Origin of the sequence: Clostridium cuniculi (assembly GCF_004353185.1) — a bacterium.
Classification (GTDB): domain Bacteria; phylum Bacillota; class Clostridia; order Clostridiales; family Clostridiaceae; genus Clostridium; species Clostridium cuniculi.
This window is the reverse complement of sequence record NZ_SMUS01000013.1, coordinates 1-57,671: the sequence shown is the minus strand read 5'-3', so window position 1 is coordinate 57,671 and position 57,671 is coordinate 1. Positions and strand designations below refer to the sequence as shown.

Annotated in this window: 64 protein-coding genes, 11 tRNA genes, 1 rRNA gene and 1 other annotated feature (1 of these 77 running past the window's edge); of the genes, 20 read left to right on the top strand and 56 right to left on the bottom strand. The window is 29.1% G+C overall.

The annotated features are described in order from the left end of the window. The 6 genes from EJJ37_RS20205 to EJJ37_RS21290 all read right to left on the bottom strand — a co-directional run. Window positions 1-120, bottom strand: partial view of an NINE protein gene (locus tag EJJ37_RS20205; protein ID WP_243124853.1) — the start only. Its footprint begins 1,185 nt before the window's first position; only the first 120 of its 1,305 coding nucleotides appear in the window; it begins with the start codon at window positions 118-120; its stop codon lies beyond the left edge, outside the window. Next, window positions 90-395 carry a Mor transcription activator family protein gene (locus EJJ37_RS08600; protein ID WP_133015181.1) on the bottom strand — a complete coding sequence of 102 codons (306 nt, stop codon included), beginning with the start codon at window positions 393-395 and terminating at the stop codon, window positions 90-92. The genes EJJ37_RS20205 and EJJ37_RS08600 overlap by 31 nt, the downstream gene beginning before the upstream one ends. A gap of 237 nt (window positions 396-632) precedes the next feature. Then, complete coding sequence (locus EJJ37_RS08595) at window positions 633-941, bottom strand: DUF960 family protein (RefSeq protein ID WP_133015180.1); 309 nt, start codon at window positions 939-941, stop codon at window positions 633-635. A gap of 129 nt (window positions 942-1,070) precedes the next feature. Beyond that, window positions 1,071-1,676 carry a hypothetical protein gene (locus tag EJJ37_RS08590; protein WP_133015179.1) on the bottom strand — a complete coding sequence of 202 codons (606 nt, stop codon included), beginning with the start codon at window positions 1,674-1,676 and terminating at the stop codon, window positions 1,071-1,073. A 70-nt stretch (window positions 1,677-1,746) separates the two neighbouring features. Continuing rightward, window positions 1,747-2,052, bottom strand: a complete 306-nt coding sequence (locus tag EJJ37_RS08585) for a hypothetical protein (protein ID WP_133015178.1) — start codon at window positions 2,050-2,052, stop codon at window positions 1,747-1,749. Window positions 2,053-2,071: 19 nt separating this feature from the next. After that, entirely contained in the window at window positions 2,072-2,215 is a 144-nt protein-coding gene (locus EJJ37_RS21290) for a hypothetical protein (protein ID WP_338032260.1), read from the bottom strand. A gap of 499 nt (window positions 2,216-2,714) precedes the next feature. Here EJJ37_RS21290 and EJJ37_RS08575 point away from each other — a divergent pair, with 499 nt between their 5' ends. Then, entirely contained in the window at window positions 2,715-3,473 is a 759-nt protein-coding gene (locus EJJ37_RS08575; protein ID WP_133015176.1) for an MBL fold metallo-hydrolase, read from the top strand. Between the two features lie 92 nt (window positions 3,474-3,565). After that, complete coding sequence (locus EJJ37_RS08570; RefSeq protein WP_133015175.1) at window positions 3,566-4,726, top strand: MFS transporter; 1,161 nt, start codon at window positions 3,566-3,568, stop codon at window positions 4,724-4,726. A 50-nt stretch (window positions 4,727-4,776) separates the two neighbouring features. Here the strand turns inward: EJJ37_RS08570 and EJJ37_RS08565 are convergent, their stop codons facing one another. From EJJ37_RS08565 to EJJ37_RS08535, 7 genes are all read right to left on the bottom strand, one after another. After that, the gene (locus EJJ37_RS08565) at window positions 4,777-5,217 is read right to left on the bottom strand and encodes an Lrp/AsnC family transcriptional regulator (RefSeq protein WP_133015174.1); all 441 of its coding nucleotides are present in this window, start codon (window positions 5,215-5,217) and stop codon (window positions 4,777-4,779) included. Between the two features lie 46 nt (window positions 5,218-5,263). Beyond that, window positions 5,264-5,743, bottom strand: coding sequence for a 23S rRNA (pseudouridine(1915)-N(3))-methyltransferase RlmH (gene rlmH / locus EJJ37_RS08560; RefSeq protein WP_133015173.1), 480 nt, complete (start codon window positions 5,741-5,743; stop codon window positions 5,264-5,266). Between the two features lie 65 nt (window positions 5,744-5,808). Continuing rightward, window positions 5,809-6,282 carry an Hsp20 family protein gene (locus EJJ37_RS08555; protein ID WP_133015172.1) on the bottom strand — a complete coding sequence of 158 codons (474 nt, stop codon included), beginning with the start codon at window positions 6,280-6,282 and terminating at the stop codon, window positions 5,809-5,811. A gap of 134 nt (window positions 6,283-6,416) precedes the next feature. Then, window positions 6,417-6,914 (bottom strand): SEC-C metal-binding domain-containing protein, encoded by a 498-nt coding sequence (locus EJJ37_RS08550; protein ID WP_133015171.1) that lies wholly within the window; start codon window positions 6,912-6,914, stop codon window positions 6,417-6,419. Window positions 6,915-6,992: 78 nt separating this feature from the next. Beyond that, complete coding sequence (locus EJJ37_RS08545) at window positions 6,993-7,145, bottom strand: CxxH/CxxC protein (RefSeq protein WP_133015170.1); 153 nt, start codon at window positions 7,143-7,145, stop codon at window positions 6,993-6,995. Window positions 7,146-7,179: 34 nt separating this feature from the next. Next, entirely contained in the window at window positions 7,180-7,971 is a 792-nt protein-coding gene (locus EJJ37_RS08540) for an MBL fold metallo-hydrolase (RefSeq protein ID WP_133015169.1), read from the bottom strand. 17 nt (window positions 7,972-7,988) lie between these two features. After that, on the bottom strand, window positions 7,989-9,248 hold the full coding sequence (locus EJJ37_RS08535; RefSeq protein WP_133015168.1) for a UDP-N-acetylglucosamine 1-carboxyvinyltransferase: 1,260 nt from the start codon (window positions 9,246-9,248) through the stop codon (window positions 7,989-7,991). 295 nt (window positions 9,249-9,543) lie between these two features. On the opposite strand from EJJ37_RS08535, the gene EJJ37_RS08530 reads away from it, so the two are divergent. The 4 genes from EJJ37_RS08530 to EJJ37_RS08515 all read left to right on the top strand — a co-directional run bounded on the left by EJJ37_RS08530 (window position 9,544) and on the right by EJJ37_RS08515 (window position 12,505). After that, window positions 9,544-10,071 (top strand): hypothetical protein, encoded by a 528-nt coding sequence (locus EJJ37_RS08530; protein WP_133015167.1) that lies wholly within the window; start codon window positions 9,544-9,546, stop codon window positions 10,069-10,071. A 172-nt stretch (window positions 10,072-10,243) separates the two neighbouring features. Then, window positions 10,244-10,696 carry a dUTP diphosphatase gene (locus EJJ37_RS08525; RefSeq protein WP_133015166.1) on the top strand — a complete coding sequence of 151 codons (453 nt, stop codon included), beginning with the start codon at window positions 10,244-10,246 and terminating at the stop codon, window positions 10,694-10,696. A 107-nt stretch (window positions 10,697-10,803) separates the two neighbouring features. Beyond that, window positions 10,804-11,235 (top strand): DMT family transporter, encoded by a 432-nt coding sequence (locus EJJ37_RS08520; RefSeq protein ID WP_133015165.1) that lies wholly within the window; start codon window positions 10,804-10,806, stop codon window positions 11,233-11,235. A 70-nt stretch (window positions 11,236-11,305) separates the two neighbouring features. Next, window positions 11,306-12,505, top strand: coding sequence for a S8 family serine peptidase (locus EJJ37_RS08515; RefSeq protein WP_133015164.1), 1,200 nt, complete (start codon window positions 11,306-11,308; stop codon window positions 12,503-12,505). Between the two features lie 26 nt (window positions 12,506-12,531). Here EJJ37_RS08515 and EJJ37_RS08510 read toward each other — a convergent pair whose 3' ends face one another. After that, window positions 12,532-13,698 carry a peptidoglycan DD-metalloendopeptidase family protein gene (locus EJJ37_RS08510; protein WP_133015163.1) on the bottom strand — a complete coding sequence of 389 codons (1,167 nt, stop codon included), beginning with the start codon at window positions 13,696-13,698 and terminating at the stop codon, window positions 12,532-12,534. A gap of 240 nt (window positions 13,699-13,938) precedes the next feature. On the opposite strand from EJJ37_RS08510, the gene EJJ37_RS08505 reads away from it, so the two are divergent. Both EJJ37_RS08505 and EJJ37_RS08500 read left to right on the top strand, forming a co-directional pair. Further along, the gene (locus EJJ37_RS08505) at window positions 13,939-14,934 is read left to right on the top strand and encodes a DnaD domain protein (protein ID WP_133015162.1); all 996 of its coding nucleotides are present in this window, start codon (window positions 13,939-13,941) and stop codon (window positions 14,932-14,934) included. Beyond that, window positions 14,927-15,907 carry an ATP-binding protein gene (locus tag EJJ37_RS08500; RefSeq protein ID WP_133015161.1) on the top strand — a complete coding sequence of 327 codons (981 nt, stop codon included), beginning with the start codon at window positions 14,927-14,929 and terminating at the stop codon, window positions 15,905-15,907. Before EJJ37_RS08505 ends, EJJ37_RS08500 begins: the two co-directional genes overlap by 8 nt. Window positions 15,908-15,995: 88 nt before the next feature. On the opposite strand, the gene EJJ37_RS08495 is transcribed toward EJJ37_RS08500, so the two are convergent. The 12 genes from EJJ37_RS08495 to EJJ37_RS08440 form a co-directional block, all read right to left on the bottom strand. Beyond that, a tRNA-Thr gene (locus EJJ37_RS08495) sits at window positions 15,996-16,071 on the bottom strand. A gap of 9 nt (window positions 16,072-16,080) precedes the next feature. Further along, a tRNA-Asp gene (locus EJJ37_RS08490) sits at window positions 16,081-16,157 on the bottom strand. Window positions 16,158-16,163: 6 nt separating this feature from the next. Further along, window positions 16,164-16,239, bottom strand: a tRNA-Val gene (locus EJJ37_RS08485). A gap of 8 nt (window positions 16,240-16,247) precedes the next feature. Continuing rightward, window positions 16,248-16,322: transfer RNA gene (locus tag EJJ37_RS08480), tRNA-Glu, on the bottom strand. Between the two features lie 58 nt (window positions 16,323-16,380). After that, window positions 16,381-16,457, bottom strand: a tRNA-Asp gene (locus EJJ37_RS08475). Window positions 16,458-16,463: 6 nt separating this feature from the next. After that, a tRNA-Val gene (locus tag EJJ37_RS08470) sits at window positions 16,464-16,539 on the bottom strand. 8 nt (window positions 16,540-16,547) lie between these two features. Further along, window positions 16,548-16,622 (bottom strand) — tRNA-Glu (locus EJJ37_RS08465). Window positions 16,623-16,625: 3 nt separating this feature from the next. Beyond that, a tRNA-Thr gene (locus EJJ37_RS08460) sits at window positions 16,626-16,700 on the bottom strand. A 35-nt stretch (window positions 16,701-16,735) separates the two neighbouring features. Beyond that, window positions 16,736-16,812: transfer RNA gene (locus EJJ37_RS08455), tRNA-Asp, on the bottom strand. Between the two features lie 5 nt (window positions 16,813-16,817). Next, a tRNA-Val gene (locus EJJ37_RS08450) sits at window positions 16,818-16,893 on the bottom strand. Window positions 16,894-16,902: 9 nt separating this feature from the next. Beyond that, a tRNA-Glu gene (locus EJJ37_RS08445) sits at window positions 16,903-16,977 on the bottom strand. Between the two features lie 126 nt (window positions 16,978-17,103). Next, window positions 17,104-17,685, bottom strand: a complete 582-nt coding sequence (locus tag EJJ37_RS08440; protein ID WP_133015160.1) for a hypothetical protein — start codon at window positions 17,683-17,685, stop codon at window positions 17,104-17,106. A gap of 589 nt (window positions 17,686-18,274) precedes the next feature. On the opposite strand from EJJ37_RS08440, the gene EJJ37_RS08435 reads away from it, so the two are divergent. Then, a complete protein-coding gene (locus EJJ37_RS08435; RefSeq protein WP_420808530.1) occupies window positions 18,275-19,519 on the top strand; it encodes a BaiN/RdsA family NAD(P)/FAD-dependent oxidoreductase in 1,245 nt (414 codons plus the stop codon). Window positions 19,520-19,592: 73 nt separating this feature from the next. Here EJJ37_RS08435 and EJJ37_RS08430 read toward each other — a convergent pair whose 3' ends face one another. From EJJ37_RS08430 to EJJ37_RS08415, 4 genes are all read right to left on the bottom strand, one after another. Then, the gene (locus EJJ37_RS08430) at window positions 19,593-20,354 is read right to left on the bottom strand and encodes an acyl-[acyl-carrier-protein] thioesterase (RefSeq protein WP_133015158.1); all 762 of its coding nucleotides are present in this window, start codon (window positions 20,352-20,354) and stop codon (window positions 19,593-19,595) included. 62 nt (window positions 20,355-20,416) lie between these two features. Then, a complete protein-coding gene (locus EJJ37_RS08425) occupies window positions 20,417-20,599 on the bottom strand; it encodes a DUF1858 domain-containing protein (RefSeq protein WP_133015157.1) in 183 nt (60 codons plus the stop codon). Window positions 20,600-20,679: 80 nt separating this feature from the next. Further along, entirely contained in the window at window positions 20,680-20,880 is a 201-nt protein-coding gene (locus EJJ37_RS08420; RefSeq protein ID WP_133015156.1) for a hypothetical protein, read from the bottom strand. 111 nt (window positions 20,881-20,991) lie between these two features. Then, a complete protein-coding gene (locus EJJ37_RS08415) occupies window positions 20,992-22,278 on the bottom strand; it encodes an adenylosuccinate synthase (RefSeq protein ID WP_133015155.1) in 1,287 nt (428 codons plus the stop codon). 174 nt (window positions 22,279-22,452) lie between these two features. On the opposite strand from EJJ37_RS08415, the gene EJJ37_RS08410 reads away from it, so the two are divergent. Continuing rightward, window positions 22,453-23,625, top strand: a complete 1,173-nt coding sequence (locus EJJ37_RS08410) for an NAD(P)-dependent malic enzyme (RefSeq protein ID WP_133015154.1) — start codon at window positions 22,453-22,455, stop codon at window positions 23,623-23,625. A 48-nt stretch (window positions 23,626-23,673) separates the two neighbouring features. Here the strand turns inward: EJJ37_RS08410 and EJJ37_RS08405 are convergent, their stop codons facing one another. From EJJ37_RS08405 to EJJ37_RS08340, 14 genes are all read right to left on the bottom strand, one after another. Next, complete coding sequence (locus EJJ37_RS08405; protein WP_133015153.1) at window positions 23,674-23,901, bottom strand: hypothetical protein; 228 nt, start codon at window positions 23,899-23,901, stop codon at window positions 23,674-23,676. Between the two features lie 106 nt (window positions 23,902-24,007). After that, window positions 24,008-25,765 carry an arginine--tRNA ligase gene (gene argS, locus EJJ37_RS08400; protein ID WP_133015152.1) on the bottom strand — a complete coding sequence of 586 codons (1,758 nt, stop codon included), beginning with the start codon at window positions 25,763-25,765 and terminating at the stop codon, window positions 24,008-24,010. A 54-nt stretch (window positions 25,766-25,819) separates the two neighbouring features. Further along, window positions 25,820-26,041, bottom strand: a binding site (T-box leader). A gap of 102 nt (window positions 26,042-26,143) precedes the next feature. Next, window positions 26,144-26,944 carry a pyrroline-5-carboxylate reductase gene (gene proC / locus EJJ37_RS08395; RefSeq protein ID WP_133015151.1) on the bottom strand — a complete coding sequence of 267 codons (801 nt, stop codon included), beginning with the start codon at window positions 26,942-26,944 and terminating at the stop codon, window positions 26,144-26,146. Window positions 26,945-26,985: 41 nt separating this feature from the next. Then, a complete protein-coding gene (locus EJJ37_RS08390; RefSeq protein WP_133015150.1) occupies window positions 26,986-28,323 on the bottom strand; it encodes a replicative DNA helicase in 1,338 nt (445 codons plus the stop codon). 162 nt (window positions 28,324-28,485) lie between these two features. Next, window positions 28,486-30,384 (bottom strand): Lon family ATP-dependent protease, encoded by a 1,899-nt coding sequence (gene lonC, locus EJJ37_RS08385; RefSeq protein WP_133015149.1) that lies wholly within the window; start codon window positions 30,382-30,384, stop codon window positions 28,486-28,488. Window positions 30,385-30,396: 12 nt separating this feature from the next. Further along, a complete protein-coding gene (rplI, locus tag EJJ37_RS08380) occupies window positions 30,397-30,843 on the bottom strand; it encodes a 50S ribosomal protein L9 (protein ID WP_133015148.1) in 447 nt (148 codons plus the stop codon). A gap of 24 nt (window positions 30,844-30,867) precedes the next feature. Next, window positions 30,868-32,820 carry a DHH family phosphoesterase gene (locus EJJ37_RS08375; protein WP_133015147.1) on the bottom strand — a complete coding sequence of 651 codons (1,953 nt, stop codon included), beginning with the start codon at window positions 32,818-32,820 and terminating at the stop codon, window positions 30,868-30,870. A gap of 21 nt (window positions 32,821-32,841) precedes the next feature. Further along, complete coding sequence (locus EJJ37_RS08370; RefSeq protein ID WP_133015218.1) at window positions 32,842-33,135, bottom strand: MazG-like family protein; 294 nt, start codon at window positions 33,133-33,135, stop codon at window positions 32,842-32,844. Window positions 33,136-33,315: 180 nt separating this feature from the next. After that, complete coding sequence (gene rpsR / locus EJJ37_RS08365; protein WP_005209834.1) at window positions 33,316-33,558, bottom strand: 30S ribosomal protein S18; 243 nt, start codon at window positions 33,556-33,558, stop codon at window positions 33,316-33,318. Window positions 33,559-33,593: 35 nt separating this feature from the next. Next, on the bottom strand, window positions 33,594-34,025 hold the full coding sequence (locus tag EJJ37_RS08360; protein WP_133015146.1) for a single-stranded DNA-binding protein: 432 nt from the start codon (window positions 34,023-34,025) through the stop codon (window positions 33,594-33,596). 13 nt (window positions 34,026-34,038) lie between these two features. Beyond that, window positions 34,039-34,326 carry a 30S ribosomal protein S6 gene (gene rpsF / locus EJJ37_RS08355; RefSeq protein WP_133015217.1) on the bottom strand — a complete coding sequence of 96 codons (288 nt, stop codon included), beginning with the start codon at window positions 34,324-34,326 and terminating at the stop codon, window positions 34,039-34,041. Between the two features lie 100 nt (window positions 34,327-34,426). Beyond that, complete coding sequence (locus tag EJJ37_RS08350) at window positions 34,427-34,618, bottom strand: DUF951 domain-containing protein (protein WP_133015145.1); 192 nt, start codon at window positions 34,616-34,618, stop codon at window positions 34,427-34,429. 18 nt (window positions 34,619-34,636) lie between these two features. Next, window positions 34,637-35,506, bottom strand: coding sequence for a mechanosensitive ion channel family protein (locus EJJ37_RS08345; protein WP_133015144.1), 870 nt, complete (start codon window positions 35,504-35,506; stop codon window positions 34,637-34,639). A 21-nt stretch (window positions 35,507-35,527) separates the two neighbouring features. Then, window positions 35,528-35,767 carry a putative Se/S carrier protein gene (locus EJJ37_RS08340; RefSeq protein ID WP_133015143.1) on the bottom strand — a complete coding sequence of 80 codons (240 nt, stop codon included), beginning with the start codon at window positions 35,765-35,767 and terminating at the stop codon, window positions 35,528-35,530. 188 nt (window positions 35,768-35,955) lie between these two features. Between EJJ37_RS08340 and EJJ37_RS08335 the strand changes: the two genes are divergently transcribed. After that, window positions 35,956-37,113: an aminotransferase class V-fold PLP-dependent enzyme gene (locus EJJ37_RS08335; RefSeq protein WP_133015142.1), complete on the top strand. Its 1,158-nt coding sequence runs from the start codon at window positions 35,956-35,958 to the stop codon at window positions 37,111-37,113. A gap of 62 nt (window positions 37,114-37,175) precedes the next feature. After that, window positions 37,176-37,748, top strand: a complete 573-nt coding sequence (gene yyaC / locus EJJ37_RS08330; protein WP_133015141.1) for a spore protease YyaC — start codon at window positions 37,176-37,178, stop codon at window positions 37,746-37,748. A gap of 80 nt (window positions 37,749-37,828) precedes the next feature. Here the strand turns inward: yyaC and EJJ37_RS08325 are convergent, their stop codons facing one another. The 12 genes from EJJ37_RS08325 to rpmH form a co-directional block, all read right to left on the bottom strand. Next, window positions 37,829-38,332, bottom strand: a complete 504-nt coding sequence (locus EJJ37_RS08325; RefSeq protein WP_133015140.1) for a DUF4446 family protein — start codon at window positions 38,330-38,332, stop codon at window positions 37,829-37,831. A gap of 38 nt (window positions 38,333-38,370) precedes the next feature. Further along, window positions 38,371-39,255, bottom strand: a complete 885-nt coding sequence (locus EJJ37_RS08320; protein WP_133015139.1) for a ParB/RepB/Spo0J family partition protein — start codon at window positions 39,253-39,255, stop codon at window positions 38,371-38,373. Between the two features lie 13 nt (window positions 39,256-39,268). After that, window positions 39,269-40,030 (bottom strand): ParA family protein, encoded by a 762-nt coding sequence (locus EJJ37_RS08315; protein ID WP_133015138.1) that lies wholly within the window; start codon window positions 40,028-40,030, stop codon window positions 39,269-39,271. Between the two features lie 153 nt (window positions 40,031-40,183). Next, complete coding sequence (noc, locus tag EJJ37_RS08310; protein ID WP_133015137.1) at window positions 40,184-40,954, bottom strand: nucleoid occlusion protein; 771 nt, start codon at window positions 40,952-40,954, stop codon at window positions 40,184-40,186. Window positions 40,955-41,139: 185 nt separating this feature from the next. Beyond that, complete coding sequence (rsmG, locus tag EJJ37_RS08305) at window positions 41,140-41,859, bottom strand: 16S rRNA (guanine(527)-N(7))-methyltransferase RsmG (protein ID WP_133015136.1); 720 nt, start codon at window positions 41,857-41,859, stop codon at window positions 41,140-41,142. 2 nt (window positions 41,860-41,861) lie between these two features. Continuing rightward, window positions 41,862-43,751, bottom strand: a complete 1,890-nt coding sequence (gene mnmG / locus EJJ37_RS08300) for a tRNA uridine-5-carboxymethylaminomethyl(34) synthesis enzyme MnmG (RefSeq protein ID WP_133015135.1) — start codon at window positions 43,749-43,751, stop codon at window positions 41,862-41,864. Between the two features lie 9 nt (window positions 43,752-43,760). Then, the gene (gene mnmE, locus EJJ37_RS08295; RefSeq protein ID WP_133015134.1) at window positions 43,761-45,140 is read right to left on the bottom strand and encodes a tRNA uridine-5-carboxymethylaminomethyl(34) synthesis GTPase MnmE; all 1,380 of its coding nucleotides are present in this window, start codon (window positions 45,138-45,140) and stop codon (window positions 43,761-43,763) included. A 219-nt stretch (window positions 45,141-45,359) separates the two neighbouring features. Then, complete coding sequence (gene jag, locus EJJ37_RS08290) at window positions 45,360-45,983, bottom strand: RNA-binding cell elongation regulator Jag/EloR (protein WP_133015133.1); 624 nt, start codon at window positions 45,981-45,983, stop codon at window positions 45,360-45,362. A gap of 30 nt (window positions 45,984-46,013) precedes the next feature. After that, window positions 46,014-46,781 (bottom strand): membrane protein insertase YidC, encoded by a 768-nt coding sequence (yidC, locus tag EJJ37_RS08285; RefSeq protein WP_133015132.1) that lies wholly within the window; start codon window positions 46,779-46,781, stop codon window positions 46,014-46,016. A 12-nt stretch (window positions 46,782-46,793) separates the two neighbouring features. Next, a complete protein-coding gene (gene yidD / locus EJJ37_RS08280) occupies window positions 46,794-47,006 on the bottom strand; it encodes a membrane protein insertion efficiency factor YidD (protein WP_133015131.1) in 213 nt (70 codons plus the stop codon). After that, window positions 47,003-47,356, bottom strand: coding sequence for a ribonuclease P protein component (gene rnpA / locus EJJ37_RS08275; protein ID WP_133015130.1), 354 nt, complete (start codon window positions 47,354-47,356; stop codon window positions 47,003-47,005). The genes yidD and rnpA overlap by 4 nt, the downstream gene beginning before the upstream one ends. A gap of 64 nt (window positions 47,357-47,420) precedes the next feature. Beyond that, window positions 47,421-47,555 carry a 50S ribosomal protein L34 gene (rpmH, locus tag EJJ37_RS08270; protein WP_032116814.1) on the bottom strand — a complete coding sequence of 45 codons (135 nt, stop codon included), beginning with the start codon at window positions 47,553-47,555 and terminating at the stop codon, window positions 47,421-47,423. Window positions 47,556-48,078: 523 nt separating this feature from the next. Here rpmH and dnaA point away from each other — a divergent pair. The 8 genes from dnaA to EJJ37_RS08230 all read left to right on the top strand — a co-directional run. Then, complete coding sequence (gene dnaA / locus EJJ37_RS08265) at window positions 48,079-49,437, top strand: chromosomal replication initiator protein DnaA (protein WP_133015129.1); 1,359 nt, start codon at window positions 48,079-48,081, stop codon at window positions 49,435-49,437. Between the two features lie 271 nt (window positions 49,438-49,708). Continuing rightward, window positions 49,709-50,809, top strand: a complete 1,101-nt coding sequence (gene dnaN / locus EJJ37_RS08260) for a DNA polymerase III subunit beta (RefSeq protein WP_133015128.1) — start codon at window positions 49,709-49,711, stop codon at window positions 50,807-50,809. Between the two features lie 45 nt (window positions 50,810-50,854). After that, the gene (locus EJJ37_RS08255) at window positions 50,855-51,061 is read left to right on the top strand and encodes an RNA-binding S4 domain-containing protein (protein WP_133015127.1); all 207 of its coding nucleotides are present in this window, start codon (window positions 50,855-50,857) and stop codon (window positions 51,059-51,061) included. Between the two features lie 67 nt (window positions 51,062-51,128). After that, complete coding sequence (gene recF / locus EJJ37_RS08250) at window positions 51,129-52,214, top strand: DNA replication/repair protein RecF (protein WP_133015126.1); 1,086 nt, start codon at window positions 51,129-51,131, stop codon at window positions 52,212-52,214. Window positions 52,215-52,227: 13 nt separating this feature from the next. Further along, a complete protein-coding gene (gene remB / locus EJJ37_RS08245; RefSeq protein ID WP_133015125.1) occupies window positions 52,228-52,488 on the top strand; it encodes an extracellular matrix regulator RemB in 261 nt (86 codons plus the stop codon). A 52-nt stretch (window positions 52,489-52,540) separates the two neighbouring features. Then, window positions 52,541-54,457 (top strand): DNA topoisomerase (ATP-hydrolyzing) subunit B, encoded by a 1,917-nt coding sequence (gene gyrB / locus EJJ37_RS08240; RefSeq protein ID WP_193553917.1) that lies wholly within the window; start codon window positions 52,541-52,543, stop codon window positions 54,455-54,457. Between the two features lie 34 nt (window positions 54,458-54,491). Continuing rightward, window positions 54,492-57,038: a DNA gyrase subunit A gene (gene gyrA / locus EJJ37_RS08235; RefSeq protein ID WP_133015124.1), complete on the top strand. Its 2,547-nt coding sequence runs from the start codon at window positions 54,492-54,494 to the stop codon at window positions 57,036-57,038. A gap of 537 nt (window positions 57,039-57,575) precedes the next feature. Continuing rightward, window positions 57,576-57,671: ribosomal RNA gene (locus EJJ37_RS08230) — 16S ribosomal RNA — on the top strand; the annotation flags it as partial.

Here is a 57,671-nt window from a genome sequence, read left to right as displayed (position 1 = left end):
CTTCACTTCTTGTCCACATTCTAGACAGTAGTTATCTCCTTGGCCTCTATTTGTTCCAAACTTTACACATATTACTGCTTTTGGATTGTTTAGCTCTTCTCCACATTGTCTACAATACATTCTTCTCTTCCTCCATTTTCTTTTATGTTTAGCTTGTTTATGACTTGTTGTACCCAATTGCATGTATATCCAAGCTTTCTTGATATTTCTTTTATATTTTTTCCATTATAGTTTTTCATGATATATTGCTCTACATATTCTTTAGAATGTAATCTCATAGGAAATGTTACTTGTTGACCCCTGAAATTTTCATATATTTTCAATGTAGCTTCTTCACCTAGAATTTCTATCATTTCCTTATAAACACCACTATAATTTTCATACTTTTTTTTCATTCATTCTCCTCAGTTACTCTCCTTTCAAATCTCAATTAAATAATAACTTGATTAAGATTTTTTGTAATGCTGATTATAAAAGTGATTTTCTCTTGTAAAATCACTTACAAAAATCCAAAGTTTCTTTAATTGTTTCCTTCTATACCTACAGCTATAACTGTAATAACTGTACCCAGTATCTTTAATATTTTTACAATATTCACTTATCTCACCTCCTTTCAAATCTGTATAGACATACTAATACTCATCTGGAAATAGCATTGTAGAATATTCTCCACTATCTATTACATATACTTTTATCTCATTATCCATTTGAATATCTTCCAACTCTATTTCATACTTACATGAGTACTGAGGAACTTCTTGACTTTGATTTATTACAATCTTATTACCTTCTTTTCTTATCTTGAAAACTTGTAAGTAGTCCACTTCAAAATTTCCTTTATTTTTTAGATTATCAATCATACTCCACATTATTAGTTGTAGTCTTATATCTACTTCCTCATTTACACCTCTAGTTACATATCTGTTGTTTTTCTTGAACATATCTTTTCTACCTCCTTATTGTTAGTTTTTATTTCTAGCTTTCCAGCTCTTATTACACCTACACATAGAATTCTCTTCATACACTTTTCCTCCAAATTCAAAAAAGCTAACCATGAATATGGTTAGCTCTTATACTTCTATTTCTGAATATAAATATTCATCTACTTCATTCTCAAATATAGCTACTGGATCTAATTCCAATATATCTTCTATTTCTACATCTGCAATTATTTCATCTATAGCATGTTCTTTACTTATTCCTTCAATCCAATATGATATTATTGTGTCTTTATCTAATAACCTATCTATATGCCATTCATCATCCATCATATTTTCTAATGCCATTCTAGCAAGACCTCTTAAATTTGAATCTTTCTTATATATTAAATGACATCCATCAATTAATATATAATTACTATCTTTTAAATCATCATAATATTTAATTATATCTTTTATAGTAATTTTCAATTCTGTATTTTCTTTTATTCCTAGGTACATAGAAACTATATTTGATTTATCTCCTATATATTCTCCTTCTAGCTCTTTTGCTATTTTTAATGTATCATCAAAGTCTCTATAAAGCTTTTCTTTTAATTCTTCATCTTCTATAATCTTCAATAATTCTTCAACAACTTCTATTTCCTCATTACTAACTTTGCTATACTTTCCTATAACATTATTTATTTCTTTCATAAGAAATCCTTGTATTATATTCGAAAATTGCTTTGCTATCATTTTTATCTTCTCCCTTATCTTGTTATAAAATAAAAAGTCTTAATCACTACTCTTATAGTAATTAAGACTTTTAAACTTGATTTATTTCTTGTTTTAACATCTCTAAGAACTCATCTGAAAACACCTTTTCCCCAATCGCAATTTTTATTAGCTCTATTAGTTCTAGTTCGGTTACATCAAGACTTCTTGGAATATATGTTTCATCACCTCTTCTAGTTGCTTTGTATACACAGAACCTTACTTCATCCCTCTTTAGTTCTTTGATATAGATCTTCTCTATTGAGTATGTATATTCTCCTTCTCCAACTTTTCCTTGATTTATTATCTTACAGTATTTAGTTTCCTTGATTATCTTTTCTTCACTCTTCTTACTCACTTTATTCAACCTCCTTATTTTATTCTAGTAGGAACTTAGAAAGTTCTTCTGTAGTTACTACTACTATTGCTACATCGCTTGAAAGCAAAAATAAGGAAGAAGTCCAATTAACTCCTTCCTTACATTTAATTACATCAGTATATTCTGGTATTAAACCTTGCAACTTATCTTGTTTCAGTATTTTGATATCTTCGATATTTTCTGCAATAACTATATATCCACCTAAATCAGCTTCTATATCTCTATCTTCATCATATGCTTCATTTAATACATTTAGTGTCTCTCTAATACTTTTAATAACATCTGCTGGTAGCTTAATTAATTGTACTATTTGACATTCTTTAAAAATCTTTTTAATTATAAATTTCTCCCTTCTAAATATAAAGAGCTCTTACCTATATATCTAAATATAAGTAAGAGTCTATCTTTTCTAATTAATAATATATATTTAATTTATATTTTATATACAGTAATTATTCTATTAACCAACTTGAAATTTATTAAGTAGCTATATATATAATTTATAATTATAATAATTTCTACTCAGTTTAAATTCTTTAATAATTCAAGTAAAACAGCCAAAAGACTTTATTTTTTCTATATATCTTTTTCTTTGAAAATATTAAACTATATTCAAATTAAAACAAAAGGAGAAATTATTTATGAAAATTAAACAAATTAGAAATGCCACACTATTAATTGAATATGCAGGGAAAAAATTTTTAATTGATCCTGTTTTAGCTAAAAAGGGTACTTATCCTCCATTTCCTAGTCCAGTTCGTCAAAATGAATACAACCCATTAGTAGATTTACCTGTAGAAATTAGTGAACTTATAAATGTAGATGCTGTTATTGCAACTCACTTACATTCAGATCATTTTGATGATTCCGCTAAAGAAATATTACCTAAAACTATAAAAATGTACGTTCAAGATGAAAATGATAAAAAAGAATTATCAAATTCAAACTTCACTAATATTGAAATTATTAAAGAAAATACTACTTTTTCTAATATTAAAATAATAAAAACAGCTGGTCAACATGGTACTGATGAAGTATTAGATAAAATAGGTGATGTATGTGGAGTTATATTCCAACACCCTTCTGAAAAGACACTTTATATAGCTGGAGATACTGTTTGGTGTGATGGTGTAAAAACAGCAATTAATGAATATTTACCAGAAATTATAATTACTAATAATGGTTGTAATACATTGTTAGACTATAATCCTTTAATAATGGGTACAGATGATATATATGAAATATATAAAGTATCACCAAATTCATTGATTATTGCAAGTCATATGGAAGCAATGAATCATTGGACACTATCTAGAGAGGATTTAAGAAAATTTACTATAGAAAAAGGCTTTTCATCCAATGTCTTAATACCAAATGATGGAGAAGAGTATATTCTTTAATAATATTATTAATTAAAACTAAAAATATAGATGAGGAGTTTTTGTTTTCATCTATATTCTATAATTTTAAAAGAAAGGAACGTGATTTTTAAATGAATAATAAAAAAGAGGTTTTATGGTCATATAATTTTATTATTCTTTCATTAATAAATTTTTTCTTAACATTACTATTTTTATTGCTTAATTCTACAATGACAGATTATGTTATAAATAACTTTAGTTCAACTACAAGTCAAGCTGGATTTGTAGTTGGTATTTTTATTATTGGTTCATTAATTGGTCGTATTGTTACTGGACAAGCTAATCATTCTAAAAAATTATTATGTATAGGATTAATACTTTTTACATTAACTACTCTATTATATTTTCTTAACTATGGGGTAAATTTTTTGATAATTAGTAGATTATTGAACGGTATCACTTTTGGAATAGTTAGCACTATTATAGGTACAACTGTAGCAGTTACTATACCACCTTCTAGAAAAGGTGAAGGTATAAGTTACTTTGCTGTAAGCACTGCACTTGCTACTGGATTAGGTCCATTTATCGGTGCTTATTTAAGTACTAATTCAGATTTTATTACTATTTTTAAATTTTGTTCATTATTAGGTTTAATTAGTTTAATAATAGGGTCTTTTGTTAATTTCCCTACTTTACATTCTTCTAATAAAAATAATGATAATAAATTTAAACTTTCTAATATAGTTGAAGTTAAAGCACTTTCTATTTCTATAATTGTTTTTTGTATGACATTTTGTTTCTCTGGCGTTATTTCATATATAAATGTATATGCTAAAGAACTATCATTAACTAAAGCAGCTAGTTATTTCTTTATTGTATATACTATTATTGTTTTAATATCAAGACCTTTTACAGGTCGCATAGTTGATAAGAAAGGTGCTAGATTCATAATATATCCGGCATTTATTCTATTTTCAACTGGTTTATTCCTTCTAAGTTTTACTCAGAATAGTTTAATGCTATTATCATCTAGTGCTCTTATTGCACTTGGTTTTGGAAATCTTTCATCAATCTCTCAAATAGTTGCAATTAATTCAACAACACCTAATCGTATGGGACTAGCCACAGCAACATTTTTTATTTTTTATGACTTAGGTTCTGGATTTGGACCTTCTATTCTTGGATCAATTATTTCATTAACAAGTTACAGCTCTTTATACTTAATCTTAGGAGTTTTAGTTCTTGTTATATTAATTATTTATTTAATTTTTATACATAAAAAAGTTAAATAATATTACATTAAAAATGCTAGTCAAATAGAGAATATTTGACTAGCATTTAACTATAAAAAACATCCTGGATCCTTTATAGTATCCTTAAATATAATATTAACTTTATAATTAACATATTTGTTTAATTCATTTAAAAAGTTATCTAATATTTCATTAGATGGAAATACTGCTTCTATAATATAACACCCATCTCCACCAGTTTTATAATTATGAAATATATATTTCTCTTGAGCATTTATAAATCTTAAAAATAAATTATGATTATCCATTGTAGTTGATGTAACAGTTATCATTACATGAATATTAACACCTAATTTTTCTCTACTCAAATTAATAGTATATCTATCTATTATCCCAGTTTCTTCCAACTTCATTACTCTATTCGCTACTGCTTGCCCAGTCAAATGTACCCTATCACCTAATTCCTTCATAGTAATTCTACTGTTCTTAACTAACTCTTTTAATATAAGTCTATCTGTATTATCTATCATTTTTATATACTCCTATTTAATAAGTCAATTTTAGTAAAAACCGCACTTATTTATGATACGGTTCATTTTTCATTATTCTAAAAGCTCTATAAACTTGTTCAAGTAACATTACTCTAAACAATTGATGTGGGAACGTCATTTTAGAGAAGCATACCTTATAATTAGCCCTTCTTATTACATCTTGAGATAATCCTAAACTACCACCTATAACAAAAGTTATGTTAGAGTTACCCATAACCCCTTGAGTCTCAATAAATTTTGAGAACTCTTCTGAGGTCATTTGTTTAGCATTTAAATCCATTGCTACAACAAACATATTATCCTTTATCTTAGATAAAATAAGCTGTCCTTCCTTATCTTTAATCTGTAATTCTTCCTTCTCTGATGCATTATCAGGTGTCTTTTCATCAGGTAATTCTATAATATCAATTTTACAATATCTTGTTAATCTTTTAGAATACTCATCAATTGCTTGTTTTAAATACTTTTCTTTTAATTTCCCTACAGATATAACTGTTATGTTCATTACTTTTCCTCCTAAGTTATCAATACTTTTTTATAAACTTAACTTTTAATATTAATTCTTATATTTCAAATTTTATAACTATCAACGTCAATTATAGTAGTATCTTCTCCTATATAAGTATTTTTAGGAATCAATACTCTTAAAATATCATTTTTAAAAACAGCTTTTATATTTTGTGCATCTGCATTTTCTACATAATAGTCCTCTTCTATATCGCCACCAGACTGTATTACTGCCATTGCTATATTCTTATTATTAGTATAGAACATATTTCTCTTTACCTTAAGAGTTATATAATTATTATCATATTCCAAATCAATATTCTCCTTTTTAACTCCAGGAAGATAGCATTCTAATGTATATGCTCTTTTATGCTCTTTAAAATTAATATTAATTGAAGACATATTATCTATTTCACTGATTAAACTATTCATAAAATCACTATTTACAAATTTATCAACTATCTCATCTATAACTTCAAAATTACTAGATACAGCATTTAACGTAGTTGAAAATATATATGGAAATATATTAAACATATAGTCCTCCACTCTAACATTTCTAACTACTTATAATTTATTTATAAACTCTGCTATTTGACACTCTATTAAATGTATTTTTAACTTAATCATCAAAAAAAGAGCCTTGAAATCAAAGCTCTTTTAGTTTTAAATTATTTTCCACAACACTTCTTGTACTTTTTACCGCTTCCACAAGGACAAGCATCGTTTCTACCAACCTTGTTTTCGTTTCTTACGCTACAAGATTCTCTGTATGCCTTTTGAATTTCTTTTCTCTTTTCTGGTGAGAATATTGCATCCCATTGTGGTAACATATATAAGTATTCAGCCTTAGCTTCTAACATATTGAAGTATAATTTTTCTAAATTTATATCTAATACTATTTCATCAGTAGCTGTTAAAGCTTCTAAATCATAAGAATTGTTTAAGCTATCGTTGATTCCATCAACAAATCCCATTATAAATTCTTCAGAAGTTTCATATTTCTTTGCAAAATCAGCAATAGTAGTTTTTATAGACTCCTTACTATTAGCTAATAAATCTCTATATATAGCAGTTTCTATTTTAGTATATTCATTCCAGAAAGCTGCTTCCCCTTTTGTTTTAACATATTCCACGACCATATCTGTCCATTGTTTATATAAACTCATATCCATTTCTCCTCTTTCATATCTTACGATTATATAAAAATTATACTAAATATTATGTACACTTTTCAATATATATTATTACATCATTTTTACTTCATATTTAGCTTGATTATTGCAATAACTACACTTCTTTTCCGCAATTTCATTTATTACAGGAAAAGTTTCTTTTTCATTTATAACTTCATCCATTGCTTCGTCTATATGTTCTTCACATGCATATATTAATTCCATACTAATCACCTTCGATTCCTTAAAATTAAATTCTCTATAGAGTTATAATTTTGCTAGGATTATGCCTATTAGCCATACTTAAAAATACATCTGATCCTACCTCAATATTATTAGCAGTTAATATATCTTTTACTGTTAACTCTGCAAGATCTGGAGTATTATTAGTATTACTTAAATGACCTAATATAATATTTTTTCCTAAACCATTTTTTAATATCTTAACAATAGCTTCTCCACAATCTTCATTAGATAAATGTCCGTAACTTTCCTTAATTCTTTGCTTCAAGCTATATGGATAAGGACCCATATCTAACATTTGTGGATTATAATTGCTCTCTATTAAAATAACTTCAGAATCTTTTATACTATCTTCAATTTCTTTAGTAAATGTTCCAAAATCAGTTGCAACACTTGCCATTTTTCCATCTAAATTAATAGTATATCCAACTGGAGCTGCAGCATCATGTGGAATAATAAAAGATTTTATATCAATATCTTTTATAGATACAACAGTTCTTCTATCCATAACCTTTATATTATGCTCTTTTATTTTTCCAATAGTACTTTCCATTGCAACCCAAGTATCATGAGGCGCATATATAGGAATATCATATTTCCTTGATAAAACTCCTACACCTTTAATGTGATCTATATGTTCATGTGTTATAAAAATTCCATCTATCTCACTTGGATTTTGCCCAATGTGTTTTAATGCTTCATCTATTTTCTTTCCAGGTAATCCAGCATCTATTAATATTTTAGCCTTTTCAGATCCTATAAAAATACTATTTCCACTACTTCCACTATATAATGAGCAAAATTTCATTTAATATTCCCCCAAGTTTATTTTACTACTCTTCTTATATCTGCTCCTAATGCTCTAAACTTATCTTCAATATGAGGATATCCTCTATCGATATGCTCAATTTCAGATATTTCAGTTTCTCCATTAGCAACTAATCCTGCTATAACCATTGCTGCACCAGCTCTTAAATCTGTAGCTGCTACTTTTGCACCATTTAATGATTTAACACCATCTATTATAGCTGTTCTACCTTCAACTTTAATTTCTGCACCCATCTTCTTTAATTCATCTGTGTGCTTATGTCTATTTTCCCATATACTTTCAGCTATTAAGCTTCTTCCTTCTGTAATACTTAGTAAAGTTGACATAGGTTGTTGTACATCCGTCGGGAATCCTGGATACGGTGCTGTTTTTACACTTACACCTTTTAATGGCTTATCAACAGTTACTCTTACGCTATCGTCACCTTCTTCAACTATTGCACCCATTTCAATAAGCTTTGCTGAAATTGATTCTAAGTGCTTTGGAATTACATTTTTTACAGTTATATCTCCTTTTGTAGCTGCGGCAGCTATCATAAATGTTCCTGCTTCTATTTGGTCAGGTATAACACTGTAATTACATCCAACTAAGTTCTTAACACCTATAACTCTTATAACATCTGTACCAGCACCTTTTACGTCTGCTCCCATAGTGTTTAAGAAGTTAGCAACGTCAACTACATGAGGTTCCTTTGCTACGTTTTCTAATATAGTTGTTCCTTCAGCCATAGTTGCTGCAATCATAACATTGATTGTTGCACCTACAGAAACTACATCAAAGAATATATTAGCTGCATGTAATTCTTCTGCTTCAACGCTTACAGCTCCATGTTCTATTGTTACCTTAGCTCCTAAAGCTTCAAATCCCTTTATATGTTGATCTATAGGTCTTACCCCTATAGGACATCCACCTGGTAATTCAACTCTAGCTTTCTTAAATCTAGTTAGTAAAGCACCAATGAAGTAATATGATGCTCTCATTCTTCTTACATCTTCAGTACAAGCATTTACAGTTGTTATATCTGAAGCATCTATTTCTAAAGTATTATTATTTAGTTTACTTACTCTACATCCTAAACTAGTTAGTATTCTTTCTAGGCAATGTACATCTTCTATATCAGGTATATTATCAATAATACATTTACCCTCAGCAGCTAAAATCGCTGCTGGCAAAATAGCAACAGCTGCATTTTTTGCTCCGTTAATTTCTACAGAACCTTGCAATACTTTGCCTCCATTAATAATTAATGTTTCCATCCTATTCACCCTTATCCAAATTTATATATATATTAATCTATCCTATAACATAAAAATTATCCAATTTTTGTTTTATAAGTCAAATTTTCTTTTTTGTCTTACAAATTTTTGGTCAACACTATTGATTATATCATAAAGTATGTATGAGTTAATAGCGTTTTTTTCTTCCAAAACTCCTTATTTTTTAACTTTCCCATAAGATATCGCTTAAATATACAAATTGTCAATTTAAGCTTATGTGTGATATAATTTAATATAAACGTATTATACAAAATTTAACTTGTGAGGTTATAACATGAAATATTATTTGGTAGCATTATTTGATGATGTATCTTATAAAAATTTAAGCCCAATTCAAAGAAGTTTATCTAAAAAATATAGAGCAAATAGAAACTCTCCAATTCCTTATATTCCTTTAGAGGTAATAGAGAATCCTAATATAGATAAACTTAATACTGTTATTGATAAAATTTTAAAACCATATAAAAACTTTAAAGTAGAGCTGTCATCAACTATAACTCTTTGCGACTCAAATAAAACTCTCAACTTAAAAATCGAAAAAATTGGATATATCAAAAAATTAGATCGTCTCATTGGCGATAATCTTAAACTACATGGTTTTAATGTAAAAAATGATAATACCGATCTTCACCTTTCTCTAGCTAATATTAACTATATTAATAGAGATAATAAAAAGTTTGATACAGAAATTGAATATAAACCTAGTATTTCAACTTTAAAGGTTAATAGATTAGAACTTTGGAAAATATCCAATAATCGAAGAGAAACATTAATTCAAACATATCCATTAAAAACAATTTAATAATTTTTTATATTAAAAGAGCACTATTTTTCTAGTTGCTCTTTTTTTATGTTGAAATTTGTAATAATAAATTTTCAACTTTATTTTTTTGTATTCGTTTACTACACTTTTCAATGCTTAATTATTTCTGTAAAATATATTATATTAATCCTAGTAGACGGGGAGGACACTTATGAATATTTTACCAATTGTGGAATTACAAAAAGAAAAAAGACATGAAGTTTTAATTAATCAGAATCTCTCACAATATAAGCTTTGGGCGAGAAAGCATCTTGAATTACAAGTTAAATTAAGCTCATTAGCAGAAGAAACTAAGTGTTATAAATACTGGATAGACGACGGCTTAAATTTAAACAAAGAAACTGTATTTATTAAATATGCAGATTTTCTTGCACATGTAATTAATCTAGGTATTGATAAGCATTATATTGATAGTTATGAAGTAGTGCTTAGACCTAATGATTACTGCTTAAGCGATCAATTTTTAAACTTATATATTGATATAAACGACTTAATAATCTCACCTTCTAATGATCACTTTTTCACTCTCCTTGAAGATGCATTAAGTTTAGGTATTACTTTAGGTTATTCAGAAGAAGAAATTTTTAACTCATTTATATATTAATTATTAAAAGCATTAAGATGACTCATAACAACATCTAATGCTTTTTTTATTCACATTTTTAATAAATCACCCTTAATTTAGGAATACTATATTTGAGGTGATAAAAATTGTTTGGTTTTATAATTGCTATAATATCTGGAATTGCCATGAGCGTTCAAGGTGTCTTTAATACTAAACTTAGTGATAAGATAGGAACTTGGGAAACTAATACTATTGTTCAAGGATCTGCACTTGTTTTGACATTAATAATTTTATTTTTCTTTGGCAATGGTAATTTTAGAGAAATTAAATCTGCCAATAAACTTTATCTTTTAGGTGGAGCCCTAGGTGTAGTAATAACATTTACTGTTATTCTTAGTATAAAATCATTAGGCACAACTGTTGGAATAGGTACAATTCTAATTGCTCAACTTCTTGCTGCTGCTTTAATTGATGCCTTTGGCTTATTTGGTTCCGAAAAAGTCCCTTTTTCCTTTCATGAAATACTTGGAATAGTAATAATGATAGCTGGAATAGTACTTTTTAAGTGGAAGTTTTAATTTATATTATATTAACAAAAAACTCCTAATTCATATATTATAGTAATGTGAATAATTTTAGGAGTTTTTTATGTTTTCTTCAACTAAAAAACTAGATCCTAATCTTAAAAGTCTTTTAGCATCTAGTGGTATTAAAGAATATAGAATTTTAATAAAATATAGAAATTTTCCGGATTCAATTTCAAAAAAAATAAACTCCTATAGGGGTACAGTTATAAGAAAAATTGAATCATGTAATATAATATGTGCTCAAGTAAAAGCTAAATCAATAGAGCTATTATTAGAGTATCCAGAAGTAAACTATATTTGTTTAGATCAATACCTTTCATTATGTGGTATGAGTATTCCTGCAGCTAATAAAGTTAGACTTTCAAATAAACTTTCTATATACGGTCGTGGCATTGGTGTTGGTGTAGTTGATTCTGGAGTATATCCCCATGGAGATTTAACTTATCCCATTAATAGAATAAGTACATTTGTTGATTTAGTTAATGAACTCCCTTATCCTTATGATGATAATGGACATGGAACGTGTACATGTGGAATAATTGCAGGTAATGGACTAGCTTCAAATAAAATATATACTGGAGTTGCACCAGAAGCTACCATTCATTGTTTCAAGGCATTTGACAAATTAGGAAAAGGTTATGTTTCTGATGTTTTATTTTCATTAGAAGAATTAATTAACATTAGTGAAAAGTATAACATTAAGGTTATATGTTTGCCTTTTGAGACTCTTTATTATAATAAATTTATTTTTACACAATTTGATATTCTCTTTAAAAAAGCACGACTTCACTCTATAGTTTGTATACTTCCTAGTGGTAGTAACAAAAATATAGATGGATCTATTACAGGAATTGCTTTAAGCTCTAATTGCATTACTGTTTCAGGTATAGATACTACTTCATCCGAAATAAAGTCTTACTTATATTCATCTTGTGGTGCAATAAAAAAAGATAAAAAACCTGATTTCTGTGCTGCATGTGTTGATGTAGTATCATTAAACTCTAATACATCCTATATATCATATAAAAATAATACTAAAATGCATGCACCCAAGTTAGATACCTCATATAAAAGCTTTACTGGTACATCTGTATCTGCTGCATATGTATCTGGTCTATGTGCTCTGTTATTTGAGGAACATCCCAATTTTACATTTGATGATATTTTATCATTATTAAAAGTAGCCTCAATACCATTAGATATTCCTAAAAATCAACAAGGTGAAGGTAAAATAGATATAAATAAAGTTTTAAAACAATAAAAGAAACACCATAAACGGTGTTTCCTTTATTGTTGTATATATTTAACCGGATCTACTGGTTTGTTATCAACTCTAAGTTCAAAATGTAAATGTGGTCCTGTGCTATTTCCAGTACTTCCAACAGCACCTATAATATCATCTTTTTTTACCATATCACCAACATTAACATATATCTCATTTAAGTGCGCATAATAGGTTTTCATATTATTTTCGTGTTCTATTACTATTAAATTACCATATCCACCATTATTATATCCAGCCTTAATTACCTTACCATCTAAAGATGCATTTACGCTTTCCCCTAGATTTTTAGCTATATCTATTCCCTTATGAACTGATTTTGCCCTAACCTCTCCGAAATAAGAACTTAAATATCCACCCTTAGTTGGATTAGATAAAAATGCTACGCCAGCATAATACGGATTCTTAGTACCTACTTTTACTACAGTATTAACAGCTGGTTGAATAATTTTCCTGCTTACTACTTTCTCATCACTTTTATTTAATCCATCATAAACTATTTCTTTATGAACTAAGCTAATTCCCCTTACCCCCTCAATAGTCTCAGTTTCCCCTGAATACAAATCACTACATTCCTCTGTTACTATTTCTGGTTCGATAACTTCAGATTCCGTTAAATCTATTTTAAAGTCTAATCTTGATAAATTTTCATTTATCACATAAGCATCATATACTTCTTTTGCTATCTCACCACTTAAATTTAAATTTGATATTCTACTTTTTTCTATATCTGAATCAATTGTTCCCATAACTTGTATTGCTGTAATATTATTAACATCAATTCCTAATTCATTTACATATGAATTGCATATTTCTTCTAATATTAAGTACTTATCTTCAATTAAAGATGTAAGTCCAACAGTTTTATCTGCTAACCTTATTGAATGGCCTTTTAAATCAATAGTAAAAACATTATTCATATTATTACTAAATACATCGGCTGTATTTAATTTATTATCAATGCTTTCATCTGAAATTAAATTTTCTACGCTATTTTCACTATTTGCTTTATCCATTAAAACTAATTCATTTTCTTCTAAGCTATTTGTATTGAATTTTGCATAAACGTTATTATCAGGTACTATAAAAATTAAAGTCATAATCATAAGTACTGAAACTTTTTTTAATACTTTCAACCATATACTTATGTTATTCTGCCCATTCACGTCCATTCTTTTATTTTCCTCCTACTTCTATTTTTTAAGCACATCAATTAATTTACCCCAATTTAGCTACATTATACATATTTATTATTTAATTGTTATGTTGAGGGTTCAGAAAGCGTTTGCTATAATTAATTTAAATGTATAGCATTAAACAACTTTTCTAATACTTAAAGTTGTTTACGTTAATTAACTTCGATTTACTAAATAAAGATTTAGAATCTAACTTAAGAAAGGTCGAAATATAATATGAGCACTTTTATGCTAAAAAATAATTCATTAAACTTTACTCCAGTAAGCAATGTATTTATTGAAAAATATATGCCAAAAGCTCGTGGAGAATTTATTAAAGTTTATTTACTAATGCTTAAATATAACAATTCTGGAGAGATGGGCGCAAGTTCTTCAATTTTGGCATCCTCTCTAAACTTACTAGAATCTGATATATTAAACGCCTTAAATTATTGGAATGATGAAGGTGTATTAAAACTTATTCCAATAGATAAGATGGGGAACTATAATATAGAGTTTGTAAACTTAGTAGAAGACTCAAATCCCAAAAATAAAGAAGTAAATTTATTAGAAGCATTAAATAAGACATCTACTAAGGATATGCTTAATGATATTGAAAGATTATTAGGTAGACCTCTATCCCCTAAGGAAATGACAACTTATTTAGGCTGGCAAGAAGATTTTAATTTTTCTTCTGAACTAATACTAATTTTACTTGAATATTGTGTTTCAAAAGGAAAGAGTGATTATAGGTATATAGAAAAGGTAGCTATTGCTTGGCACAATATGAATATTACAACTATTGATGATGCACAAAATTATATAAAGAAAACTGAAGATAAATGGGTTAAAATTCGACATATATTAAATTATTTAGGAATTAAAAATCCTGATTTAATGAAACCACAAGAAGAAATGTTGGAAAAGTGGATTATTGATTATGCTTTTCCTCTAGAAGTAATAGAAAAAGCTTGTAATATTTGTTTTCAACGTTTAAACAGATCTGACTTTAAATATATAGACGGTATTTTATCTAGTTGGAATAAAAGTAATTTAAAAACAATAGAGGATATAGAGAAAAAGGAAGCTAGTTATAAGAGTAACCAATCTAATCGAAACTTTACTTCTAAAAAACAAGAAGTTAATCCACTTAAATTTAATAACTTTGAAGCTCGTGAATATGATTATGACTCATTAGAAAAGAAATTGTTAGGATGGGATAAAGATGATTAAAGGATATCAAGCAGAGCTTATGGATATGTACGAAAAAACTCGTACAGAAGAAAGCCGTAAACTGACTCAAAGACGTGAAGAAATAAAAAGTAAATACCCAGAAATCTTAGAGATAGATACTACAATACAAAAACTTTGTTTAAACTTATCTATGGCAGCTTTAAAAGGAATTACTGACCCTAAAGAGTTAGATAATATTAAAGATGAAATTACTGATCTAAGAGCAAAGAAATATGAAATGTTAGTATCTCATGGATATAGTCCTGAATACTTAAATTTACATTATAATTGTCCAAAATGTAAAGATACAGGATTTATAGGAATTGAAAAATGTTCTTGTTTTAAATCAAAGTTAATTAAACTTTATTATAAAGATTCTGAATTAGAGGAAGCTGTTAAAAATAATAATTTTAAAAACTTCAATATAAACCTATATCCAAATCATAAATTAAATGATGAAAGATATACTCCAAGGAAAAATATTGAAGATATCTTAGAATATATAACTGGAGAATACCTTCCTACATTTAAAAACAGTAATACTAATCTTTTATTTTATGGTAACTCAGGAACTGGGAAAACATTTTTATCTTGGTGTATTGCAAAAGAACTATTAGATAGAGGCTTTTTAGTTGTTTATAAAACCGCAGATGATCTTTTAAGAGCACTAAGAGATATAAAATTTAATAATGATACTGATTTAGAAAATTTACTTATTAACTGTGATTTATTAATAATAGATGATTTAGGTTCAGAGCAAATAACAGACTTTTCATCATCTGAATTATTTACATTAATAAATAAAAAGATATTAAAAAATAAAAAAATGCTTATCTCTACTAATCTTACATTACCACTTATCTCAAAAAGATATAGTGAAAGAATCTCTTCAAGAATAATTGGTGATTTTAAATTATTTAAATTTTTCGCTGAAGATATTAGAATACAACTTAACCTAAAAAGACAAAGATAAATAATTTTATAAAAAAAGTCGGTTTACACCGACTTTTTTATATTACATATTTTTATAAAACAAAAAAACTCCACTTTTGTGGAGTTTTTGGAGCTTTCTGTGGGACTCGAACCCACAACCTGCTGATTACAAGTCAGCTGCTCTGCCAATTGAGCCAAGAAAGCAAAGTAAAGTGGCGACTCAGAAGGGGCTCGAACCCTCGACCTCCGGCGTGACAGGCCGGCACTCTAACCAACTGAGCTACTGAGCCGTATGATGGTGGAAACAACAGGGATCGAACCTGTGACCCTCTGCTTGTAAGGCAGATGCTCTCCCAGCTGAGCTATGCTTCCAAATTTAATGGTGACCCCTAGGGGAATCGAACCCCTGTTACCACCGTGAAAGGGTGGTGTCTTGACCGCTTGACCAAGGGGCCTAGGCTTTTGTTCATCATACTGTATTATTCTTTTGTTATACATCACACTTTAAAAAATTGGCGACTCAGAAGGGGCTCGAACCCTCGACCTCCGGCGTGACAGGCCGGCACTCTAACCAACTGAGCTACTGAGCCGTATAATGGTGGAAACAACAGGGATCGAACCTGTGACCCTCTGCTTGTAAGGCAGATGCTCTCCCAGCTGAGCTATGCTTCCAAATTTAATGGTGACCCCTAGGGGAATCGAACCCCTGTTACCACCGTGAAAGGGTGGTGTCTTGACCGCTTGACCAAGGGGCCTAGTGGAGCTTCATGTCGGAGTCGAACCAACAACCTGCTGATTACAAGTCAGCTGCTCTGCCATTGAGCCAATGAAGCGTATCCATTATATTTTAATTATATAATTTTAAAAGTGGCGACTCAGAAGGGGCTCGAACCCTCGACCTCCGGCGTGACAGGCCGGCACTCTAACCAACTGAGCTACTGAGCCGCGTTTGGTGGAAACAACAGGGATCGAACCTGTGACCCTCTGCTTGTAAGGCAGATGCTCTCCCAGCTGAGCTATGCTTCCAAATATTAATGGTGACCCCTAGGGGAATCGAACCCCTGTTACCACCGTGAAAGGGTGGTGTCTTGACCGCTTGACCAAGGGGCCTAGGTTTTTTTCTTTTCTGCTGCGCTCTCCCGAGCACATTACCTATAATACCTAAAAAAATATATAGTGTCAACACTTTTTTTAAATTTTTTTTATATATTTTTTATTATGTTTTATTAACTATATCTAAACTAGCATTTTTACTGGGTTTGATGGGTTTTTAATTTTTTCTATTGCTTCCCCATATCTCCCTAATAAATCTTCTTTTTCTTTAATTTCTTTATTTATTTTTTTAATTTCAAATGCACAAATCTCCAAAAATTCCTCTGTTGAGATCTCATCAATATTTATATTAAATCCACTTTTTTTAAAGTTTTGTCCATTAGCCATTATCTTTATAGGCATAATATCATTAATTACACATAAAATTTCTTTTTCCCATATGCCTCTTTTATTTACAACATATTTATCTCTTAATAAATTTAAACTTTTAAAATCACTTTTTAACTCATTTTCTATTGTATCCAAAATCCCTTTATATAATGCAACTGATATTCCTCTATTTAATTTGATTTTTAAAAAGTCACTATATTTAATTAAGAATTCATCAATTTCACTTTCTGTTATAAACTGAACTTCTGCCTTATCAAAAACCTTTATTCCCTTTTCATTAGGATAATTAACTACTACTTGGTCATAATTCATTCTTCTTAATTTTAATTCCTTTTGATAATCATCAGAATTAGAATTAATTATTTTAACTTTCATTATATTCACCTCTTTATTAGTATTCCTTAATTTTATTACTTATATTACTAGACCCAAATTATATAATTTTTATTGCAGAACATAATGCTAAATATTAAGATATACTTAATTGAATAATATTGTGAACTAAAGCGTTAATGCCGTGATGCCGAAAATTAATGATATAACCTCCATTAAGTCATATAATTTCGCTAAGAATTTATATTATTATTTCCATAAAATTAGCTAAAGCTTCGAAGTTCGCTATCGCTTACCTCAGCTTCTTAACGCTAATTTTATTACAATAATAATTAAATTCTGAAGCTTATTATATAATACTTTCTTCCGGTTATATCATTAATTTTTCTCTATCACTAGCTTTAAAGCTTAGGTCTGCAATTAAAAAAAGAAATACTCATAAATTTAATAATTGATGAAGTAAAGTTGCGTAAAGAAGTTTTTACTGTTTGAGCGAATAGCGAGTTTAAAAACTTTACGGAATCAATTATATAAATTCTAGGTAAAAATTTCACGGTTACTGGAAAATAGATATTTCATTTTTTCGCTTCCACGTAACGAACAATTTAGTTATATGAAAGGAGTGTTTAATTTGCATCATGATTTAATAATTGTTGGCGGTGGAGCTTCTGGCTTAATTGCTGCTATTACTGCTAAAGATTTTGGAATAGATGTTGCAATTGTTGAAGGCACTGATAGAATTGGGAAAAAGATTTTGACTACAGGTAATGGTAGATGTAATATATCAAATAATTGTATAAAACCACCCTTTATTAATTACCATAGTTCAAATCCTAATTTTCAATTTACTGCTTTAGATAAGTTTTCACTTGAAGATACAAAAAATTTCTTTCTATCTTTAGGACTTCCAATTGTGGCATTACCTACAGGTAAACTTTATCCACAATCACTTCAAGCTTCTTCTGTTGTGGATATTTTAAAAATGGCTATTGAAGATAGAAATATACCTTTATACACAAACTGCAAAATAAAAGATATCCACAGCGGAAAAAAATTTAAGTTATCCACAACTAATGAAGAATATAAATTATTCACAGCTAATAAAGTTGTTTTAGCCTGTGGAGGAAAAACAGCACCTAAAACAGGTTCCGATGGTAGTGGCTATAATATTGCAAAAAATTTAGGTCATTCAATAACACCATTAGTTCCTGGAATAGTTCAATTAAAATTAGACTATCATTCTCTAAAAGCCTTATCCGGAGTTAAATTTGATGGATACGCAACGCTTTTAGTTAATGATGAAGTTGTAAAAAAGGATTTTGGAGAAATCTTATTTACGGACTACGGAATATCAGGACCTCCTATTCTTCAAATATCAGCTTTAGCATCTCAAAATATATTTAATAAAAAGAAAACTGAAGTTGTAGTAGATTTATTACCTAGCTATTCAAAAGAAGATTTAGAAGATTTCTTAGAATGTCATTTTGCACTTCTTAGCCATAGACCTATAATTAATGCTTTGGTTGGTGTAATTCATAAGAAAATAATCCCTATCTTATTAAAAGAGTGTGGAATAACTAATCTTCAAATGCCATGTTATGAACTTTCATGGAAAGAAAAAATGAAATTAATAAGTACTCTAAAATCTTGGAAGTTTACTTGTACTGGAACTAATGATTTTAATCAAGCACAAGTTACTGTTGGCGGAGTTAATACTAAAGATATTAACTATGATACATTAGAATCTAAAATAATTCCTAACCTTTATTTTTGTGGCGAAATATTAGATGTTCATGGAGATTGTGGTGGATTTAATCTTCAATGGGCTTGGAGTTCTGGCTATACTGTAGCAACATCAATTGCTCAAAATATATAGATTAAATATTAATTTCTATAAAAAAATAGCAAACCTTAAAAATATTTTTTTAAAGTTTGCTACTTTTTCTATTCTAATTTGACATTAACTTTTTCCATTTGCTAATTAGTACAGTTAATTCTTTTCCTTCAGTATCAGCAATCTTATGAAGTATTACCAATCCCTCTTCATCTTCATTTTCTTTTATTTCATATGAAGCACTTATTTCAGCTCCATATCTACATTCTTTTTCAAATACTACACTTAACTCCTTAAGTTCATAATTTAAAACAATATCCAATGGAAGTGACTCTACTGCCCACTCAACATATTTAACATTATTTACGTGCATATTAGAATCTATATCACCATATCTAACTTTAAAATTATTCTTATCCATTTCTTTAGTCAACTTTTCTAATTTAGTTAACTTAATATCTGGACAATTTTCAATATCTACTCCATATGCTATATATTGATCTTCTGGAATTCTTACAGCTCTTCTCCTATCTATATTTATTAATAGGAAAATTCCCTCTCCTTCTACTATTTTCTCATTATTTTCATCATATATTTCATAAGCTCTTGAAGCATAAAACTTTTTAAAGCTCTTAGCCATTGTCACTACTCTTATTTTTTCTCCATATTTAGGATATCTGTTTACCTTTATATCATATCTATAAAAAACATAAGCCAATCTTCTCTCTGTTAAATAATCAATTCCAACACCTAATTCCTCTGATTGCTTGCCTCCTATATCACAAAAATAATTAATTATAGATGACATTTTACATTCTAATCTATAATTAGTTTCATAATAATGTACTTCATATTCTCTTTCTGTAACTATTCCCACTATCGGCACCCCTTCTTCTTTAAGCTATCAAAAAGAACCCATAAAAATGGGTTCTAATATTTTTATCTATTTAAAGCTTCTAATAATTCTTCTAAATTTATTCCGTGAACGTATGCAGCTTCTTCAACTGTTTCTGCTTGTGCAGATGGGCATCCAACACATCCCATTCCAAAACTCATTAAGATATCAGCCTTATTAGCATTTATTTTTATTATTTCTCCAATTGTCATATCTTTTGTAATCATGCTTAATCACCCAACCTTTCTTAAAATTATTTAATAAAACTATTTTATATGAAAAATATGTAAAGTTCAATTAAATAATCTTAATATAAGTTCGCTAATCCGCTATTAATTTGATTTACAATAGAATTAATATCTATTCCATACCTTATCGATATTTCTTCTAAAGATGAAAATTGATTTTCTGTAATATCATATGTTGCTATTCCATAACTCATTAATATATCAGCAGCTATAGGATTTTCGGCAATTGCATCACATAAACTTGTATACTTATCAACCATAATATGCACCTCTTATAATTTTACTTATTAATATTCTGCACATTATAAATTAATATTATACAAATATAAAAAGCCGTATAAAATATTTTATACGGCTAAATAAACTTTATATTATAGAGGCTTAACTCTCATAGTTTGATCTCTTCTTGGACCTACTGAAACAATTGAAATTCTAGTTTGAGTTAATTCTTCAATTCTTTCTAAGTATTTTCTTGCATTAGGGTGTAATTCTTCGTAGCTTCTAGCTTCTGCCACACTTTCATCCCATCCATCAAATTCTTCATATATAGGTTCACATTTAGCTAAGTCTTCTAAGCTAGCTGGGAAGTAATCTATAACTTCGTCATTAAACTTATATCCAACACACATCATAACTTTTTCTAAACCAGCTAATGTATCTATTTTAGTTACAGCTAGTGAAGTTAATCCACTAACTCTAACTGAAGTTTTTAATATAACTATATCAAGCCAACCACATCTTCTTGATCTACCTGTAGTTACTCCATACTCATGACCTTTTTCTCTTATCCATTCTCCAGTTTCATTTTCTAACTCTGTTGGGAAAGGTCCTTTACCAACTCTTGTAGTATAAGCCTTAGCTATACCTACAGCATTAGTAATCATATTTGGTCCTATACCAACACCATTAGCTACTCCACCCGCAGTTGTATTTGATGATGTTACATATGGATATGTACCATAGTCTATATCTAATAACATTCCTTGGGCACCCTCAAATAAAACTGTTTTATCTTCTTTGATTTCATTATAAACTCTTACTGATGTATCCTTTACGAATGGCTTTAATTTCTCACCATATTTAGAATACTCTTCATATATTTCATCAAAACTTAATGCTTCTCCACCAAGAACATTAACAATATACTTGTTCTTCATTTCGATATTTTCCATAAGTTTTTCTTTAAATACTTCTTTATCTATAAGATCACAAACTCTTATACCACATCTCTCAAACTTATCAGTATAGCAAGGTCCGATACCTTTACCTGTAGTTCCGATATCATTTTTACCTCTAGCTTTTTCTTTTAATCTATCTAGAACCTTATGATATGGCATAATAACATGTGCTCTATCACTAACTATTAATTTTTCTGGAGTAACTTTAACTCCTTCTTCTTGTAAGTAATCAATTTCAGAAAAGAAAGCCATAGGATCTACTACTACACCATTTCCTATTACATTAAGTTTTTCATCATGTAATATCCCTGATGGTATTAAGTGAAGTTTATATTGTTTATCTCCAACTTCTACAGTATGACCTGCATTATTACCACCTTGATATCTGACAACTACATTTGCTTCTTCAGCTAGGTAGTCTGTCATTTTCCCTTTACCTTCATCTCCCCATTGAGCTCCTAAAACAATAAATGCTGACATCTACACATTGCCTCCTCTTAAGACATACTAATGGATTGTATTAGATTGCAATCCCATTTAACATGGTATCAGAGTCATTGTAAAATTTCAATATTTCTACGAATATTTTTTTGCCTTCTATAAATATAATTCGTATAATAGTATTATAAATATATTTTCTGGAGGAGTCGTATTATGAATATATATGAAGAGTCGCTAAAATTTCATAAAGAATTAAAAGGTAAATTAGAAATAACTTCAAGAGTTAAAATTACTAATGAAAAAGATTTATCCCTTGCCTATACCCCTGGTGTTGCTGAACCATGTAGAGAGATACATAAAGATCCATCTACTGCTTACTTATACACCAGAAAGTGGAATACAGTTGCTGTTATTTCTGATGGTACTGCTGTTTTAGGACTTGGAGATATTGGTCCTCTAGCTTCTTTGCCAGTAATGGAAGGTAAGTCTATATTATTTAAAGAATTTGCTAATGTAGATGCTTTTCCAATAGTTCTAGATACTAAAGAAGTAGATGAAATTGTTGATACTGTGGTTAGAATTGCACCTACTTTAGGTGGAATAAACTTAGAAGATATATCTGCTCCTAGATGTTTTGAAATAGAGAAAAAACTAAAGGAAAAATTAAATATACCAGTTTTCCATGATGATCAGCATGGAACAGCTATTATAGTTCTATCAGGATTAATAAATGCTTTAAAAATAGTTAATAAAAATATTGAGGACTTAAAAATTGTTGTTAATGGTGCTGGTTCAGCCGGAACTGCAATAACTAAACTTTTATTATCTTATGGTGCTAAAAATATAGTTATCTGTGATAGAGAGGGTGCTCTAAATAGAGATACTACTTATTCAAATAAATACTTTGAAGAACTATCTCAAATTACTAATCCTAATAACGAATCTGGAATATTAAAAGATGTTATTAAAAATGCCGACGTGTTTATAGGTGTTTCGGCTCCTAATATAGTATCGAAGGAAATGGTATCATCTATGAATGATGATGCTATTATATTTGCTATGGCTAATCCTACGCCTGAAATATTCCCTGATGATGCAAAAGAGGCTGGAGCTAAAGTAATTGGTACTGGGCGTTCTGATTTCCCTAATCAAATAAATAATGTTTTAGCTTTTCCAGGAATATTCAGAGGTGCTTTAGATGTTAGAGCCACTGAAATAAATGAAGAAATGAAAATAGCAGCTGCTTATGCAATTGCTAACTCTGTTTCAAAGGAAGAACTAAATCCTAATTATATAATTCCAAAGGCATTTAACTTAGATGTGCAAAAAAAAGTTGCTGAAGCTGTTAAAGAAGCTGCAATTAAAAGTGGAGTTGCAACTATATAATAATAATAAAAAAGTATTAGGTCAAAAAATCTAATACTTTTTTTCTTCTCATTCCTCTATAAAAGTTATTAAAATTTGTCCAATAGGTTTATCATATGAATATATATTTCCCCACTCTTTACCATCGGTGCAGTCATTAGGAAGTGAAAAAGATAGATGTTCCTCTTTTATGAAAGGCTTAACCAAATTGTATAATTCCTTATAACTTATATGTTTCATTACTTTTGAAACACTTGCACTATTTTCACCTAAATCTTTAACTTCAATTCTATACATTCTTATCTCCCGAATTTATTGATTAGTATATTATATTTTTATTCCCATTAAAAATTGATAAAAATAAGCTGTATCAAAATCATAATTTTGATACAGCTTATTTAAATTACATTCTTTCTACACTTTCCATGCCTAATAAATCTAATCCTTGCTCTAAAACATTTTTAACAAGATTTATTAAACTTAACCAAGAAGCTTTCTTAGATTCATCTTCTTCAGCTAATATTCTAGTGTCATTATAGAACTTATTAAAGTTATTAGATAATTCATATATAAATTCGCAAATTTTATGAGGTGCTCTATCTCTGAAGCTTAACTCTATAACTTCATTAAATTTAGATAATTGAAGCATTAATCCTCTTTCTGATTCGCTTTGAGGTACTAAAATACTATTTTCAGCATTAAATCCTTCTGATTTATTTAATATAGATTTAATTCTTACTATTGTATATAAAATATATGGTCCTGTATTTCCTTCAAAAGAAGCAAATCTATCTATATCAAATACATAATCCTTAGATGCTTGGTTTGATAAGTCACCATATTTTAATGCAGCTAAACCAACCTTTGAAGAAATTTCTTCAACATCTTCTTCTGCAATATTTTTGTTATCCTTAAGCTTTTCTTTACCTGCCTCTTTAATCATATTTATTAAATCTGCAAGTCTCATTACTCCACCTTCACGAGTCTTAAATGGCTTTCCATCTTTTCCATTCATAGTACCAAATCCTATGAAATCTAAAACAGTATCCTCATGTGCTATTCCTGATTTTTTAGCAGCTCTAAAGAATTGTTCATAGTGAAGTCCTTGTCTCTTATCTGCTAGATAAATTATTTCATCTGCTTTCATATCTCTAACTCTTTCTACAACTGTAGCTAAGTCAGTAGTTCCATATAAAGATGCTCCATCAGACTTTAATAATAGTAGTGGTGGAACTGGACTCTTATCAGTTTCTTCACTTACATCAAATACTAAAGCTCCTTCACTTTCTTGTGCAAATCCTTTTTCTTTTAATTCTTCTATCATTGCTGGAATGAATTTTTGTGCATCACTTTCACCATTCCATAATTCAAAATCAACATCTAATGCTCCATAGTTTTTCTTTAAGTCAGTAACTGAAACATTTAATATATGTTTCCATAGAGCAACATATCCTCTTCTACCTTGTTGAAGTTCAACTGTAGCTTGCTTAGCAGCTTCCATTACTTTTTCATCACTTTTAGCAAGCTTACTTGCATATGGATATATATCTTCAAGTTCATCTATTGTAAATGGAGCTTCTGCTGGATATTCTCCAGTAAAGTTTTCATCAAAATATGGTAAAGAAGGATTTCTTCTTTCAACCTCTGATATTACCATTCCCATTTGAAGTCCCCAGTCACCTAAGTGAACATCACCAACAACATCATGACCTAAAAACTTTGCAATTCTTTTTATACTTTCTCCAATTATTGCTGATCTTAAATGTCCAATGTGTAGTGGCTTAGCAACATTTGCTCCACCGTAATCAACAACTATCTTTTTAATTTCTGTAGCTTTTGAAACTCCAAAGTTCTCATCTTTGTTCATCTTATTAACATATTCTATTAAGAATTCATCATTAATATTCATATTAATAAATCCAGGTGCAACAGCTTCTAGTTTTGAGAAAATCTTATTATCATTTAACTTTTCTACAACCTCTTGAGCTATTATCATAGGTGCCTTCTTATGCTTCTTTGCATTTGCTAAAGCTCCATTACATTGATATTGGCATAAATCAGGTCTATTTGATACATTAACCCTTCCTGTTTCTCTTTCGTATCCTAGCTCTTCAAAAGCATTTTTAACTACTTCATTTATTTCATCAATAAATAATTTCATAACCTTACCTCCTGTTTCTGTATTAAAATATAAAAAATCCGTCTCCTTTCATACAAAAGAGACGGAATATTTCCGCGGTACCACTCAATTTAACTAAAAACTTAGTTCACTCAAAACTTTAACGCAGTTAACGGCATACCCTTATATAAATCTCTTTATACTTAAGTAGCTTCTCCAAGTCCCTTTTCCTTATTCAGTATTTTATAGGGCTTACACTCTACCCCTACTCGCTGTAAAATACTATTGAATAAGTACTCTTCTTTTCATAGAATTTTTATATTTTTAATTATTTCATTTTTTCAATAATATATTCATTATCTTATATTATATATTTTAAACTCATATATTACCACACTTAATTTTTAATTACTTAATATATTACATATTCTTTGACTTCTCTGCACATTTTTCAACTGCACTTATAACTGTATTTCTAAATCCATTCTTTTCAAGATCTATTACAGCTTCAATTGTTGTTCCACCTGGAGAGCAAACTTCATCTTTTAATACTCCCGGATGCTTTTCTGTTTCTAATGCTAATTTTGTAGCCCCTAATATACTTTGTTCTGCTAACTTATAAGCTTTAGCTCTAGGAATACCTAATTTAACCCCTGCATCTGCCATTGCTTCTATAAACATAAATACATAAGCAGGAGATGAACCACATAAAGCTATAAATGCATGAAAATCTTTTTCTTCAAGAATTTCATACTTTCCAAATGTGTTATATAATTTCCCTACATATTCTAACTCATCTAAAGTTATATTTTTGTTTGGGCAAACTGCTGACATTCCCTCTCCAACTAATGCTGGTGTATTAGGCATTGTTCTTACAACCTTAACCTTTTTCCCAAACCACTCTTCTATTTGTGCTATTGTGATTCCAGCAGCTATAGAAATAACAATAGTATTATCACTAACTATATCCTTTATTTCTTCTATAACTTCCTTAAAAAAATATGGCTTAACAGCTAAAAATAAAATATTGGATTTTTCAGCTACTTCAGTATTAACTACTGTTGCCTGTACTCCAAACTCTTTATTTATTCTTTTAGCTGATTCCTCACTTTTTGTAGAAACTATGATATTATCATTATTTATATCATTAGATTTAACTAATGCACCAAGCATAGCCCTTCCCATATTTCCACAACCTATAAAACCAATTTTTCTATTCATACAACCCCTCCTACATTTAGTGACAAGTGGCAACTTGCTAACTATTCTTTATGTACTAAGTCTAAATCAGCAAACTTAGAGTGCGCTCCAATCCAAGCCATTTTAACTGTCCCAACTGGGCCATTTCTTTGTTTAGCTATAATACATTCTCCTATACCTTTTTCTTCAGTTTCTTTATTATAGTATTCATCTCTATATAAAAACATAACAACGTCAGCATCCTGCTCTATTGATCCTGATTCTCTTAAGTCAGATAACATCGGTCTATGGTCAGCTCTTTGTTCAGGTGCACGAGATAACTGTGATAATGCAATTACTGGACATTCCATTTCTTTTGCTAAAGCCTTAATAGATCTTGATATTTCAGATACCTCTTGTTGTCTATTATCGCTACCAGCACTACCTGACATAAGCTGTAAGTAGTCAATAAGTATCATATCAATACCATGCTCCATTTTTATTTTTCTACACTTAGATCTCATATCCATAACACTAATACCAGCAGTATCATCTATATAGATTCTTGCCTTTGCTAAAGGACCTGTTGCCCTTGCAATTCTTTCCCAGTCATCATCCTCTAAGTTACCTGTTCTAAGCTTTAACATATCAACGTTAGCCTGCGAACACAAAAGCTTATATGCTAATTGTTCTTTAGACATTTCCAGGGAAAATATAACTACACTTTTTCCTTCTTTTAAAGCAGCATTTTCTGCAATATTTAATGAGAATGTTGTTTTTCCCATAGATGGTCTGGCAGCAATAAGTACCATATCACCCTTTTGGAATCCAGATGTTTTAGCATCTAAGTCCTTAATACCAGATCCAACCCCTGTTATGGCTCCTCTATTATTAAATAATCTTTCGATTTCTAAAAAACCTCTTTCAAGTACATTAGAAAGCGGCTCATATTCTTTAGAATCCTTCTTCTCTGCTATATCAAAAACCTTTTTTTGAGCTAAATCTATTACCTTTTCAACATCTCCACCACTATTATAACTTTCTTCAATAATAGATGTAGATGCTTTTATTAACTTTCTTAAAGTAGATTTTTCTTCTACTATTTTTATATATGAACTTAAATTAGCTGTTGTAGGAACAGATGCACTTAACTCAGATATATAAGTAACTCCACCAGCCTTATCTAACATATCAGTAGTCTTTAAATACTCTAATATAGTTACTAAGTCTACCGCCATATCCTTAGCATACATTTCCTTTATAGCTTTATATATAGCCTTATGTCCATCTCTATAAAAATCATCTTCATTAAGCTTTTCTAAAACTTGAGCAATGGCACTTTTATCTATTATCATTGCCCCTATAACGGACTGCTCTGCTTCTATGCTTTGTGGTAAACTTCTCATCATAGGTGCTTCCATAAATAATCCACCTCCCAATTTTTTTTATTGTATTTTCTGATTCTTTTTCTATATATAACTTATTATATCAAAACGCCTTCATTTTACTATGTTATTTGTATAATAAATTTATTTCTTTACATAATAAAATTAAGCTTCCTATACTAGGAAGCTTAATCTACATTACTTCTCAAATACTATCTCCATTAGTTCCTCTATATGACTTATAGATTTAACTTCAATATCTTCAAGTCCTAGAGGAACTTCTTTTTCGTTATCTTTAGGGATAGCAACAAGTTTAATTCCTTTTCTTCTAGCCCCGTATATCTTTTCAAATATACCTCCAACTGGCTTAACATTTCCTCTTAAAGAAATTTCACCTGTGATAGCAACGTCTTGACGAATTGGTCTTTCTGTAAGAGCACTTATTATACAAACTGTAATAGCAGCTCCAGCTGATGGTCCATCAATTTGACCACCACCAATTACATTAACATGGACATCATAATCCTTTATATCTTTATCTGTGATCTTTCTAATTACAGATGCTGCATTAAATACAGAATCTTTTGCCATAGAACCTGCAGTGTCATTAAACTTAATTGTTCCATGACCTTTTTTCTTAGCTGGGAATACTGTTGATTCAATTTCTATTGTAGAACCTAAGAATCCACTTACTCCTAATCCATATACATGACCAACTTCATATTTATCTAAATTATCTAATCTTTCAAATGGAGAATATCTTCCTATTGAAATAACTTCTTCAACATCTTTTAAAGTTATCTTACTGCTTTCTTCTTCACCACTTGTATTAAATAATGAATATCCATATGCATCAGATAATATATTTACAGCCTTTCTACCTTCAATTGTATATTGACTTATTAATTTCCCAACTCCATCTTCTAGTTCTACATTTAATTTTTCAGATGCATTATTAACTATTCCCTCTATATCTTTTGAAGATAATGGTTCAAAATACACCTCTGTACATCTAGATCTTAATGCCGGATTTATCTGACTTGGATCTTTAGTAGTTGCACCTATTAAAACAAAATCAGCTGGTGCTCCCTTTTCAAATAAATATCTTATATATTCAGGGATATTTTCATCATCTGGATCATAATAAGAAGATGAAAACTCTACTCTTTTATCTTCTAAAACTTTTAATAATTTATTTTGAAGTATATCATCTAATTCACCAATTTCATCGATAAATAATACTCCGCCATGAGCCTCAGTAACTAATCCTGTCTTTGGCTCTGGAACCCCTACTTCGGCTAAATCTCTCTTACTTCCTTGATATATAGGGTCATGTACTGATCCTAATAAAGGATTTGTTATTTCTCTTGGATCCCATCTTAATGTAGTTCCATCAACCTCAACAAACTTTGAATCATCATCAAAAGGTGTGAATCTTAGTTTTTTAGCAGCTTCTAATGCAAGCCTTGCTGCTGAAGTTTTACCTACTCCTGGTGGTCCATAAAGAATTATATGTTGAGGATACGGTGAAGACATTTTTGATATTAATGATCTTACTGCTCTCTCTTGACCAACTATTTCATCAAAGTTTTCAGGTCTTAAAAGCGACATAACATTTTTATTAATATGCTTTGCATCTAACTTTTCTAATCTTTCTAACTTTGCTGTAGTCTTTGTATTTTCTTTTCCTTTTTGCTTTTTAATTATAGACAATTTAAGTTCATCCATAAACTTATCTTGCCTTTCAACTAAAGCCTTTTCTACTTCTGATTCTATTTTATTTTGAACATATTTTTTAGCTATATTTTCTGATATCCAGTAGATAACATCCTCTAATACTTCTTGAGATGTCTCATCTGTTGGAACAACCTTTGCTCCATTCCCATCAGATGCTATAACATTTAATGCATATATTCTTTCATTTATATCTGTTGAGTTAACATATTTTTGTAGCTTAAATCTTACTGTTCTAGCTCTAATTGCACCTTCATCTAAAACATTTTTAAGAACATCAAATAATACATTAACCTTTGCTTCTATTGGTAAGTCACTTGTTAGAATTCCTTCTAAGTTAACCCCTTCGTTATATAAATTCAATGTTAATCCTCCTTATTGCTTAGGAACAATAATAACTTTCATCTTTGTAGATACTTCTGGATATAATTTTACTTCTACTTCATATTCTCCAGCAACCTTTATAGTATTTACAACAATTTTCTTTTTATCTATTGATAAGTTAAATTTATTGTTAATTACTTCAGCTATATCTTTATTAGTTATTGCTCCAAATAATCTTCCGTTATCTCCTGCCTTAGCATCTATAGTAACTTCCTTACCTTTTAATTCAGCAGCTAACTTTTGTGCTGCTTCTAATTCAGCAAGCTTCTTTTTTCTTTCATTTTCTTTTTTTGCATTAACAACATGTAATGCATTAGCAGTTGCTTCTTCTGCTAATTTCCTAGGAAATAAATAGTTTCTTGCATATCCATCTGATGCCTCTATAACATCACCTTTTTTACCTAATTTTTTAACGTCTTGTAATAAAATTACCTTCATATTATACACCTATCCTTTAAAGTTTTATTCTTTTAGTTCTAAATGTTTCTTTATTGCTTCTTTTAGCATATATACGGCTTCATCCATTGTTCCATTTACTTTTGCCCCAGCCATATTCATATGACCACCACCACCAAGTTCTTCTAATATAACTTGAACATTTACTTCACCTGTTGATCTACCACTTATAGTAATAGCATTATTTATTTCACATAAAACAAAGCATACATCAATTCCTGATATGCCTAGTAGCTCATCGGCTGCTCGTGCAACAATTACAGTATTATCTACTTCACTAGGACAAATAGCTATAGCTAAATTATCATTAACTTCAGCACTTTTAATAGTATCTGAAATTAATAAATAATCCTTTAAACTATCAGTAAACATCTTTTTAACTTCTATAGTATCTGCACCTAAAGATCTTAAAAATGCTGCAGCATCAAAAGTTCTTACTCCAGACTTAAATTGGAATCCCTTAGTATCCATAAAAATTCCGCCTAAAAGACCTTCTGCTTCAACCTTTGAAATCCTTGGTTTCTGTAACATATATTGTATTAGCTCAGTTACCATTTCTGATGTAGAAGATGCATAAACCTCTATATAGTTTAGCAATGCCCCTTCTATTATATCTGGGCTTCTTCTATGATGATCTATTATTATCTTTCTATTAATTTTTTCAACTATATTTAAATTATTCACATATCCCTTATTATGCACATCTACTATTATTAATAAGGTTTTATCATTAATTGCCTTTTCAGCCTCGCTACTAGAAATTAATAAGTTATCATATTTACTATCTCCCTTAAGTTTATTCATATAATAATCAATTGCATTAATATCATTATCAATTATTATATTACAACTTTTTCCCAATTGTCTTATGGCTGACCATAATCCAACTGACGCCCCAAATGAATCCATATCCGGATTTTTATGACCCATAATAAGTATATTACTACTTTCAAAAATCAACTCTCTTAATGCTTGTGAAATTACTCTTGCTCTAACTCTAGTTCTTTTTTCAAGCTCACGAGTATTTCCACCAAAGAAGCTTATCTTTTCATTATTTTTAATAACTACTTGATCTCCACCTCTACCTAATGCCAATTCTCTAGCGGTCATTGCATTATTATAGTTTTCTTGTGAATTATCTCCACCTCTACCTATTCCTATACTTAAAGTAACTTCTAACTTATTACCTCTATCAATATTAGATATTTCATCTAATATACTAAATTTACAATTAATTTCATCATTAATATATTTGTCTTGTACTGATAAACAATATTTATTATAGTCATATTTAATAATCATAGCTTTTAACTTTTTGCTATATGAATTTATACTTTTTTCTACTTCTGCAGCTAACATAGGTCTATTTGCTTCATCAGTTACTTCTAATGCCTCAGATAAATTATCTACTTCTATTAACATTATACTTTCTCTAATTGAATACAAATCTCTTAAATTACTTACCTCATTAAAATATACTATATATTTTTGTTTAATATATGGATTATTTTCATTACTTATATTAGTTGCATATATACTATAAAAAGTATCTTTTATCTTTACCCTTTGTCTTAAATCTTTATCACACTTTAATAATTTTTGCAAATCAAGATTTCTACCTATACTAAGTATATTTTGCTCTTTTAAGTCTAATAAATTTAATTCTTCTTTTAATCTCTTATTAGCCCAAAGTATATTACCTTCATTATCAATTAAAGCTAATGGATATAACATATTAGAAATATTATCATTTATATTTGCTTTAATTTTTGTAGTTAAAGTATCAACCTTTTCATTGTATAGTTGCCTATTAATATCTAAATATACATTCCATGCTACATATATTATCAAAACTGCACTTGCTAAATAAAACTCCTTAATATAATAAAGAATTATTACTAAAATAGTAATTGCAGCTGATATTAATAACTTACTATACTTTTTGAGCTTTTTTTTCATAAAAGCCTCCTAAATTTTATATTAATAACGTCCCTTGATATGATTTTGAAGCTTAGTTAAACTCTTACCTTCCTTTTCATATTCATGTTCTTCTGCTATTCCTAATTTTAATTTTTTTCTCATTTCATCATCAACTTCATTACAGCTATATCCTAACTTTTGTGCTAATACATATAAAATTAAAATCGCTCCTGATATACAAGTTAATATAGAATCTTTAGCTACATTAGTGCCTCTTGTTAAAAGGGAAAAAAATTCACCTATAATACATAACAAGCTTGCTTTAAGCTCTTCTATAATTTTTATATTAGCCATAATATTTAGCTCTTCCTTTTTTTTCACTAAATTCTCACCTCTATTCAATACCTTGTATTTATATTTTAATTATTTTTCTTTATTAATGCAACTAAATAGGGGTTTGAATTACAAATTATGTAATTATTTTAAAATATAAAAATAAAAGCCCCTGAAAATCAGGGGCTAATAAACTTATTACTATTCAGTTGTGAATGGTAATAAAGCTATGTTTCTTGATCTCTTGATAGCATCTGTTAATTGTCTTTGATGCTTAGCGCAAGTACCAGAAATTCTTCTTGGAAGAATCTTACCTCTTTCTGTAACAAACTTTCTTAGCTTGTTGATATCTTTGTAATCTATTGATTCAGCTTTATCTACACAGAAAGCACATACTTTTCTCTTAGATCTTCTCATTTTTCCAGATCTTTTCATTTCTCTCATGATGTTCCCTCCTTATAAAATAATTAGACTTTTTTTTAAAATGGCATATCACCATCATCTACTGGAGTCATATCTCCAAATCCCATATCAGGACTTTCTGCTGGAGCACCCCATGCGTTATCAGAATTTCTTGAGTATGAATTATTATTACCTTCACCAGCACCAGAACCTATGAACTCGAAACTTTCTACAGCTACATCAGTAGTGTATCTTTTAGTTCCATCTTGAGCATCATAACTACCTGTTCTTATGCTTCCAGTAACAGCAATTTGTCTACCCTTTGTAAGATATTGTGTAATTGTTTCTCCAGTTTTTCCAAATGCTACACAATTTATAAAATCTGTTTCATCTTTTTTAAATTGTCTGTTTATAGCAACAGTAAATCTACAAACTGCAGTACCGCTACCTGCTGCATATCTTAATTCTGGATCTTTAGTAAGTCTACCAATAAGTATAACTTTATTCATTTCAATACACCTCTTACGCTTCGTTTTTAACGATTATGTGTCTTATAACACCATCAGTAATTCTGAAAACTCTGTCTAACTCTTTTGGTAATTCAGGATTAGCTTCGAAGTTAATTAAAGTGTAGTAACCTTCGTTAACTTTGTTTATTTCGTAAGCAAGCTTTCTCTTACCCCAGAAATCAACATTTTCAACTTTTCCTCCACCGTTTTCTATAACACCTTGGAATTTTTCGATTCCAGCCTTAACAGCCTCTTCATCTAATGATGGGTGTAATATAAATATAGTTTCGTACTTTCTCATCATTTTCACCTCCTTTGGACTAACGGCTACATTTTACTGTAGCAGGGATTACAATTTAAGATTTTATCACTTTATTCTACTATTTTCAAGTATTTTTATTTCAATTATTAGATTTAACAACCTTTTTTGCATCTTTTTGGAATTTCAGGCGTGGTATCATAACAATTCTACCACATCCAACACATTTTATTTTAATATCAGCACCTAGTCTTATTACTTCAAACTCTTTGCTTCCACAAGGATGTTGTTTTTTCATTTCAACAATATCACCTAAATCAAATGTTTCAATCATATTTATACCCCCTAAATATTATTTTTTATTTATAATAGTTGTTTTTGGATATGGAATTTCTATTCCTGCTTCATCTAAAGCTATTTTTATATCTTTTCTTAATTCTCTTTCCATTTCCCATTGACTTAATGGCTCTGCTCTACCAACAACTCTAATTGTTACTCCTGAAGCATTTAAAGAAAGTACTCCTAATACTTCAATTGCACTTCTTAATTTATCTTTATGTTTTTCCTCAAATAAATCACTAGTTCTCTTAATCACTTCTATAGCAGCATCTACATTCTCTTCATAAGCTATTTCAACATCAACTATAAATCTTATATCTCCTCTTGAATGATTTGTTACTTCTAACACAGAACCGTTTGGTATTAAATGCAAGTCTCCTGTAAAATCTCTTAGAACAGTTGTTCTTATCCCAATACTCTCTACTATTCCTGAAAACTGTCCAATAGTTACATGATCCCCAACTCCATATTGATCTTCAAATAATACAAAAAATCCATTAATAAGATCCTTCACCAAGCTTTGTGCTCCAAGACCTATAGCAAATCCTCCCGCACTGGCTAATGCTACAGGTATTTTAGCTAAAATATCATATAACATAGATCCTATACCTATTATATATACTGTATACTTCAAGACGCTTTTTAATACTTCTCCTATAGTCAATGCCTTCTGTGGTTCTAAGGAAAAGCTAGCCTTGCTAGCAACCTGTCTATCAACAAACTTCTTTATAAGTTTATTTCCTATTCTTATTGAAAAATACATTATAATTGATATGAATATAATTGATATAATTTTCTCAACTATAGCATCTAGATCTATTCTCTTACTAAAAAAATCAAATATTTTCTTACTTATGCTAGCTAAATCCGTAAATCCATTCATAATAATGATTCACCTCGCTATTTACTTAATTGCTATATACTTAGATTCTTCTTTCTTATATATATTCTTAAACTCAATTATATTACTACTAATTATTTTATTTAACTCTTCTTCTTCTTCTACCCTAATGCAAATACCACAACTTTGAGTAATTAAAGTTGGTGTAGGCATTATTCTAAATTTGTGGTTTAATTCATTTAACTTTTGTTCTGCAGACATTGCATCATGAGTATTTTTAAATACTATAATATAATAATTCATTTTCTTATTTCCTCCTTAAATTATATATATATTAATTATATTATATCTATTTTTATTTTTTAATAAATATATTAAAATATTGCTGTTTTAAAATTACATATTTTTCTAATAGTTTATTGCAATTTTATTTATTTATTTTATTATAATATAAGAAGGAATATTTTACGTGTATATAAAAGGAGAAAAGAATGAAGGTATATTTAGATAACGGAAGCACATCATTTCCAAAGCCAAAGGTTGTAGCCGATTCGATATATAACTATTTAACTAACATTGGCGGAAATCCTGGAAGATCAAATCACTCTAATGCATTAGAAGCTAATAGATCAGTATATATGGCAAGAGAAGAAATTTGTAATTTCTTTAATTATGATAAACCTGAAAATGTAATATTCACAAATAATATTACATCTTCGTTAAATATTTTATTAAATGGAATAATAAAGCCAGGCGATCATGTAATTACATCTTCTATGGAGCATAATTCAGTTATTAGACCGCTATATAATTTAAAAAATACTTTAAATATAGATCTAGACATAGTTAATGCAAATGTTCTTGGAATTGTAGATATAAAAGATATAGAGAAACTAGTTAAACCTAATACAAAGTTAATAGTTATTACTCATGCTTCTAATGTCGTAGGCTCTATTCAGCCAATAAAACAAATAGGAGATTTATGCAAAAAACTTGGTATATTTTTTATATTAGATAGCGCACAAAGTGCAGGTGTACTAGATATTAACTTTAAAGATTTATCATTAAATGCCTTAGCCTTTACTGGACATAAAAGTCTATTAGGCCCTCAAGGAATAGGAGGATTTATTATTGATGATAAATTAAATGAAATTTGTAACCCATTAATATCAGGAGGTACTGGTAGCTTATCACATTCATTAACTCAACCTGATTTCTTACCTGATAAATTTGAATCTGGAACATTAAACATTCCTGGAATAGTAGGCCTGTATGAAGCAATAAAGTTTATTAAATCTGAGGGTTTAAATACAATTTATGAACATAATAGCTATTTAAGATCTTATTTAATAGCTGGAATTCTTAATATGCCTAACTATACAATAAGTGGTGCTTTAGATAGAAAAGCTGCAACATCTTGCGTATCAATAACTCATTCTAAATTAGATATTAGCGAGCTATCTTATATTTTAGAATCTGATTTCAATATTAGCAATAGAAGTGGATTGCATTGTGCTCCATTAGCTCATAAAACTATAGGCACTTATCCTAATGGAACTGTTAGACTTAGTTTAGGTTATTTTAATACATTAGAAGAAATTAAATACACTATAGATTCTTTAAATAAAATAAATTCAATTTATAAGTAAATTTTTTACTGGTGAATAACTTATATTATTCTTGTCGATACTTTCAATAAGGAGGTTATGACATGGATAATTGTTTTTGTGTAGATTCATTATCCCCTAATTCTTCTCATGAATTAGGGGAATATTTATATATAAAGCTTAAAGATATTTTTATGGAAAATAGACCAATAATATTTTTATGTATTGGAACTGATAGAGCCACTGGTGATTCATTAGGCCCTTTAATTGGATATAAACTTAAAAATATCGAAAGAAAGAATATTTATATATATGGCTCTTTAGAATATCCTGTTCATTCTATTAATTTATCTGAGGTTTTAAATAAAATTAAATCTAATTTTACACATCCTTTTATTATTGGAGTGGATGCATCCCTTGGTAATGTCCAAAATATAGGGAAAGTATTTGTTGAAGATTCTCCTCTTCATCCTGGTTTAGCCCTAGATAAAGATTTGCCAGAAGTAGGTGAAATGAATATAAAAGGTGTAGTTAATATATCTGGTAACTTAGACTTCATGATGTTGCAAAATACTAGATTATTTGTTGTCATGTCTCTAGCTGACTGTATTTCAAATGCTATCTCTTATTTTATAAGTAAAACTTTATCAAACAATACCTTAATATCTTCTGATTAAAGGTTGTTTCTATTTAATTTTTGTTAATCATAATCTACAATAAAAAATGCGGTTATTTAAATAACCGCATTTTTTATTATTTAATTTTTACTATTAATAGCTTCATTTAAAACATGTAACTCTTCCTCAGATAAGTCATATCTTGATATTCCTTTATCTATTGGTTTAGCATATGTAGTGCTATCATGTCTAGAATATATTCCAGTTATAATAACACCATCGTTATATGAATCTAATATTGCAATTGAAAAACTTAGATCACTACCCACATCTTCAAAAGCCTTATATCTCATTATAGCAACTTTATTAACACAACCTTTTAATTCCTGTGAAATATTTTTACATTCATCAATTGCTTCTTGAGATTTATTTAATGCTTTCTCAATATTATCTAAATTATCATTAAGCATTTGCTCTAAATTCTTATTATTAACACCTCGCATCATCTTTCTATATTTTTTCTCTAATTTTTTTACAGATGCTAATAATACCATTGTAATTATAAATAGTAATATTGTTATTATTGCTAATCCTATTATTATGAAGATTGAATATTCATTAATTATATTTATTATGCTGTCCATTTCTGTTACTTCCCTTCAAATGTTTCACGTGAAACACTTTATAAATTAATTATTTCTAATATTCTTTGTAAATCCTCTTCAGAGTAGTATTCAATCTCTATTTTACCCTTATTATTTTTATTTGTTATGTTTACCTTAGTTCCAAAATAATTTTCTAACTTATAAGTTACATCCTTATAATATGGATTTTCATTTGCCGGCTTTGATTTAGCTCTTGTAGGACTAGTCTTTAACTTTCTTATTAAAAGTTCTAGTTCTCTTACTGATAATTTATCATCAATAACATTCTGTGCTAATTCACACTGAACCTTACTATCAGTTATTCCTAATAAAGCTCTACCATGCCCTTCTGAAATTACACCTTCAATAATGTACTGTTGAACATCTTCACTAAGATTTAATAATCTTAAAGTATTAGTTATTGTAACACGTGATTTTCCTATTCTTTTACTTAGTTCTTCTTGTGTTAAATTAAAATCGTTTATTAATCTTTTATATGCTAATGCTTCTTCAATAGAATTTAAATCTTCTCTTTGAATATTTTCAATTAATGATATTTCTAAAATTTGTTTTTCAGTTAAATTCATTACTATGGCAGGTACCTCTTTAAGGCCGATAGATTTAGCTGCTCTCCATCTTCTTTCTCCTGCTACAATAATATACTCATCATCAACTTTTTTTAATACTAATGGCTGTATTATTCCATTACTTTTAATTGATTCTGCTAACTCTAATATTTTTTCATCATCAAAAGATTTTCTTGGTTGATCCTCATTACTCTTAATTAAATTAATATCTATTAATATAGAAACATTTTCTTTAATATCACTAGTTTTTTCTACCTTAGTATCTAATGTACTTAAAATAGTATCTTCTGGTATAAGAGCATTTAGACCTTTACCTAAGCCAAATTTTTTACTCATATCTTTACCTCTCCTACTGCTTACTTAAAAATTCTTTTGCAAAACGCTTATAAGCATCTGCACCCTTACACTTTTCATCATAAAGCATAATTGGCAATCCAAAGCTTGGTGCTTCTGCTAATCTTATATTTCTAGCAATAGTTGTTTTATATACTTTATCATTAAAGAATTTTTTTGCTTCTTCATATACTTCATTACTTAAATTAGTTCTATAGTCATACATGGTCATAAGTACACCTTCTATATCTAATGACTTATTTAAAGATTTTTTTACTAATTGTACTGTATTAATTAATTGGCCTACACCTTCTAATGCATAAAATTCACATTGTATAGGTATTAACACAGAATCAACTGCTGTTAAAGCATTAATTGTTAAAACCCCTAATGAAGGTGGACAATCTATAAATATAAAATCATATTGATCTTGTATAGATGTAATTTCTCTTAAAAGTATAGTTTCTCTATCTTTTACACCAATTATTTCAACTTCTGCACCTGCTAATTCCATAGTTGATGGTGCTATGTATAAATTAGTAATTAATTCACTTTTTATAATAACATCCTTTAATGGTACATTTGCTGTAAGTACATCATACATAGAATACTCTAAATTTCTTTTATCTATTCCAAATCCACTTGTTGTATTTCCCTGTGGATCAATGTCGATTGTCAATACTTTATAACCTTCCATTGCCAAATAAGCACATAAGTTAATATTAGTAGTAGTTTTTCCTACTCCACCTTTTTGATTAAAAATACATATCTTTTTCATATAAAGCCCTATTTTAGGACTTCACCCCCTTCCCATATTTATATTATATATATTTTTCTATAATAATTAAAGGTAGCCATACTAAATTTAAAGTAAATTTTGTATAAATGTTTCACGTGAAACATAAAAAAAACACTCAAAAGAGTGCTTTTTTTATTTATTTTTAGGGATAGAAACTGTTATTTCAATACATTCTTCTTTATCTTGAAGTTTGTATTCTGCCGGAATATTAAATTTACTTAATACTTGCTTTATAGTATTAACATATAACTTTCCAGGTAAAACACCTTTTCCTTTTCTTTTCTTCATTTGTTCCCCAGCCAGCTTTAATAGTTCAGTATTAATTAACTCTTCTGTCTTTTTAACATTTAAAGAGTTAGCTATTACTTTTTTTACAACCTTTAATTGTAGCTGCTCATTTGGTAAACTTAATAATGCCCTTGCATGTCTTTCTGTCAGATTATTTTCAAGACATAGTCTTCTTACCTTTTCACTTAATTTAAGTAGTCTCAATTTATTAGCTATGGTCGATTGTTTTTTACCCATTCTTTTAGCTAATTCTTCTTGAGTAAAATTATGATCATTAATTAAGTTGTAATATGCCTCAGCTTCCTCCATAAAGTTTAAATCTTCTCGTTGTAAATTTTCTAATAATGCAATTTCTGCTGATTGAGTGTCCGTAATTTCAATTATATTGCACGGAACAACTTCAAGCTCTGCCATTCTAGCTGCTCTCCATCTTCTTTCTCCAGCAACTAATTCAAATTTATCTCCCATTTTTCTTACAGTAATAGGTTGAATTATACCATGTTCTTTTATTGATTGGCTTAATTCCTCTAATGCTTCTTCATTAAAAAACTTTCTTGGCTGATATGCATTAGGAAAAATACTATCAACCCTTACGTTCATTATTTCTTTATTCATACTGTACGACCATCCCTCATAATTTGTTAATCAACAAGTAATTCCACATTTTAACAACAATATTTCTACATTTATTTATATATATATATTATTTAAAAGTAATTTATATTTAATGCTATATTATTAATCTATTTATTGTAAATTCATATTATTTCCATTAAAATAATTTTATCCTTTATCTACTACTATTGTAAAGGCTTTTTATTAACTGTTCCTGCTTTTCTTGGATAAGTTTTTGGACAATTTTTTACTTTCTTTACCTCTACTATATTGTGTTTTAAATCAGTTTCTTCAATAGATATTTCTATTATTCCCTGTAATTCTCCACCCAATATTTTTATGGCATTACTTCCATTTTCAAGTTCTTCATCAATAGCAGGTCCTTTTAATGCTACAAAATAACCATCTTTTTTTACATATGGCATACAAAATTCAGATAGAACTGCCATATTAGCTACAGCTCTTGATGTTGCAACATCAAATTTTTCTCTTAACTCTGGCTTTCTAGCTCCATCTTCTGCTCTAGAGTGAATTGTTTTTACATTTTTTAATCCTAGTTCCCTAACTACAAGATTTAAAAAATTAATTCTTTTATTTAAAGAATCTAAAAGAGTTACTTCTACATTTGGATTCATAATTGCAATTGGAAGTCCTGGAAAACCAGCACCAGTTCCAACATCTATTATAGTTTTAGCATTCTTTATTGGCTCTGACTTAAAAGCTTTAATACAATCTATAAAATGCTTTTTGATAACATCCTCATCTTCTGTTATGGCTGTTAAATTTATTTTTTCATTCCATTCTTGAAGAAGCCTCATATATTTAATAAATTGCTCATATTGAACTTCTGTAAATTCTAGTCCAGCATCATTTGAGGCTGTTTTCATTAATTCAAAAAACTTCATCTTTAGTCCTCCTGCTTATTTTTCTTATATTGATGTTCTAAATATATTAATAAAACTGATATATCAGCTGGAGATACTCCAGATATTCTTGATGCCTGACCTATACTTACTGGTCTTATTGCACTTAATTTTTGAATTGCTTCTACTCTTAAGCCTTTTACATCATTATAATCTATATTTTCAGGCAATAATTTTTTCTCAAACTTTTTAAACTGATTAACTTGATCTAGCTGACTAGCTATATATCCTTCATATTTAGCTATAATATTAACTTGTTCACCAATATCATCTGTATACTCTGGTCTTTCTGGATCTAATGGTGCTAACATAAAATAATCTAATTCTGGTCGTTTAATTAATTCATACATACTTATTGGTTTCTTTAGTTCTGTAGAATTAAGTGATACTAAGAATTCATTATTTTCTCTCTTATTAGTTATTTGTAAATTCTTTAGTCTTTCAACTTCATTTTCTATATTAGATTTTCTATTTAAGAATCTATTATATCTTTCATCGCTTACTAGACCAACTTTTCTTCCTATTTCAGTTAACCTAAAGTCAGCATTATCTTGTCTTAATAATAATCTATATTCCGCTCTAGATGTCATCATTCTATAAGGCTCATTAGTACCCTTAGTTACTAAATCATCAATTAAAACACCAGCATATCCATCAGAACGTGTTAATATCATTGGTTCTTCACCTTTAATTTTTAATGCGGCATTTATACCTGCAACAATACCCTGTGCAGCAGCTTCTTCATATCCTGAACTACCATTTAGCTGACCTGCTCCATATAAACCTTCTATTGTCTTAAATTCTAAAGTTGGTTTCAATTGAGTTGGATCTATTGAATCATATTCTATAGCATAGGCAGTTCTTAATAATTCTACATTTTCTAATCCCTCTAATGTTCTATACATCTTTACTTGAACATCTTCTGGTAATGATGATGACATTCCTCCAACATACATTTCTAATGTATCTTCACCTTCTGGTTCTATAAATATTTGATGTCTATTTTTATCTGGGAATTTCATTACTTTATCTTCTATAGATGGACAGTATCTTGGTCCAATCCCTTCAATACTCCCATTATACATAGGAGATCTATCTATATTTTCCTTTATAATATTGTGTGTTTCTTCATTAGTATAAGTTAACCAACAAGAAACTTGTTCTCTATCTATATTGTCATGCATAAATGAAAATGGAACTATCTTTTTATCTCCAGGTTGTTCAATCATCTTTGAAAAATCTACAGACCTTCTGTTAATTCTTGCCGGAGTTCCAGTCTTAAATCTTCTCATTTCTATTCCAAGATTCATTAAGTGTTGTGTTAGCTCATTAGCTGCTGCTAATCCATTTGGACCACTATTATAAGTTACATCTCCAATTATTATTCTTGCTCTTAAATATGTACCTGTTGTCAAAACTATAGCTTTACATTTAAAGAAAGCTCCATTCTTAGTTAATACTCCAACAACTTTTCCATCTTCAACTTCAACATCAACAACTTCTAATTGTCTAACTTCTAAATTTTCTTGATTTTCTAGAACACTTTTCATTCTATTTTGATATTTTTTTCTATCAGCTTGTGCTCTTAAAGAATGTACTGCTGGCCCTTTAGATGTATTTAACATTCTTGATTGAATAAATGTATGGTCAATATTTATCCCCATTTCTCCACCTAATGCATCAACTTCTCTTACTAAGTGACCTTTTGCTGTACCTCCTATATTAGGATTACAAGGCATTAAACCAATTGCATCAAGATTTAATGTACATACTAATGTCTTTAATCCCATTCTAGCTGAAGCAAGCCCTGCTTCACATCCAGCATGACCTGCACCAACTACAATTACGTCATATTCTCCTGCATTATATCTCATTTTCTACTCCTACTTTCCTACACAGAAATCTCCAAATATTTTATTTACTAAATCCTCTTCTAATTCATCTCCTGTAATTTCATTTAAGGCTCTTAAAGATGAGGTTACAAAAATAGATATTAAATCTAAGTATTCATTCATTCTTACTCTATTTAATGCATTTTCTGCATTCTCTAATGCTCTAAACAATGCTTGCTTATGTCTTGAATTAGATATTATTAGACTTTCTGTATCAATTTTTCCACTAAAGAATAACTCTTTTATTGTTTCTTTTAAATCACCTAATCCAAGTTCTTCTTTAGCTGACACTTTAATTATATTTTCAAAACTATTTATCATATTTTCATCAATTTTAGACTCTAAATCTATTTTGTTTAATATAACAATACATTTTTTATCACCAACTGACTCTATAATCTCTCTATCTTCATCATCTAACTCTCTTGATGAGTCAAGAACTAATAAAACTAAATCAGCTTCTTGAATTTTTTCTCTAGATCTTTCTACTCCAATTCTTTCAACAACATCCTCAGTTTCTCTAATACCTGCTGTATCAATTATTTTAACTGGAATACCATCTAAGTTTATGTACTCTTCAATTATATCTCTTGTAGTTCCTGCAATATCAGTTACTATTGCTCTCTTTTCTCTTAACAAAGCATTTAATAAAGATGATTTTCCTACATTTGGTTTTCCAACTATAGCAAGACTTAAACCTTCCCTAATAAGTTTTCCTTCATCAGCATTTTTTAAGAGAACTTTCATTTCACTTATAGCCTTTTCTAAACTTTCTCCAACTTTTAAAGGAATACTTGGGTCTACTTCTTCATCATCTTCTGTAAAATCTACAGCAAATTCTACTAGTGCTAATACATTTAACATATATTCTCTTAATCTATTAATTTCTCTAGATAAATATCCTGTACTTTGCATTAAGGCAGATTTCATTGCTAAATCTGTTTTAGCTGTTATTATATCCATAACGGCTTCAGCTTGTGATAAATCTATTCTACCATTTAAAAATGCTCTTTTAGTAAATTCTCCTGGTTCTGCAAGTCTAGCACCAGCTTTAATTGCTGCTTCTAACACCTTATTCGTAGATACTACACCACCATGACAGTTTATTTCTATAGTATCTTCTGCTGTGAAACTTCTTGGTCCTTTCATAAAACTAATTATTACTTCATCAATTAATTCATCAGTTTCTATATCATATATATGACCATATTTCATTGTATAAGGTTTCATATTTTTTATATCATCGTTACTCTTAGGTCTAAATATTTTTGATGCTATATCTAACGCTTTATCTCCAGATATTCTTATAATTGCGATACCGCCTTCGCCTAAAGCTGTAGCTATCGCACATATTGTATCAAATTCTTTCATTTTATCCTCCAGTTTTAGTGACAAGTGGATAAATTTCTACATTAAAAGTTGTCACTATTATTAATCCTTTTACTAATAAGTATATTTGAATTCTATCCTTATTTTCTTTTTTTAATTATTATGCCCTATTTTCGCTATTATTCATTTTACAAAACAATTTTATATAAGTCAAAATTCTAAAAAAATAATAAGAGAAAGCCTAATTTAGGCTTTCTCTTATTATTTTTTTAAACTTATAATTATTCTTCTAAAAGGCTCTTCACCTTCACTATATGTGTTAATATCAGTATATTCTTGTAGTGCTGAATGAATAATTCTTCTTTCATAAGGATTCATAGGTTCTAACTTATATGGTCTTCCAGATTTTTTAACTTTATAAGCAGTCTTTTGAGCCACTCTTATTAAAGTTTCCTCTCTTTTATGCCTATAGTTTTCTGCATCTAAAACCACTCTCTTATATGGGTTTTCATGATTCTTATTAACTACTAATGAAACTAAGTATTGAAGTGAATCTAAAGTCTCACCTCTATAACCTATTACTAATCCCATCTTAGGACCTTTCAAATTAATCTTAATAATATCATTTTCCTCTTTGATATCGATGTCTGCATTTATATCCATAGAATTTAAAACACTAACCAAGAATGTTTTTGCATCATCCAAAGAGTCTGGTTTTGCAGTAACCTTAACTTTAGCAGGCTTTGCACCAATTAAGTTAAATAATCCTTTACTACCCTCATCAATTACTTCAACATCAACCTTATCTTTTGTTAATTTTAACTCATCTAACGCATGTTTTAAAGCTTCTTCAACTGTTTTACCAGTCATTTCAATTGTTTTCATACCCTATTCACCACCTAGAAAATATGATAATTATCTCTTTTTAGTTTTTGGTGTAGACTTTTTAGCTTTTTGAATTTTAGCTTGTGCTGCTTTTTCTTCTTCAATTTTTTTCTTTTTCATCGCTGGTAGATAATTTAAGAAATATGTTTGTATTAATTGAATTATTCCACCAGTTATCCAATAAATTATTAATATTGGTTGGAATTGAAGTGACATAAATCCCATCATCCCTGACATAACTATGTTCATAGTACTCATATTCATTCCGCCTTCTTGTTGAGGCATTGATTTGCTCAATAATAATGATGGTATATAAGTGCTTAATGCAGCTAATATTGCTAATATAATTGAAACAAAGCCAATTCCACTTGGAGGAGCAAAAATATCTGGAATAAATAAGAATGATGTATCAGCTCCTGGCGTAGCTGTTATATTTCTAAACACTCCATATAAAGCAAATAATATTGGTAAAGGTAATAATGCTGGTAAACATCCACCAAACATACTAACATTATTTTCTTTCATTAATTTAGAAGTTTCTAATTGTAATTTTTGTGGATCATTTGCATACTTTGCTTGAAGTTTTTTCATCTCTGGTTGAATTTCTTGCATTTTTGCATTTGATTTTGTTGATTTAATATTAAGAGGTAATATTAATAATCTAATTATCGCTGTAAATAATATGATTGCTAATACATACGAAACCCCTTCTGCGTGTTTTGGTACCCCTAATGCTATAATTAAATTATGTAAAGCCTCGAACATCTTCGTCATTACATTTACTATCGCATTCCACATTCTATAGCCTCCTTATTTTACCGGATCATATCCCCCGTTTTTGTTAAAAGGATTACACCTCAAAATCCTTTTTATAGATAAAAATCCTCCCTTTAAAGCACCATACTTAGTAATGGCTTCAACTGCATACTGAGAACATGTAGGTACAAATATACATCTTCTTGGACGCATAGGAGAATAATATTTTTGATATAACTTTATAATTGTTAAAAGCAATTTTTTCATTGCAAATATATTCCTGCCTTTTTAAATAAGTTTATCATAGCAGCTTCTACATCGCTATATTTTTTTTCATTTATAGCGCTTCTGGCTACAAAAACAAAATCATATCCTGATTTAATATCTTTCATATTTAATCTATAGCTTTCATATATAAGTCTTTTACTTCTACTTCTAACTACGCTATTTCCAACTTTCTTACTTACTGAAATACCTACCTTATTATATGGTAGATTTTCATCATTTATATTTTTCTTATTATTGAAAACATATAAAACCAATAATTTATTAGCATAAGACTTTCCTCTTCTGTAGACAAGTCTGAATTCCGTATTTTTTCTTAATTTATATATCATAAGTTTTAATAAATTCTCCTTAAAATTCCTGCACTTGCAGAAAAAAGGCCACAAAGTGCGGCCCTTATGCTGTTAATTTTTTTCTACCTTTTTGTCTTCTTCTCTTAAGAACAGTTCTTCCTGAAGCAGTGCTCATTCTTTTTCTGAAACCATGTTCTTTTTTTCTTTGTCTCTTTTTTGGTTGGTATGTCATGAACATTCGAAATACACCCCCTTTGAGTGATTTATTTTATAGTAAAAACTATACTTCTCAATTTAAAGTTACTTTATTATTATATATATTTACCTTTTTACTGTCAATATGAATTAAATTCCGCAAAACTGTTGATAAAGTTATTCACAGTTTAAAATTTGTGGATAACTTATTGATAACTTATATTGATTTATGATATTATTAAGTATAAGTGTGAATAAATATGTGAATAACTTAACTTATCCACAATTGTGGATTAATCTGTGTATAACTTGTTCGATTTTTCTTAATAATTATTTAGTTTTTTACATATTATTGTCAGAAATAGGGCGTTTATTAGCTGTTTATAATATTTATGTTTATAATATTTAAAACTGTGGATAACTATATTATGATTATATTATCTACATAAAATGTTAATATGTTATTAATTTTTTCAACTTTGTCAACATAATCATTTTTCTGTTAATAATTCTGTTGATATCTTGTTTATAATTTTTTAAAATTTCTTTTTTTGGAGGATACTTAAATGGAGACTGAGCTTAAAGAATTATGGGAAAAAACCCTGAATATAATAAAAGGCGAGTTAACTGAGGTTAGTTTTAACACTTGGATTAAAAGCTGCGAGCCACTATGCATATCAGCCAACACAATAAAAATCAGTGTCCCTAATTCCTTCACTCAAGATATATTAGAAAAAAGATATAAGGATTTAGTTATAAATTCAATAGAAGCCGCTTGCTCTAAAACGTATAATTTAGAGTTTTTAATTGCTTCTGAAATACAAGAGGCTGAAGAAAAAGAAAAAAAAGAAAAGGAAAATACTAAGGATAATATAGCTGTTACAGTTAATGATGAAATGTCTAGTACATTAAATCCTAAGTATACTTTTGATTCTTTTGTAATAGGTAATAGTAATAGATTTGCCCATGCTGCATCTCTTGCTGTTGCTGAATCTCCAGCTAAAGCTTATAATCCTCTTTTTATCTATGGAGGCGTAGGATTAGGTAAAACACACTTAATGCATGCTATTGGACATTATATACTTCAAAACAATCCAAATGCTAAAGTTGTGTATGTTTCATCAGAAAAATTCACAAACGAATTAATAAATGCTATTAAAGATGATAAAAATGAAGAGTTCAGAACTAAATATAGAAGCGTAGATATTCTATTAATAGATGATATTCAATTCATTGCAGGAAAAGAACGAACTCAAGAAGAATTCTTCCATACTTTTAATACTCTACATGACGCCAACAAACAAATAATTCTATCATCAGATAGACCACCTAAAGAAATTCCAACTTTAGAAGATAGATTACGTTCAAGATTTGAATGGGGGCTTATTGCTGATATTCAGGCTCCTGATTTTGAAACAAGAATGGCTATTTTAAAGAAAAAGGCAGATGTAGAAAATCTAAATGTACCTAATGAGGTAATGGTTTATATAGCAACAAAAATCAAGTCTAATATTAGAGAGCTTGAAGGAGCATTAATCAGAATAGTTGCTTATTCATCATTAACAAATAGAGAAATAACTGTAGATTTAGCTACAGAAGCTTTAAAAGACATAATTTCAAATAAACAAAATAAAAGCATCACTATTGATCTAATTCAAGACGTAGTCGCTGCTTATTTTAATTTAAGAGTTGAAGACCTAAAATCACAGAGAAGAACTAGAAATGTAGCATATCCAAGACAGATAGCTATGTATTTAAGCAGAAAGCTTACAGACATGTCACTACCTAAAATTGGTGAGGAATTTGGCGGACGTGATCATACAACTGTTATACATGCTTATGAAAAAATATCAGAAACTCTAAATAATGACGAAAGCTTAGAACATACGATAAACGATATAACAAAAAAGCTAACACAAAAATAATCAACAACTGTACATAATAACTAGTGAATACTTTGTGGATAAGTCATTTTTTAGTCTTTCAGTGTGGATACTGTGGATAAGACTATCAATTTATTACCGACTTATCCACAGTATTTTTTACATGCATTTTGTTGAAATATAAGGGCTGGCGGTACTTATCCACAAATCCACAGCCCTTACTACTACTATTATTATATTTATTTATTATATTTATCTTATTATATTGCATAGTTCAATGTTGATAACTGTGTATAACTTAGGAGGTAAAATTATGAACATAATATGCTCAAAACAAAAATTACAAGAGGGTATTTCTATAGTAACTAAAGCAATTACAGGAAAAACAACAATGCCTGTATTAGAAGGTATATATATCGAAGCTAATAAAGAAGGTTTAACTCTTATTGGTTCAGATATGGATGTAAGTATAGAAACAAAAGTTGAAGCTGATGTTATTAAAGAAGGTAGTATTGTTATTGATTCAAAGATTTTTTCTGAAATCATAAGAAAACTACCAAATTCAGATGTAAAAATAGAAATAGCTGAAAATGATTTAATACAAATTACATGTGAAAAATCAGTGTTTAATTTAGTTTTCATGAATCCTAGTGATTATCCTGCATTACCAAGTATAAATGAGGATCTTAGTGTTGAAGTTCCTCAAAACTTATTAAAGAATATGATAAAAGGTACATCATTTGCTATAGCTCAAGATGAGGCTAGACCAATATTACAAGGTATACTTTTTGAAGTAAAAAATAAAGAATTAAATTTAGTTGCATTAGATGGGTATAGATTGGCCGTTAGAAGTGAATTATTAGATGTAGATGATAACATTGAAGTTGTTATTCCTGGAAAAACTTTAAATGAAGTTTCAAAAATATTAGAAGATAATACTGATATCGTAAAAATCACATTCACAAATAATCATATTTTATTTAATGTTAATAATACAAATATTATTTCAAGATTATTAGATGGTAAGTTTGTTAATTATGTTTCTCTTTTACCACAAGAATATAAATTATTAGTCAATGTTAAAAAGCAAGATCTTCAACAAGGAATTGAAAGAGCATCATTAATGGCTAAGGATGGAAATAGTAATTTAATAAGATTAGATGTTCAAGAAGATACTTTAGTTATAACTTCTAATTCTCAATTGGGAAAAGTTAGAGAGGAAGTTAATATAAATCTGCAAGGTGATGGAGTTCAAATTGCATTTAATTCAAGATACTTACTAGATGTTCTTAAGAATATGGAAGAAGAAGATGTAGTTGTAGAGATGACATCAAGTGTTAGTCCATGTGTAATAAAAGGAAAAAATAGTAATAGTGCTAAATACCTAGTTTTACCTGTTAGACTAGTTAGATAGGAGGAAACTTGTATAAAATTTGAATAAATATACAAGAGAAGTGTTATGAATGAAATACAAATAAGTACAGAATTTATAAAATTAGATTCATTTTTAAAATTTTCCGGAGTAGCTTCACTAGGATCAGAAGCTAAAATGTATATTTTAGATGAACTTGTAAAAGTTAATGGTGAAATTTGTATACAAAGAGGGAAAAAATTATATAAAGGTGACATAGTTGAATTTAATGGGGAAAGTTACAAAGTAGTTTAAATAACTAATTTTTTCCAGAATACTTATCCTTATTAAATTTAATATGTTATAATTAAAGGTGTTTAAGATGTTTATTAAAAGATTGCAAATGCTGAATTATAGAAATTATAATGTATTGGATATAAGTTTAGGTCCACATGTTAATGTTTTTATGGGTGATAATGCCCAAGGAAAAACTAATATATTAGAGGGCATATACTATTGTGCTTTTGCAAGATCTCATAGAACGTCAAAAGATAGAGAGCTTATCAATTGGAACTCTAATAATGCATTATTAAGTATTACAGTTGGTAGAGAGAGATTAGACAAGAGAATAGATATAAGCATTCTTAAGGACGGAAAAAAAGCAATACAAGTAAATAAGATTAAAATAAAAAAGATAGGGGAACTATTTGGAAATTTTAATGTTGTAATGTTTTCTCCGGAAGATTTAAAAATAATTAAGGATTCTCCCGGTGTAAGAAGAAAATTTATTGATATGGAATTATGCCAATTAAATCCTAAATACTATTATAATCTTGTTCAGTATAATAAAGTTTTGAATGAAAGAAATAGTATATTAAGAAATAGAAATATAAATAAAGATATTTTAGATGTTTATGATATGCAATTGGTGGAATTTGGATATAATATAATAATAGATAGATTAGAATATATTCAAAAGTTAAATAAATATTCTGCTAAAATTCATTCTGATATAACTTCTGGTAAAGAAAAAATTGAATTTAAATATATTAGTACTATTAAAGATTTAGAGAACATAAAAGAAAATTTCTATTCGCTTTTAGAAAAAAATAGAAGCAGGGATTGTGAAAGAGGAATTACATCTATAGGTCCCCATAGAGATGATTTTACTGTTTTAATAAATGATATTGATACTAAAAGTTATGGTTCTCAAGGACAGCAAAGAACTGCAGTTTTAACTATTAAATTTTCATCATTGAAAATAATAAAAGAACTTACAGGGGAACATCCAGTATTACTTTTGGATGATGTATTATCAGAATTAGATTTTAGTAGAAAAAGATATATTTTAAGCACAATTGGAGATATACAAACCATTATTACATGTACTGGAATAGAAGATTTGTATGAATATTTAGATGATAAATCTAAAGTTTTTAAAGTTAAGGATGGAGAAATCCTAAACTAAGGGAGGAGATCTTATGTTTTTACATTTAGGAGAAAACGTAGTGGTACCAATAAAGGATGTAATTGGTATTTTTGATTTACAGACATCAATGTATAGTTCAGATACAATATCATTTTTAAGAATGGCTGAAGAAGACGGATTTGTTGAAAAAATTTCAAAGGAAAGTCCTAAATCATTTGTTATAGCAGAAGTTAATAAAATGAGTAAGGTGTATTTATCACCTATTTCATCATCTACTTTAACTAAGAGAACAAATATTGATTATAATCCTTAAGTCCAATATTTAGCCTTCAGAGTTAAGAAAACAAAAATATAAGGAGGAGTTTATGTTGGAAGAGAATAAGCAAAGTTATGATGAAAGTCAGATTCAGGTTTTAGAAGGTTTAGAAGCAGTTAGAAAAAGACCTGGAATGTACATAGGGAGCACGAGCTCTAGAGGACTTCATCATTTAGTATATGAAATAGTAGATAATAGTATTGATGAAGCTTTAGCTGGATTTTGTAAAAACATAGAAGTTACAATAAATGAGGATAATTCAATTACTGTAATCGACGATGGTAGAGGTATGCCAGTTGGTATACATCCGAAAATGGGAAAGGCAACAGTAGAAGTAATAATGACTGTATTACATGCTGGTGGTAAATTTGGAGGCGGAGGATACAAGGTATCTGGTGGTCTTCATGGAGTTGGGGCATCAGTTGTTAATGCATTATCTGAGTATTGTGAGGTTACAGTAAAGAGAGAAGGCTTTATATGGCAACAAAAATACTCAAGAGGAAATGTATTATGTGATTTAACTAAAATTGGTGAATCAGATGAGCATGGAACTAAAGTATTATTTAAACCAGATCATGAAATATTCGAAGATACTGTATTCGACTTTGAAGTATTATCAAGTAGATTAAGAGAATTAGCATTCCTTAATAAGGGGATAGCTATAACTTTAATAGATAAGAGAGAAGATGAAGAAAGAGTTGAAAGATACCATTATGAAGGTGGTATAAAGGAATTCGTTTCTTACTTAAACAGAAATAAAGAAGTATTACATGAATCACCTATTTATGTTGAAGGTGAAAAAGATGGAATAATAGCTGAAATTGCACTTCAATACAATGATGGATATAATGAAAATTTATATTCATTTGCAAATAATATAGACACAATTGAGGGGGGAACTCACTTAGCAGGATTTAAGAGTGCTTTAACTAGAGCAATAAATGATTATGCTAAGAGATTTGGTCATATAAAAGATAATGACAAGAACCTTTCAGGTGATGATGCTAGAGAAGGACTTACAGCTGTTGTATCAGTTAAGATTTCTGAGCCACAGTTTGAGGGGCAAACAAAAACTAAGCTTGGAAATTCAGAAGTAAGAGGAGTTGTAGATTCAATAGTGGCTGAAGGAGTAAGTATTTTCTTAGAAGAAAATCCTGCAGTTGGTAAGATTATAATAGATAAAGCATTAATGGCTGCTAGAGCTAGAGATGCTGCTAGAAAAGCAAGAGAACTTACTAGAAAATCAGTTCTTGAAAGATCTACTCTTCCAGGAAAATTAGCAGATTGTTCATCTAAGGATCCAGCAGAATGTGAAATCTATATAGTCGAAGGGGATTCAGCGGGTGGATCAGCAAAGCAAGGAAGAAATAGAAAATTCCAAGCTATATTACCTTTAAGAGGTAAGATTCTTAACGTTGAAAAGCAAAGATTAGATAGAATACTTAACTCAGACACAATAAGATCAATGATTACTGCCTTTGGTGCAGGAATTGGAAAAGATTTCGATGAAGAAAAATTAAGATATAATAGAATAATAATTATGACCGATGCCGATGTTGATGGAGCACACATAAGAACGCTATTATTAACATTCTTCTATAGATATATGAGACCATTAATAGATGGAGGACACGTATATATAGCTCAACCACCACTATATAAAGTTAGTAAAGGTAAGAGAGAAGAGTATGCATATACAGATGAAGAGCTAGATAAAATCTTAGAAGAGTTTGGTGGAAAGGATAGTTCAATAAATATTCAAAGATACAAAGGTCTTGGAGAAATGAATGCAAATCAATTATGGGATACAACTATGGATCCAGAACACAGAATTCTTTTAAAGGCAACGGTAGAAGATGCTATTGCAGCAGATGAAATATTCACTATATTAATGGGTGATAAGGTTGAACCAAGAAGAGAATTTATTCAAAAGAATGCTAAGAAAGTAAGCAATTTAGATATATAGTACTAAAGTATTTAGTATTAGTTGAGGTGAGTACATGAACTTAAATGAAGGAAAATTTATACATGTAGATATAAATAAAGAAATGAAAAAGTGCTACATCGATTATGCCATGAGCGTAATCGTTGGGCGTGCTCTTCCTGATGTAAGAGATGGTCTTAAACCAGTTCATAGAAGAATTCTTTATGCAATGCAAGAGTTAGGTCTAGAGCCAAACAAGGGATACAGAAAATGTGCAAGAATAGTTGGAGAAGTTTTAGGTAAGTACCATCCACATGGTGATTCATCAGTTTATGATGCATTAGTAAGAATGGCACAAGATTTCTCCATGAGATATATGCTTGTAGATGGTCATGGTAACTTTGGGTCTGTAGATGGTGATAGTGCAGCGGCAATGAGATATACAGAAGCAAAGATGAATAAAATTGCAGTAGAAATGCTTAGAGATATAAATAAGAATACTGTAGATTTTATGCCGAACTTTGATGGCGAAGAACAAGAGCCGGTTGTATTACCTTCAAGATACCCAAATCTTTTAGTTAATGGATCATCAGGTATAGCAGTTGGTATGGCTACTAACATACCTCCTCACAATTTAGGAGAAGTTATAGATGGAACTATAATGTTAATAGATAACCCAGAAGCTACTGGATTAGAACTTATGACATGTATTAAGGGGCCAGATTTCCCAACTGGTGGAATTATAATGGGTAAATCAGGGATAAGAGCTGCTTATGAAACAGGAAAAGGTAAAGTTGTAGTAAGATCTAAAACTGAAATAGAAGAGGAAAATGGAAGACATAGAATAGTAGTTACAGAAATTCCATACCAAGTAAATAAAGCTAAGCTTATTGAAAGTATTGCAGATTTAGTGAAAGATAAAAAGATTGTTGGAATATCAGATTTAAGAGATGAATCAGATAGAGAAGGTATGAGAATAGTAATAGAATTAAAGAAGGATGCGAATCCTAATGTTGTATTAAATCTATTATTCAAACATACAAAGATGCAAGATACTTTTGGTATTATAATGCTAGCTTTAGTTAACAATGAACCACAAGTTTTAAATCTAAAACAAATATTATCTAACTATATTAACTTCCAAAAAGAAGTTGTTACTAGAAGAACAATATTTGAACTTGAAAAGGCACAAGCTAGAGCTCATATTCTTGAAGGGTTAAGAATAGCTTTAGATAATATTGATGAAGTAATTAGCATCATTAGAGGATCAAAAACTAGTGAAATAGCTAAAAATACTTTAAGTGAAAGATTTGGATTATCAGAAAAGCAAGCAGTTGCTATTCTAGAAATGAGATTAAGAAGATTAACAGGCTTAGAAAGAGATAAGATTGAAGAAGAATATGCAGAGTTAATGAAACTTATTGATTATTTAAATTCAATTCTTGCAAGTGAAGAATTGTTATTAGGTGTAATTAAAGAAGAATTACTTGAAATAAAAGCTAGATATAACGATGAAAGAAGAACTCAAATAGAGAAAGTTGTAAATGATATTGATATTGAAGACTTAATTCAAGAAGAAGAAACAGTTATAACTTTAACTCATACAGGGTATGTCAAGAGAATATCAGCTGACACATATTCTGCTCAAAGAAGAGGGGGAAGAGGAATACAAGCAATGTCTACGAAAGAAGATGATTTCGTTGAACACGTGCTAGTAACTTCAACTCATTCAGATGTATTATTCTTTACTAATAGAGGTAGAGTATATAAAAAGAGAGCATATGAAATACCTGAAGCAGGAAGAACAGCTAAGGGTACGAATATAATAAATCTTATTCAAATAGAACAAGATGAAAGAATAGAAACTGTATTAACTGTTAGGGATAATATTGTAGATGGATACTTGTTCATGGCAACTAAACAAGGTTTAGTTAAGAAAACTCCGTTATCAGAATTTAAGAACTTAAGAAAGAGTGGACTTATTGCTATTAACTTAAGAGAAGGAGATGAACTTCTTAAAGTTAAGGTAACAAGAGGAGATGCTGATATAATAATAGTTTCTCAAGATGGTAATGCAATTAAGTTCAATGAACAAGATGTAAGACCTATGGGAAGAGCTGCATCAGGAGTTAAGTCTATGAATTTAAGAGATGAAGATGTAGCTGTTTGTATGGATATAGCTTCAGATAATGAAGATTTATTAGTTATAAGTGAAAATGGATTTGGTAAGAGAACACCATTAACTGAATATAAGAGACAAAATAGAGGTGGAGTAGGTCTTATTACTTACAAGATAAGTGAAAAGACTGGTAAAGTTGTAGGAGCAACTGTTTGTAGTCCAGAAGATGAATTAATGTTGATAAATAGTAGTGGTATAGCTATAAGAATAAATGTTTCTGATATTTCAGTAACTAGTAGATCTGCAATGGGAGTTACATTAATGAGAACTTCAGAAGAGGAAAAAGTAGTAGCTATTGCTAAAATAACTGGTACTGGCGATAATGATAATGAGGAACAATTAACATTAGAAGCTTGTGCAGATAATGAAAGTGATGTAGATGATAAAGATACTAGTTTAGATAGATTAGTTGAAGAAGCACAAAAAGAAGATTCTGAAGAGTAATATAGGCACTATTATTTAAAATAGTTATATTATGTGGCAAGTTATGAATACTATTAACAGTATTTAATAATTTGCCACTTTTTATATTAAAATTAGAGTGAAAATATTATTTAAGGGGTAATACAGCAATACTCTTATCCTAGTGTATCAATAGTAGAAAAATAAAGAAAAAAGGAGAAAAATGCATATATAATTAAAATAAATTAATATAAATATAAAATAAATTGAAAATAAATAATAGCTACATGATAAGATAAAACACGTCGCTGATGACTGACAGAAAAACAACATAAAAAAGTTGACATGTTAGAAAGTAAGTGATAAGATAAATTACGTTGCTTGAGCAAAACGTCAAAAAAACTTTTAAAAAAAGTTGTTGACAGTAGCAAAGAGTGATGATAAGATAAAGAAGTCGCTTTGGTGCGACAGAGTAAATGGTCTTTGAAAATTGAACAGAATATAGTTAAAGTAAACCAGCAATTCTTTTGAGAGTCTTAAAATAAAGACTCAAAGTAATTTGAGCAAATGATTAAACTTTTTAGTGAGAGTTTGATCCTGGCTCAGGACGAACGCTGGCGGCGTGCCTAACACATGCAAGTCGAGCGAGTGGAGTTCTTCGGAACAAAGCTAGCG

Coding starts and splice junctions, on each gene's coding strand:
- EJJ37_RS08600 (WP_133015181.1), bottom strand. CDS start 395: ATGAAAAAAAAGTATGAAAATTATAGTGGTGTTTATAAGGAAATGATA.
- EJJ37_RS08595 (WP_133015180.1), bottom strand. CDS start 941: ATGTTCAAGAAAAACAACAGATATGTAACTAGAGGTGTAAATGAGGAA.
- EJJ37_RS08590 (WP_133015179.1), bottom strand. CDS start 1,676: ATGATAGCAAAGCAATTTTCGAATATAATACAAGGATTTCTTATGAAA.
- EJJ37_RS08575 (WP_133015176.1), top strand. CDS start 2,715: ATGAAAATTAAACAAATTAGAAATGCCACACTATTAATTGAATATGCA.
- EJJ37_RS08570 (WP_133015175.1), top strand. CDS start 3,566: ATGAATAATAAAAAAGAGGTTTTATGGTCATATAATTTTATTATTCTT.
- EJJ37_RS08565 (WP_133015174.1), bottom strand. CDS start 5,217: ATGATAGATAATACAGATAGACTTATATTAAAAGAGTTAGTTAAGAAC.
- rlmH (WP_133015173.1), bottom strand. CDS start 5,743: ATGAACATAACAGTTATATCTGTAGGGAAATTAAAAGAAAAGTATTTA.
- EJJ37_RS08555 (WP_133015172.1), bottom strand. CDS start 6,282: ATGTTTAATATATTTCCATATATATTTTCAACTACGTTAAATGCTGTA.
- EJJ37_RS08550 (WP_133015171.1), bottom strand. CDS start 6,914: ATGAGTTTATATAAACAATGGACAGATATGGTCGTGGAATATGTTAAA.
- EJJ37_RS08545 (WP_133015170.1), bottom strand. CDS start 7,145: ATGGAATTAATATATGCATGTGAAGAACATATAGACGAAGCAATGGAT.
- EJJ37_RS08540 (WP_133015169.1), bottom strand. CDS start 7,971: ATGAAATTTTGCTCATTATATAGTGGAAGTAGTGGAAATAGTATTTTT.
- EJJ37_RS08535 (WP_133015168.1), bottom strand. CDS start 9,248: ATGGAAACATTAATTATTAATGGAGGCAAAGTATTGCAAGGTTCTGTA.
- EJJ37_RS08530 (WP_133015167.1), top strand. CDS start 9,544: ATGAAATATTATTTGGTAGCATTATTTGATGATGTATCTTATAAAAAT.
- EJJ37_RS08525 (WP_133015166.1), top strand. CDS start 10,244: ATGAATATTTTACCAATTGTGGAATTACAAAAAGAAAAAAGACATGAA.
- EJJ37_RS08515 (WP_133015164.1), top strand. CDS start 11,306: ATGTTTTCTTCAACTAAAAAACTAGATCCTAATCTTAAAAGTCTTTTA.
- EJJ37_RS08510 (WP_133015163.1), bottom strand. CDS start 13,698: ATGGACGTGAATGGGCAGAATAACATAAGTATATGGTTGAAAGTATTA.
- EJJ37_RS08505 (WP_133015162.1), top strand. CDS start 13,939: ATGAGCACTTTTATGCTAAAAAATAATTCATTAAACTTTACTCCAGTA.
- EJJ37_RS08500 (WP_133015161.1), top strand. CDS start 14,927: ATGATTAAAGGATATCAAGCAGAGCTTATGGATATGTACGAAAAAACT.
- EJJ37_RS08440 (WP_133015160.1), bottom strand. CDS start 17,685: ATGAAAGTTAAAATAATTAATTCTAATTCTGATGATTATCAAAAGGAA.
- EJJ37_RS08425 (WP_133015157.1), bottom strand. CDS start 20,599: ATGATTACAAAAGATATGACAATTGGAGAAATAATAAAAATAAATGCT.
- EJJ37_RS08420 (WP_133015156.1), bottom strand. CDS start 20,880: ATGGTTGATAAGTATACAAGTTTATGTGATGCAATTGCCGAAAATCCT.
- EJJ37_RS08415 (WP_133015155.1), bottom strand. CDS start 22,278: ATGTCAGCATTTATTGTTTTAGGAGCTCAATGGGGAGATGAAGGTAAA.
- EJJ37_RS08410 (WP_133015154.1), top strand. CDS start 22,453: ATGAATATATATGAAGAGTCGCTAAAATTTCATAAAGAATTAAAAGGT.
- EJJ37_RS08405 (WP_133015153.1), bottom strand. CDS start 23,901: ATGTATAGAATTGAAGTTAAAGATTTAGGTGAAAATAGTGCAAGTGTT.
- argS (WP_133015152.1), bottom strand. CDS start 25,765: ATGAAATTATTTATTGATGAAATAAATGAAGTAGTTAAAAATGCTTTT.
- proC (WP_133015151.1), bottom strand. CDS start 26,944: ATGAATAGAAAAATTGGTTTTATAGGTTGTGGAAATATGGGAAGGGCT.
- EJJ37_RS08390 (WP_133015150.1), bottom strand. CDS start 28,323: ATGGAAGCACCTATGATGAGAAGTTTACCACAAAGCATAGAAGCAGAG.
- rplI (WP_133015148.1), bottom strand. CDS start 30,843: ATGAAGGTAATTTTATTACAAGACGTTAAAAAATTAGGTAAAAAAGGT.
- EJJ37_RS08375 (WP_133015147.1), bottom strand. CDS start 32,820: ATGAAAAAAAAGCTCAAAAAGTATAGTAAGTTATTAATATCAGCTGCA.
- EJJ37_RS08370 (WP_133015218.1), bottom strand. CDS start 33,135: ATGGCTAATATAAAAATTATAGAAGAGCTTAAAGCAAGCTTGTTATGT.
- rpsR (WP_005209834.1), bottom strand. CDS start 33,558: ATGAGAGAAATGAAAAGATCTGGAAAAATGAGAAGATCTAAGAGAAAA.
- EJJ37_RS08360 (WP_133015146.1), bottom strand. CDS start 34,025: ATGAATAAAGTTATACTTATTGGTAGACTTACTAAAGATCCAGAATTA.
- rpsF (WP_133015217.1), bottom strand. CDS start 34,326: ATGAGAAAGTACGAAACTATATTTATATTACACCCATCATTAGATGAA.
- EJJ37_RS08350 (WP_133015145.1), bottom strand. CDS start 34,618: ATGATTGAAACATTTGATTTAGGTGATATTGTTGAAATGAAAAAACAA.
- EJJ37_RS08345 (WP_133015144.1), bottom strand. CDS start 35,506: ATGAATGGATTTACGGATTTAGCTAGCATAAGTAAGAAAATATTTGAT.
- EJJ37_RS08340 (WP_133015143.1), bottom strand. CDS start 35,767: ATGAATTATTATATTATAGTATTTAAAAATACTCATGATGCAATGTCT.
- EJJ37_RS08335 (WP_133015142.1), top strand. CDS start 35,956: ATGAAGGTATATTTAGATAACGGAAGCACATCATTTCCAAAGCCAAAG.
- yyaC (WP_133015141.1), top strand. CDS start 37,176: ATGGATAATTGTTTTTGTGTAGATTCATTATCCCCTAATTCTTCTCAT.
- EJJ37_RS08325 (WP_133015140.1), bottom strand. CDS start 38,332: ATGGACAGCATAATAAATATAATTAATGAATATTCAATCTTCATAATA.
- EJJ37_RS08320 (WP_133015139.1), bottom strand. CDS start 39,255: ATGAGTAAAAAATTTGGCTTAGGTAAAGGTCTAAATGCTCTTATACCA.
- EJJ37_RS08315 (WP_133015138.1), bottom strand. CDS start 40,030: ATGAAAAAGATATGTATTTTTAATCAAAAAGGTGGAGTAGGAAAAACT.
- noc (WP_133015137.1), bottom strand. CDS start 40,954: ATGAATAAAGAAATAATGAACGTAAGGGTTGATAGTATTTTTCCTAAT.
- rsmG (WP_133015136.1), bottom strand. CDS start 41,859: ATGAAGTTTTTTGAATTAATGAAAACAGCCTCAAATGATGCTGGACTA.
- mnmG (WP_133015135.1), bottom strand. CDS start 43,751: ATGAGATATAATGCAGGAGAATATGACGTAATTGTAGTTGGTGCAGGT.
- mnmE (WP_133015134.1), bottom strand. CDS start 45,140: ATGAAAGAATTTGATACAATATGTGCGATAGCTACAGCTTTAGGCGAA.
- jag (WP_133015133.1), bottom strand. CDS start 45,983: ATGAAAACAATTGAAATGACTGGTAAAACAGTTGAAGAAGCTTTAAAA.
- yidC (WP_133015132.1), bottom strand. CDS start 46,781: ATGTGGAATGCGATAGTAAATGTAATGACGAAGATGTTCGAGGCTTTA.
- yidD (WP_133015131.1), bottom strand. CDS start 47,006: ATGAAAAAATTGCTTTTAACAATTATAAAGTTATATCAAAAATATTAT.
- rnpA (WP_133015130.1), bottom strand. CDS start 47,356: ATGATATATAAATTAAGAAAAAATACGGAATTCAGACTTGTCTACAGA.
- rpmH (WP_032116814.1), bottom strand. CDS start 47,555: ATGTTCATGACATACCAACCAAAAAAGAGACAAAGAAAAAAAGAACAT.
- dnaA (WP_133015129.1), top strand. CDS start 48,079: ATGGAGACTGAGCTTAAAGAATTATGGGAAAAAACCCTGAATATAATA.
- dnaN (WP_133015128.1), top strand. CDS start 49,709: ATGAACATAATATGCTCAAAACAAAAATTACAAGAGGGTATTTCTATA.
- EJJ37_RS08255 (WP_133015127.1), top strand. CDS start 50,855: ATGAATGAAATACAAATAAGTACAGAATTTATAAAATTAGATTCATTT.
- recF (WP_133015126.1), top strand. CDS start 51,129: ATGTTTATTAAAAGATTGCAAATGCTGAATTATAGAAATTATAATGTA.
- remB (WP_133015125.1), top strand. CDS start 52,228: ATGTTTTTACATTTAGGAGAAAACGTAGTGGTACCAATAAAGGATGTA.
- gyrB (WP_193553917.1), top strand. CDS start 52,541: ATGTTGGAAGAGAATAAGCAAAGTTATGATGAAAGTCAGATTCAGGTT.
- gyrA (WP_133015124.1), top strand. CDS start 54,492: ATGAACTTAAATGAAGGAAAATTTATACATGTAGATATAAATAAAGAA.